Origin of the sequence: Shinella fusca (assembly GCF_014203155.1) — a bacterium.
In the GTDB taxonomy this organism is placed as follows: domain Bacteria; phylum Pseudomonadota; class Alphaproteobacteria; order Rhizobiales; family Rhizobiaceae; genus Shinella; species Shinella fusca.
Genome location: NZ_JACHIK010000006.1, coordinates 114,492 through 169,492, shown reverse-complemented (window position 1 = coordinate 169,492; position 55,001 = coordinate 114,492). Strand labels below are relative to the sequence as shown.

The 55,001-nt window shown below is 66.2% G+C and carries 56 protein-coding genes and 1 other RNA gene (2 of these 57 cut by a window edge); 17 read left to right on the top strand and 40 right to left on the bottom strand.

Annotated elements, in window-relative coordinates; all coding sequences use genetic code 11:
• Positions 1-211, bottom strand: the 5' portion of a protein-coding gene (gene chpT, locus HNQ66_RS11255) for a histidine phosphotransferase ChpT (RefSeq protein WP_184144136.1). Its footprint begins 443 nt before the window's first position; only the first 211 of its 654 coding nucleotides appear in the window; it begins with the start codon at positions 209-211; its stop codon lies beyond the left edge, outside the window.
• Between the two features lie 218 nt (positions 212-429).
• On the opposite strand from chpT, the gene HNQ66_RS11250 reads away from it, so the two are divergent.
• Complete coding sequence (locus tag HNQ66_RS11250) at positions 430-1,011, top strand: DUF1134 domain-containing protein (protein ID WP_184144134.1); 582 nt, start codon at positions 430-432, stop codon at positions 1,009-1,011.
• A 146-nt stretch (positions 1,012-1,157) separates the two neighbouring features.
• Positions 1,158-2,303: a coiled-coil domain-containing protein gene (locus HNQ66_RS11245; protein ID WP_184144132.1), complete on the top strand. Its 1,146-nt coding sequence runs from the start codon at positions 1,158-1,160 to the stop codon at positions 2,301-2,303.
• On the opposite strand, the gene HNQ66_RS11240 is transcribed toward HNQ66_RS11245, so the two are convergent.
• Positions 2,300-3,130 (bottom strand): TrmH family RNA methyltransferase, encoded by an 831-nt coding sequence (locus tag HNQ66_RS11240; protein ID WP_184144130.1) that lies wholly within the window; start codon positions 3,128-3,130, stop codon positions 2,300-2,302. The two genes, HNQ66_RS11245 and HNQ66_RS11240, sit on opposite strands and share 4 nt — an antisense overlap.
• Positions 3,131-3,135: 5 nt before the next feature.
• Positions 3,136-3,525 (bottom strand): hypothetical protein, encoded by a 390-nt coding sequence (locus HNQ66_RS11235; protein WP_184144128.1) that lies wholly within the window; start codon positions 3,523-3,525, stop codon positions 3,136-3,138.
• Positions 3,526-3,560: 35 nt separating this feature from the next.
• On the opposite strand from HNQ66_RS11235, the gene HNQ66_RS11230 reads away from it, so the two are divergent.
• Positions 3,561-4,604, top strand: a complete 1,044-nt coding sequence (locus HNQ66_RS11230) for an RluA family pseudouridine synthase (RefSeq protein ID WP_184144126.1) — start codon at positions 3,561-3,563, stop codon at positions 4,602-4,604.
• Between the two features lie 235 nt (positions 4,605-4,839).
• Complete coding sequence (gene rpoH / locus HNQ66_RS11225) at positions 4,840-5,745, top strand: RNA polymerase sigma factor RpoH (RefSeq protein WP_184144124.1); 906 nt, start codon at positions 4,840-4,842, stop codon at positions 5,743-5,745.
• A 78-nt stretch (positions 5,746-5,823) separates the two neighbouring features.
• Here the strand turns inward: rpoH and HNQ66_RS11220 are convergent, their stop codons facing one another.
• Together HNQ66_RS11220 and HNQ66_RS11215 are read right to left on the bottom strand one after the other, a co-directional pair.
• Entirely contained in the window at positions 5,824-7,938 is a 2,115-nt protein-coding gene (locus HNQ66_RS11220; RefSeq protein WP_184144122.1) for a hypothetical protein, read from the bottom strand.
• A gap of 69 nt (positions 7,939-8,007) precedes the next feature.
• Positions 8,008-9,312: an adenylosuccinate synthase gene (locus HNQ66_RS11215; protein ID WP_184144120.1), complete on the bottom strand. Its 1,305-nt coding sequence runs from the start codon at positions 9,310-9,312 to the stop codon at positions 8,008-8,010.
• Between the two features lie 221 nt (positions 9,313-9,533).
• On the opposite strand from HNQ66_RS11215, the gene HNQ66_RS11210 reads away from it, so the two are divergent.
• Complete coding sequence (locus HNQ66_RS11210; RefSeq protein ID WP_184144118.1) at positions 9,534-10,421, top strand: DMT family transporter; 888 nt, start codon at positions 9,534-9,536, stop codon at positions 10,419-10,421.
• Between the two features lie 63 nt (positions 10,422-10,484).
• Here the strand turns inward: HNQ66_RS11210 and serA are convergent, their stop codons facing one another.
• The 19 genes from serA to ruvC all read right to left on the bottom strand — a co-directional run bounded on the left by serA (position 10,485) and on the right by ruvC (position 30,447).
• Positions 10,485-12,080 (bottom strand): phosphoglycerate dehydrogenase, encoded by a 1,596-nt coding sequence (serA, locus tag HNQ66_RS11205; RefSeq protein WP_184144116.1) that lies wholly within the window; start codon positions 12,078-12,080, stop codon positions 10,485-10,487.
• 76 nt (positions 12,081-12,156) lie between these two features.
• The gene (locus HNQ66_RS11200) at positions 12,157-13,338 is read right to left on the bottom strand and encodes a phosphoserine transaminase (RefSeq protein WP_184144114.1); all 1,182 of its coding nucleotides are present in this window, start codon (positions 13,336-13,338) and stop codon (positions 12,157-12,159) included.
• Positions 13,339-13,477: 139 nt separating this feature from the next.
• The gene (locus tag HNQ66_RS11195; protein WP_210308735.1) at positions 13,478-14,206 is read right to left on the bottom strand and encodes an outer membrane protein; all 729 of its coding nucleotides are present in this window, start codon (positions 14,204-14,206) and stop codon (positions 13,478-13,480) included.
• Positions 14,207-14,387: 181 nt separating this feature from the next.
• The gene (locus HNQ66_RS11190; protein ID WP_184144112.1) at positions 14,388-15,227 is read right to left on the bottom strand and encodes an outer membrane protein; all 840 of its coding nucleotides are present in this window, start codon (positions 15,225-15,227) and stop codon (positions 14,388-14,390) included.
• A gap of 239 nt (positions 15,228-15,466) precedes the next feature.
• Complete coding sequence (gene glmM / locus HNQ66_RS11185) at positions 15,467-16,819, bottom strand: phosphoglucosamine mutase (RefSeq protein WP_184144110.1); 1,353 nt, start codon at positions 16,817-16,819, stop codon at positions 15,467-15,469.
• Positions 16,820-17,684: 865 nt separating this feature from the next.
• The gene (gene ftsH / locus HNQ66_RS11180) at positions 17,685-19,607 is read right to left on the bottom strand and encodes an ATP-dependent zinc metalloprotease FtsH (RefSeq protein WP_184144108.1); all 1,923 of its coding nucleotides are present in this window, start codon (positions 19,605-19,607) and stop codon (positions 17,685-17,687) included.
• 200 nt (positions 19,608-19,807) lie between these two features.
• The gene (gene tilS / locus HNQ66_RS11175) at positions 19,808-21,079 is read right to left on the bottom strand and encodes a tRNA lysidine(34) synthetase TilS (protein ID WP_184144106.1); all 1,272 of its coding nucleotides are present in this window, start codon (positions 21,077-21,079) and stop codon (positions 19,808-19,810) included.
• A gap of 13 nt (positions 21,080-21,092) precedes the next feature.
• Positions 21,093-22,091: a tol-pal system protein YbgF gene (gene ybgF / locus HNQ66_RS11170; RefSeq protein ID WP_184144104.1), complete on the bottom strand. Its 999-nt coding sequence runs from the start codon at positions 22,089-22,091 to the stop codon at positions 21,093-21,095.
• A gap of 153 nt (positions 22,092-22,244) precedes the next feature.
• Positions 22,245-22,781, bottom strand: a complete 537-nt coding sequence (gene pal, locus HNQ66_RS11165; RefSeq protein ID WP_184144102.1) for a peptidoglycan-associated lipoprotein Pal — start codon at positions 22,779-22,781, stop codon at positions 22,245-22,247.
• A gap of 240 nt (positions 22,782-23,021) precedes the next feature.
• The gene (gene tolB / locus HNQ66_RS11160; RefSeq protein WP_184144100.1) at positions 23,022-24,326 is read right to left on the bottom strand and encodes a Tol-Pal system beta propeller repeat protein TolB; all 1,305 of its coding nucleotides are present in this window, start codon (positions 24,324-24,326) and stop codon (positions 23,022-23,024) included.
• A 21-nt stretch (positions 24,327-24,347) separates the two neighbouring features.
• Complete coding sequence (locus HNQ66_RS11155; protein WP_184144098.1) at positions 24,348-25,460, bottom strand: hypothetical protein; 1,113 nt, start codon at positions 25,458-25,460, stop codon at positions 24,348-24,350.
• Between the two features lie 9 nt (positions 25,461-25,469).
• Entirely contained in the window at positions 25,470-25,922 is a 453-nt protein-coding gene (tolR, locus tag HNQ66_RS11150; RefSeq protein WP_184144096.1) for a protein TolR, read from the bottom strand.
• 79 nt (positions 25,923-26,001) lie between these two features.
• Positions 26,002-26,718: a protein TolQ gene (gene tolQ, locus HNQ66_RS11145; RefSeq protein WP_184144094.1), complete on the bottom strand. Its 717-nt coding sequence runs from the start codon at positions 26,716-26,718 to the stop codon at positions 26,002-26,004.
• Positions 26,719-27,024: 306 nt separating this feature from the next.
• A complete protein-coding gene (ybgC, locus tag HNQ66_RS11140) occupies positions 27,025-27,507 on the bottom strand; it encodes a tol-pal system-associated acyl-CoA thioesterase (RefSeq protein ID WP_184144092.1) in 483 nt (160 codons plus the stop codon).
• Between the two features lie 4 nt (positions 27,508-27,511).
• The gene (gene ruvB, locus HNQ66_RS11135; RefSeq protein ID WP_184144090.1) at positions 27,512-28,552 is read right to left on the bottom strand and encodes a Holliday junction branch migration DNA helicase RuvB; all 1,041 of its coding nucleotides are present in this window, start codon (positions 28,550-28,552) and stop codon (positions 27,512-27,514) included.
• A gap of 40 nt (positions 28,553-28,592) precedes the next feature.
• The gene (gene ruvA, locus HNQ66_RS11130) at positions 28,593-29,210 is read right to left on the bottom strand and encodes a Holliday junction branch migration protein RuvA (RefSeq protein WP_184144088.1); all 618 of its coding nucleotides are present in this window, start codon (positions 29,208-29,210) and stop codon (positions 28,593-28,595) included.
• Positions 29,211-29,221: 11 nt separating this feature from the next.
• On the bottom strand, positions 29,222-29,638 hold the full coding sequence (locus tag HNQ66_RS11125) for a type II toxin-antitoxin system VapC family toxin (RefSeq protein WP_184144086.1): 417 nt from the start codon (positions 29,636-29,638) through the stop codon (positions 29,222-29,224).
• Positions 29,619-29,879, bottom strand: coding sequence for an AbrB/MazE/SpoVT family DNA-binding domain-containing protein (locus HNQ66_RS11120; RefSeq protein ID WP_184144084.1), 261 nt, complete (start codon positions 29,877-29,879; stop codon positions 29,619-29,621). Before HNQ66_RS11120 ends, HNQ66_RS11125 begins: the two co-directional genes overlap by 20 nt.
• Positions 29,880-29,934: 55 nt before the next feature.
• Positions 29,935-30,447 carry a crossover junction endodeoxyribonuclease RuvC gene (gene ruvC, locus HNQ66_RS11115; RefSeq protein ID WP_184144082.1) on the bottom strand — a complete coding sequence of 171 codons (513 nt, stop codon included), beginning with the start codon at positions 30,445-30,447 and terminating at the stop codon, positions 29,935-29,937.
• A gap of 160 nt (positions 30,448-30,607) precedes the next feature.
• On the opposite strand from ruvC, the gene HNQ66_RS11110 reads away from it, so the two are divergent.
• Positions 30,608-31,609: an LLM class flavin-dependent oxidoreductase gene (locus HNQ66_RS11110; RefSeq protein WP_184144080.1), complete on the top strand. Its 1,002-nt coding sequence runs from the start codon at positions 30,608-30,610 to the stop codon at positions 31,607-31,609.
• A 111-nt stretch (positions 31,610-31,720) separates the two neighbouring features.
• On the opposite strand, the gene HNQ66_RS11105 is transcribed toward HNQ66_RS11110, so the two are convergent.
• A complete protein-coding gene (locus HNQ66_RS11105; protein ID WP_184144078.1) occupies positions 31,721-32,467 on the bottom strand; it encodes a YebC/PmpR family DNA-binding transcriptional regulator in 747 nt (248 codons plus the stop codon).
• A 165-nt stretch (positions 32,468-32,632) separates the two neighbouring features.
• Entirely contained in the window at positions 32,633-33,124 is a 492-nt protein-coding gene (locus HNQ66_RS11100; RefSeq protein ID WP_184144076.1) for a hypothetical protein, read from the bottom strand.
• 132 nt (positions 33,125-33,256) lie between these two features.
• On the opposite strand from HNQ66_RS11100, the gene HNQ66_RS11095 reads away from it, so the two are divergent.
• Positions 33,257-33,790, top strand: a complete 534-nt coding sequence (locus tag HNQ66_RS11095) for a pyridoxamine 5'-phosphate oxidase family protein (protein WP_184144074.1) — start codon at positions 33,257-33,259, stop codon at positions 33,788-33,790.
• Positions 33,791-33,799: 9 nt separating this feature from the next.
• On the opposite strand, the gene HNQ66_RS11090 is transcribed toward HNQ66_RS11095, so the two are convergent.
• Together HNQ66_RS11090 and HNQ66_RS11085 are read right to left on the bottom strand one after the other, a co-directional pair.
• Entirely contained in the window at positions 33,800-34,624 is an 825-nt protein-coding gene (locus tag HNQ66_RS11090; protein ID WP_184144072.1) for a TIGR00282 family metallophosphoesterase, read from the bottom strand.
• Positions 34,625-34,633: 9 nt separating this feature from the next.
• Positions 34,634-35,218 carry a 5-formyltetrahydrofolate cyclo-ligase gene (locus HNQ66_RS11085; RefSeq protein WP_184144070.1) on the bottom strand — a complete coding sequence of 195 codons (585 nt, stop codon included), beginning with the start codon at positions 35,216-35,218 and terminating at the stop codon, positions 34,634-34,636.
• A 185-nt stretch (positions 35,219-35,403) separates the two neighbouring features.
• Between HNQ66_RS11085 and HNQ66_RS11080 the strand changes: the two genes are divergently transcribed.
• Complete coding sequence (locus HNQ66_RS11080; RefSeq protein WP_184144068.1) at positions 35,404-35,625, top strand: helix-turn-helix domain-containing protein; 222 nt, start codon at positions 35,404-35,406, stop codon at positions 35,623-35,625.
• A 3-nt stretch (positions 35,626-35,628) separates the two neighbouring features.
• On the opposite strand, the gene HNQ66_RS11075 is transcribed toward HNQ66_RS11080, so the two are convergent.
• Positions 35,629-36,615, bottom strand: a complete 987-nt coding sequence (locus HNQ66_RS11075; protein WP_184144066.1) for a sugar-binding domain-containing protein — start codon at positions 36,613-36,615, stop codon at positions 35,629-35,631.
• Between the two features lie 283 nt (positions 36,616-36,898).
• Here HNQ66_RS11075 and tal point away from each other — a divergent pair, with 283 nt between their 5' ends.
• The 4 genes from tal (at position 36,899) to HNQ66_RS11055 (ending at position 41,115) form a co-directional block, all read left to right on the top strand.
• Entirely contained in the window at positions 36,899-37,861 is a 963-nt protein-coding gene (gene tal, locus HNQ66_RS11070; RefSeq protein WP_184144064.1) for a transaldolase, read from the top strand.
• Positions 37,862-38,111: 250 nt separating this feature from the next.
• The gene (locus tag HNQ66_RS11065) at positions 38,112-38,912 is read left to right on the top strand and encodes an inositol monophosphatase family protein (protein WP_184144062.1); all 801 of its coding nucleotides are present in this window, start codon (positions 38,112-38,114) and stop codon (positions 38,910-38,912) included.
• A gap of 110 nt (positions 38,913-39,022) precedes the next feature.
• Positions 39,023-40,081: a MotA/TolQ/ExbB proton channel family protein gene (locus HNQ66_RS11060; protein WP_184144060.1), complete on the top strand. Its 1,059-nt coding sequence runs from the start codon at positions 39,023-39,025 to the stop codon at positions 40,079-40,081.
• 2 nt (positions 40,082-40,083) lie between these two features.
• Positions 40,084-41,115 carry a peptidoglycan -binding protein gene (locus HNQ66_RS11055; protein ID WP_184144270.1) on the top strand — a complete coding sequence of 344 codons (1,032 nt, stop codon included), beginning with the start codon at positions 40,084-40,086 and terminating at the stop codon, positions 41,113-41,115.
• 25 nt (positions 41,116-41,140) lie between these two features.
• On the opposite strand, the gene HNQ66_RS11050 is transcribed toward HNQ66_RS11055, so the two are convergent.
• Positions 41,141-42,133, bottom strand: a complete 993-nt coding sequence (locus HNQ66_RS11050) for a tripartite tricarboxylate transporter substrate-binding protein (protein ID WP_184144058.1) — start codon at positions 42,131-42,133, stop codon at positions 41,141-41,143.
• 74 nt (positions 42,134-42,207) lie between these two features.
• Complete coding sequence (locus tag HNQ66_RS11045) at positions 42,208-44,031, bottom strand: ABC transporter transmembrane domain-containing protein (protein WP_246434280.1); 1,824 nt, start codon at positions 44,029-44,031, stop codon at positions 42,208-42,210.
• 190 nt (positions 44,032-44,221) lie between these two features.
• Between HNQ66_RS11045 and rpmE the strand changes: the two genes are divergently transcribed.
• Positions 44,222-44,443 (top strand): 50S ribosomal protein L31, encoded by a 222-nt coding sequence (gene rpmE / locus HNQ66_RS11040; RefSeq protein WP_023516320.1) that lies wholly within the window; start codon positions 44,222-44,224, stop codon positions 44,441-44,443.
• A gap of 309 nt (positions 44,444-44,752) precedes the next feature.
• Here rpmE and rcdA read toward each other — a convergent pair whose 3' ends face one another.
• From rcdA to HNQ66_RS11020, 4 genes are all read right to left on the bottom strand, one after another.
• Entirely contained in the window at positions 44,753-45,271 is a 519-nt protein-coding gene (rcdA, locus tag HNQ66_RS11035; RefSeq protein WP_184144054.1) for a protease adaptor protein RcdA, read from the bottom strand.
• A 364-nt stretch (positions 45,272-45,635) separates the two neighbouring features.
• Positions 45,636-45,824, bottom strand: coding sequence for a DUF1192 domain-containing protein (locus tag HNQ66_RS11030; protein WP_184144053.1), 189 nt, complete (start codon positions 45,822-45,824; stop codon positions 45,636-45,638).
• Positions 45,821-47,092, bottom strand: coding sequence for an MFS transporter (locus HNQ66_RS11025; RefSeq protein WP_184144052.1), 1,272 nt, complete (start codon positions 47,090-47,092; stop codon positions 45,821-45,823). Before HNQ66_RS11025 ends, HNQ66_RS11030 begins: the two co-directional genes overlap by 4 nt.
• Positions 47,056-47,235 carry a hypothetical protein gene (locus HNQ66_RS11020; protein WP_184144051.1) on the bottom strand — a complete coding sequence of 60 codons (180 nt, stop codon included), beginning with the start codon at positions 47,233-47,235 and terminating at the stop codon, positions 47,056-47,058. The genes HNQ66_RS11025 and HNQ66_RS11020 overlap by 37 nt, the downstream gene beginning before the upstream one ends.
• Between HNQ66_RS11020 and HNQ66_RS11015 the strand changes: the two genes are divergently transcribed.
• Complete coding sequence (locus HNQ66_RS11015; RefSeq protein WP_184144050.1) at positions 47,234-47,389, top strand: hypothetical protein; 156 nt, start codon at positions 47,234-47,236, stop codon at positions 47,387-47,389. The genes HNQ66_RS11020 and HNQ66_RS11015 overlap by 2 nt on opposite strands.
• A 391-nt stretch (positions 47,390-47,780) precedes the next feature.
• On the opposite strand, the gene HNQ66_RS11010 is transcribed toward HNQ66_RS11015, so the two are convergent.
• From HNQ66_RS11010 to tkt, 3 genes are all read right to left on the bottom strand, one after another.
• On the bottom strand, positions 47,781-48,980 hold the full coding sequence (locus HNQ66_RS11010; protein ID WP_184144049.1) for a phosphoglycerate kinase: 1,200 nt from the start codon (positions 48,978-48,980) through the stop codon (positions 47,781-47,783).
• 236 nt (positions 48,981-49,216) lie between these two features.
• Positions 49,217-50,218: a type I glyceraldehyde-3-phosphate dehydrogenase gene (gene gap / locus HNQ66_RS11005; RefSeq protein WP_184144048.1), complete on the bottom strand. Its 1,002-nt coding sequence runs from the start codon at positions 50,216-50,218 to the stop codon at positions 49,217-49,219.
• Positions 50,219-50,284: 66 nt separating this feature from the next.
• Positions 50,285-52,267: a transketolase gene (gene tkt / locus HNQ66_RS11000; protein WP_184144046.1), complete on the bottom strand. Its 1,983-nt coding sequence runs from the start codon at positions 52,265-52,267 to the stop codon at positions 50,285-50,287.
• A gap of 328 nt (positions 52,268-52,595) precedes the next feature.
• On the opposite strand from tkt, the gene HNQ66_RS10995 reads away from it, so the two are divergent.
• The 3 genes from HNQ66_RS10995 (at position 52,596) to ssrS (ending at position 53,497) form a co-directional block, all read left to right on the top strand.
• Positions 52,596-52,868: a DUF4164 domain-containing protein gene (locus HNQ66_RS10995; protein ID WP_184144044.1), complete on the top strand. Its 273-nt coding sequence runs from the start codon at positions 52,596-52,598 to the stop codon at positions 52,866-52,868.
• A gap of 33 nt (positions 52,869-52,901) precedes the next feature.
• On the top strand, positions 52,902-53,273 hold the full coding sequence (locus tag HNQ66_RS10990) for a cell division protein ZapA (RefSeq protein ID WP_184144042.1): 372 nt from the start codon (positions 52,902-52,904) through the stop codon (positions 53,271-53,273).
• 65 nt (positions 53,274-53,338) lie between these two features.
• Positions 53,339-53,497: non-coding RNA, 6S RNA (ssrS, locus tag HNQ66_RS10985), on the top strand.
• A gap of 208 nt (positions 53,498-53,705) precedes the next feature.
• Here the strand turns inward: ssrS and HNQ66_RS10980 are convergent.
• The gene (locus tag HNQ66_RS10980; protein WP_184144040.1) at positions 53,706-54,827 is read right to left on the bottom strand and encodes a tetratricopeptide repeat protein; all 1,122 of its coding nucleotides are present in this window, start codon (positions 54,825-54,827) and stop codon (positions 53,706-53,708) included.
• Positions 54,828-54,836: 9 nt separating this feature from the next.
• On the bottom strand, positions 54,837-55,001 hold the 3' end of the coding sequence (locus HNQ66_RS10975; RefSeq protein ID WP_184144038.1) for a thiamine phosphate synthase. Its footprint extends 489 nt past the window's final position; 165 of the gene's 654 nt are visible here — the last part of the coding sequence; the start codon falls outside the window, past its right edge; it ends in the stop codon at positions 54,837-54,839.

Genomic DNA, 55,001 nt, shown 5'->3' with positions numbered 1-55,001 from the left:
AGGCGAGGCGGGCGAACTTCAGCCGGACGGAGGCGTTGAGCGCACTGGTGCGGATGAGGTCCATCGCCTCGGTGTCCGCGCCGCCCTCGTCGAGCAGTTCCAGCCCGTTGTTGATCGCGCCGACGGGCGAGATGACGTCATGGCAGACACGGCTGCAAAGCAGCGCCGCCAGGTCGGGACCCGTGAGCGTAAGGTTCGGATTTTTCGCCATAAAATTCTCCCAGATCCACGCATTCATTCATCGCGGGACGCCTAGTGAAGGCGCACGCGGGTACATTCCGCGCGACGCATAGCACGCCACGATTGCGCGAGGCGTGCCCGATTTGAAGACAGCCATAATGACACCACATTTGGTAAACCGATTGTTAAGACCCTAAGGTCAAATTGGCTCATGGAACGGAGGCCGAACACAGGGAAGGCGAACGGGACATGAGTGTTTCAAATCTGGTCACGGCGACAGTCAGGCTCGCGATTGCGGCATTTCTGGCGCTCCTTCTGGCCGCGCCGGCAAGCGCACAGCAGAACAACGGCCAATATTCCCTGCAGGAGATCATCGATGCCGGCCACGGCTTCTTCGGCGAGACCTCGGGCGGGCTTGCCAAGCTCGTCGAGCGCGCCTTCGAATCCTACGGCCTGCCGAACGGCTATATCCTCGGCCAGGAGGGCTCGGGCGCCTTCCTCGCGGGCCTGACCTACGGCGAAGGCACGCTCAACACCAAGAATGCCGGCCAGCATCCCGTCTTCTGGCAGGGCCCCTCGCTCGGCCTCGACTGGGGCGGACAGGGCAGCCGCACCATGATGCTCGTCTACAACCTGCCGGACGTGAACGCCCTCTACGACCGTTTCGGCGGCGTCTCGGGCTCGGCCTATGTCATCGCCGGCTTCGGCATGCAGGTCCATGTCAACCGCGACATCGTGCTCGTGCCGATCCGCACCGGCATCGGCGCCCGCATCGGCATCAATGCCGGCTACCTCAAGCTGACGCGCCAGCCGACCTGGAACCCCTTCTGATCCTCAAAGGCGAATGAACGGCCGGCCCCGCCCGTCCATTAACCGCGTGCCGAATTCGCACAGGCACCCTCTCCCGCAAGGCCGGACGAGCCGCTATAGTGCGCTCGTCCGCGCCCGTTCGGGCCATGTTTTGGAACGAGTAACCCGTGATCGAGTACGCCCTTCTGTTCACGCTCGGCTTCCTGGCCGCCACGCTGACCGGCCTGCTTCTCGCGCCGGTCATCCAGAAGCGCATCGTCAAGTTCACCGAAAACCGCATGCTGGCCACCATGCCGCTGAGCCCGCAGGAAGTGCGCGCGCAGAAGGACATGGCGCGCGCCGCCTTCGCCGCGGAAAACGCCCGCCTCAGCGAGAGCGTGCGCCAGGAGCGGGAAAAGCACACGCTGACCATGGTGCGCAACGAGAAGCTCCTCGCCGAGGCCGCGGCGATCGGCACGGAGAACGCCGAGCTTCACGCCCAGATCGCCGACATGAACATCGAGGCCGGCGACATGCGCTCCCTGCTGCGCCGGGAGGAAATGAAGAGCGAGCAGTTGAAGGCGGCGCTTGCCGGCGCCGACCGGGAGCTGCGCGCCCGGCTCGCCGATATCGAGAAGCTGAACGGCATCATCAACCACCTCAATGCCGACCTCGACAACATGAAGATCGAGCTCGCCACGCGCGACACGGCGGTGGAGAACATCAAGAGCCGCGCCGGCAACCTTCGCGACGAGCGGGAAAAGCTGCGCGAGGAGCTGAAGGCGGCGATCGAGAAGGCCAAGGGGCTGGAACTGCGCCTTTCGCGCGAGGAAGGCCGCGTGCGCCAGCTCGAAACGAGGCTGACGCGCGAGCTTGCCGGCAACGCCGACAAGGACAACGCGATCGAACGGCGCATAGCGGAGATCAACCGCCTGCGCGACAAGGTGAAGACATTGACGGCGGAAAACAAGGAAGTGGCCAAGGCAACCCGCGCGACCGGCCTTGCCCGCACGATCGCGACGAACCGCATCGCCGCGCGGCGGACGGAAAAGCCCCAGCCGCCGCTCGACATCGCCGCGCTGGAAGAGGACGTGCGCAACCAGGGCACCGCGCTGACGGAGCGCCTGCTTGCGGCGGGCTCGACGACGAACGACACGGCGCTGCGCGAGGAGATGGCCGATCTCGCCAGCAAGATGATCGTGCTGACCGCCGCCCGCGAAGGCGCCAATTCCCCCGTGCACGAGCTGATCGCCACCATCGACCCCACCCTCGACGGCGACGAGCGCAGCCTCGCCCGGCGGGTGCGCGAGCGCCTCAACGGCGAGGAAAGCTAGCCGATCCGCCCCATCGCCGAGGCGATCTCGTAAAGCGCGATGCCGCTTGCCGTCGCGACGTTGAGGCTGTCGAGCCCCGGCCGCTGGGGAATGCGGGCGGTGCGGAACGAGGCGAGGATGCCTTGCGGCAGTCCCTCGCCTTCCGTCCCGAGCACCAGCGCGATGCGCCGCGCCGCGGGAATGGCCGAGACGAGCACCTCCCCGCGCGGCGAAAGCCCCCAGATATCGAAGCCGGCATCGGCAAGCCCGTGCAGCATGGCCTGCGCCGGGAGCCTGCGCGCAAACGGCACGGCCAGCACCGAGCCGACGGAAACGCGGATCGCCTTGCGGTAGAGCGGATCGCAGGAGGTCTCGTCGAGAAAGACGGCGTCGGCGCCGAAGGCGGCGGCGTTGCGGAAGATCGAGCCGACATTGTCGTGGTTGGAAAGCCCGCAGCCTGCGAGCACGAGGCTCGTTTCGGGCAAGCGGCCGAGAAGGCCGGCCTCCGCTTCCGCCGCCGGCTTGCGGCCGAGCGCCAGCACGCCGCGATGCATGTTGAAGCCGGCGATGGCATCGAAGACCGCGGCCGAGGCGACATAGACCGGCACGCCCGGCGGAAAGGCCTCCAGCAGGTCGGCGATGCCGGCAAGGCGGTTTTCGAGAAGCAGGATCGCCTCGGCGGCAAAGCCGTTCGCCCGCGCCGCCGCCTGCCCGAGCATGCGCAGCACCACCGTGCCTTCGGCGATGAACAGCCCGTCGCGGCCGGTCAGGTCCCGCTCGCGGATCGACACGAAACCGGAGATACGCGGGTCCGCGGGGTCCTCGATGCGGACGGGATCGGCCGCCATGGCGGTCAGTTGCCCTTGATATCGATCTCGGCGACCGTGCGGCCGGAGGCGATATCGAAGAGGAAGGCCCGGCGCGCGCCGTCGGCCATGACGCCGTAGAAGAGGATCTGACCGTTCGACTGGGAGACCGCCGAGACGGCGAAACCGTCCGGCAGCGCCGCGGTCGCCTTGACGGGCGCATCGCTCGGCACCGCGACGCCGGAGGCAACGCCTGCCGCTTGCGGCTTGCCATCCCGCGTGGTGATCTTATAGACAATGGCCGCGAGCACCGCCATGAACATCAGGAGCATGATGCCGCCCGAGACGAGCTGGAGGCGGATCATCTTGCGCCGCACATTCTCCATCACCGGATCGAGCGGCTTTTCTTCCTGATCGTCGGTTTCGATGTTGGACATGTCGGCCCTTCCGGCAATGCGTTTTGAGTGAGACGATGAGCGACCCCTTTAAAGAAGCCGACGCCACAAGAAAAGTCCTGACGGTGCCGGAAGACGCCGAAGGGCGCATCGACGCCTGGCTCGCCGCCACGCTGGCCGGCGATTATTCGCGCAGCCGCATCAAGGCGCTGATCGAGGAGGGCGCGGCCCTCGTCAACGGCGCGCCGATGCTGGAGCCCAAGCGCAAGGTGCGCCCCGGCGACGTCGTCGAGTTCACCATGCCCGCCCCGCGCGATCCCGAGCCGAAGGGCGAGGACATCCCGCTCGACGTGCTTTACGAGGACGACGACCTCATCGTGCTCGTCAAGCCCGCCGGCCTCGTCGTGCATCCGGCCGTCGGCAATTGGACGGGGACGCTCGTCAATGCGCTCATCCACCATTGCGGGGAAAGCCTGTCGGGCATCGGCGGCGTGCGGCGCCCCGGCATCGTGCACCGGCTCGACAAGGAGACGAGCGGCGTCATGGTCGTCGCCAAGAACGACGCGGCCCACCGCCACCTCTCCGACCAGTTCGCCGACCACGGCCGCTCCGGCCCGCTGGAGCGCGCCTACCAGGCCGTCGTCTGGGGCCGCCCGCGCCAGCTTCGCGGCACGATCGACGCCCCGCTCGGCCGCGGCGCCGACCGCACCAAGCGCGCCGTCAAGCGCGAGGATGCCGAGGACGCCCGCGAGGCCATCACGCACTACGAAGTCATCGAGCGCTTCGGCGAAGGCGAGGATGCCATCAGCCTCGCCTCGCTGGTCGAATGCCACCTGGAGACCGGCCGCACGCACCAGATCCGCGTGCACATGGCCCATATCGGCAACCCGCTGATCGGCGACCCGGAATACGGCGCAGCCTTCAAGACCAAGGCGAACCGCCTGCCGGAGGATGCGCGCAAGGTGGTGAACGGCTTCCGCCGCCAGGCGCTGCATGCCTTCCTCCTGCAGTTCGAGCACCCCTCGACCGGCGAGACCATGCATTTCGAGGCCCCGCCGCCGGCCGACATGGAACGCCTCATCGAAGCGCTGCGCACGATGGACGCCCCCACGGACCCTTGATTTTCCGGGCGGCGTCCCCATCTCAAGCCTGTGTCGCACAATCCGTCTCCACCACCGCCTTCACGCAGCCGTGAAGCCCTGCGGCACCTTGAAACATTGTTTCGCCATACCTATCTGTAGGATCGTGGGGTCGCCATGACCCACGGGGAGCATGGTTCCGGCGGGGATCCGGTTTCGGGATCGAGCTCCGTGCCAAGGCTTGCCGCAAGGAAGCCGTCTCAGAAAGGGGTGCTGAATGGCCCGTAACACGCTGCCGTCGATCACGGCCGGAGAAGGCGGTCTCAACCGCTATCTCGATGAGATCCGCAAGTTTCCCATGCTTGAGCCGCAGCAGGAATACATGCTCGCCAAGCGTTACCAGGAGCACGGCGACCGCAACGCCGCCCATCAGCTCGTCACAAGCCACCTTCGCCTCGTCGCCAAGATCGCGATGGGCTATCGCGGCTACGGCCTGCCGATCGGCGAAGTCGTTTCCGAGGGCAATGTCGGCCTGATGCAGGCCGTCAAGAAGTTCGACCCGGAGCGCGGCTTCCGCCTTGCGACCTATGCCATGTGGTGGATCAAGGCCTCGATCCAGGAATACATCCTGCGCTCGTGGTCGCTGGTCAAGATGGGCACGACCGCCAACCAGAAGCGCCTGTTCTTCAACCTTCGCCGCATGAAGGGCAAGATCCAAGCCATCGAGGACGGCGACCTGCGCCCCGACCAGGTCAAGGAGATCGCGACCAAGCTCAACGTCTCGGAAGACGAAGTCGTCTCGATGAACCGCCGCCTGTCCGGCGACGCCTCGCTGAATGCCCCGATCAAGGCATCCGAAGGCGACAGCGGACAGTGGCAGGACTGGCTCGTCGACGACCATGACAGCCAGGAAGAAACGCTCATCGAGCAGGACGAACTGGACACGCGCCGCGCCATGCTGGCCCGGGCCATGGGCGTCCTCAACGACCGCGAGCGCCGCATCTTCGAGGCCCGCCGCCTCGCCGAGGATCCGGTGACGCTGGAAGAGCTCTCCTCCGAGTTCGACATCAGCCGCGAGCGGGTGCGCCAGATCGAGGTGCGCGCCTTCGAGAAGGTCCAGGAAGCCGTGCAGAAATACGCGGCCGAACAGGCCCGCGCCGTGCGCGTCATCGAAGACGCCTGACCGCAGGCGACCGAACAGACATGAAAAAGGCCCGGCAGCGATGCCGGGCCTTTTTCATGATAAAATTGCTTTTCGCGCTTACCGATTGGCCGCCCCGCCGCCGAGGCTCGCCCAGGCCTTCATCACCTTGTCGAAGGCTTCCGCGCCGGCTTTGCCCTTGTCGAGCGTCAGCAGGGCACGGCGGCCGTTGCGGTAGGTGATCGGAATGTCGATCCAGCTCCGCGTACGCAGGAGCTCGGTGTTCTTGGCGATGGCTTCCGGGAAATCGTTGAGCGCGATCATGTGGAAATCGTCGGTGATCTTCGCCGGCACGGCGATCAGCGCGTCGCCGCGGTCCTGCTCGGTGCGCTTCATCGCCACGCGCTGGACGCTCTCGATGCCGCCGCCCTCGAAATTCTCCGGCAGCGAGAAGACCAGCTCGACGATATGGCTCGCCGGCAGCGACTTGTCGGTGTTGCGGCGGAAGGTGATCAGCGCCGTCAGGCCCTTGGAGGGCACGTTGATCTGCGCGCGCACCACGGGCTCAGGCTTGGCGTCGCCGCCCGGCGATTCCTCCGCGGTCGACCAGGCGACCGTGCCTTCGATGGCCGTCGGCGACGTCTGGCCGAGGCGCTCCTCGTAAAGGAACATCTTCTGCGCCACGCCGGCAGCGGCCTGATCGCCGCTTGCCGCAGCGGTCGTTGCGGCGCCGGTGGTCGTGGCGGTCTCGCCGCCGGCCGGCGTCTGCGCCGCGCCCTCGGTGGCGCCTGCCGCCACGCCGCCGGCATCGGCCGTCGTCTGTGCGGAGACGGACTTGCCCTCTTCGCTCGCGCCGTCGAGCGCCGGCGCCGGGCCTTCGTCCACTTCCGAACCGTCCTCCAGCAGGCGCTGGGTGAATTTGCCGCCGCTTGCGGGCGATGCGGACGCCACTTCGGTGCCGTTGCCCTTGCCCGCCGCTTCGCCCGTCCCGGAGCCCGCATTCGCCGGCAGGCTGCGGCTGCCCTCGGCCGTATCCCCGGCCTTGGAGGTCTCCACAGGCTTTTCGGAAGGCGCCGTGAAGGAGGCGATGCGCGCGTCGACCCAGCCGTTCACCGCATCACGGTTGAACCAGTAGGCCGCCCCCGCTCCGCCGACGACGGCAAGGACCGCGACGGTCGCGGCAAGGGCCGCAAGGCTGAAGCGCGACTTGCGCGGTTCGGCGCGGAAGGAACGCTGCGGCGCACGGGCCGGCTCCGCCGCGGCAGCGGCAAGCCCGGCATCCGCCGCGGGCGTCGTCGCAGCGGCCACACCTGCCGCGGTCTTCGGGGTAAAGCCGATCAGGTCTTCGAGATCGCCCCACTCGTTCGTCCTGGCGGGCGCAGCCTGCGCGGCGTCGGACCGGGTCGCCTTCTCGTCCGGCCATTCCCAGGCGAGCGGATCGTCCGCCGGCACGGCCTCTTCCGGCTTTTCGGCCGGGGTGGTGACGGATACGGCCTCCTGCCAGTCCCACTCGGCTTCGGATGCCGGCATGCGGGCATCGGCGACCGGCTCCGCCTCGGGCACGACGGCGTCGTGGACCGGATAGACCTGCTGTTCGGGCTCGACAGGCAGTTCGGGATGGACGTCCGCAGCCGCCGCAGCCTGTTCCGGTTCGTGCCAGGACGGCACGTAGTCTTCGGCCGGTTCGGCCTCTACCTGCCAGGACGGCTCGGTATGCGCCTCCACGGCGACCACCTCTTCGTGGACGACGCTTTCCTCGGCGACGGGCTCCTCGGCGACAGCTTCCTCGACGGCAGGCTCTTCGGCAATCGGCTCCTCGTGAACGGGTTCGTCCACGACGACGACCGGCTTGGCTTCCGCCACCGGCTCGGCAACGGGCTCTTCCCCGACGGCCGGCACCGCTTCCTCGGCGGGCTCGACGTGCTCTTCCGGTTCGGTTTCGACGGGCTGGGGCTCCGGCTCGACGACGGCGACGGTCTCTTCCTCGACCGGCAGCGCCTCCACCGGCTCTTCGGCCGGCAAGGCTTCGGCGTGTTCGGTCTCGACGTCGCCGATCGCCGCCTCGAGCTTGTCGAGCTGGCGCTTCATGAGCTCATCGGAAGGGCGCGGGTTCATGGATTCGAGCTGCCGGCGGACGGCGCCGCGGGCCTTCTCGTAAACCTTCTGCCGCATCTCGGCATTGTTGTCCGAGAGGCCGTCCACGGCCCTTCGAATGACTGCTACAAAATCCGCCATCAGAACTTTCCGTCGTGTCCGCTCGCTATCCCATTGGAATACGTCACGGAACTGGTGTTGAGCTTGAGATTAGTCCTCAAACGGGTCGGTCACAAGTATGGTGTCGTCGCGCTCCGGGCTGGTCGAAAGCAGGGCGACGGGCGCGCCGATCAGCTCCTCGACCTGGCGCACATATTTGATCGCCTGGGCCGGCAGATCCGCCCAGCTCCGTGCGCCGACGGTCGATTCCTTCCAGCCTTCGAGCGTGATGTAGACGGGCTCGACGCGGGCCTGCTGGCCCTGGCTTGCCGGCAGGTGGTCGATCTCCTTGCCGTCGAGCTTGTAGCCGACGCAGATCTTCAGTTCGTCGAGGCCGTCGAGGACGTCGAGCTTGGTGAGCGCGATGCCGGTGATGCCGTTGGTGGCGACCGACTGGCGCACCAGCGCGGCGTCGAACCAGCCGCAGCGGCGCTTGCGGCCCGTCACCGTGCCGAACTCGCGGCCCTTCTCGCCGAGGAACTGGCCGATCTCGTCGGTCAGTTCCGTCGGGAACGGGCCTTCGCCGACGCGGGTCGTATAGGCCTTGGTGATGCCGAGGATATAGCCGAGCGAGCCCGGGCCCATGCCGGAACCGGCGGCGGCCTGGCCGGCGACGGTGTTGGAGGAGGTGACGAACGGATAGGTGCCGTGGTCGATATCGAGGAGCGAGCCCTGCGCGCCTTCGAACAGGATGCGCGCGCCGCGGCGACGCTCCTGGTCGAGCAGCACCCAGACCGTGTCGCGGTAGGGCAGCACGCGATCGGCCACCGAGGTCAGTTCCTGCATGATCGTCTCATGCGCGATCTCCGCCTCGCCAAGACCCCGGCGAAGGGCGTTGTGGTGGGTCAACAGGCGCTCGACCTTGCCGGACAGCGTGTCGAGGTCGGCAAGGTCCATGATGCGGATCGCGCGGCGGCCGACCTTGTCCTCGTAGGCCGGGCCGATGCCGCGGCGGGTCGTGCCGATCTTGACGCCGGAATTGGACCTGGAAGCAGCGTCCTCACGGATGCCGTCGAGCTCGCGGTGCAGCGAGAGGATAAGCGTCGCGTTGTCGGCGATGCGCAGGTTCTCCGGCGAGATCTTGACGCCCTGCTTTTCCAGCTTGTCGATCTCGGCGATCAGCGCATGCGGGTCGACGACGACGCCGTTGCCGATGACGGCCATCTTGCCCGGACGCACGACGCCGGACGGCAGCAGCGAGAGCTTGTAGCTCACGCCGTCGATGACGAGCGTATGGCCGGCATTGTGACCGCCCTGGAAGCGCACAACGATATCGGCGCGTTCGGAAAGCCAGTCGACAATCTTGCCCTTGCCTTCGTCACCCCATTGCGATCCGACAACCACCACGTTCGTCATTTCATCTTTCCCGTTTTCGCGCACGAGCGCTTTACCGTTGAGGCGCATGGAGATGCGCCGGGCTTGAAACCCGCGCATCTATACTGTGTTGTCTATGGGAATGCGACCCTGTTATGGCGGGCGCTCTCCGGTTTTTGCATGACACCGCATGGTTTTTCGCCTTATGTGGAGCGCCCGCCGGCACCCCGCCCGAACCATCCCTCCATCCGGACGACCCGCCCTTGAACATCAGAGCCTATCTGTACCTGACCATCACATCGCTTTTCTGGGGTGGCAATTCGGTCGCCGGCAAGCTCGCCGTCGGCCATGTGAGCCCGATGGCGCTGACCACGTTCCGCTGGACGATCGCGCTTCTCCTCGTGCTTGCCTTCATGGCCCCGCAGGTGCGGCGCGACTGGCCGGTCATCCGCCGGCACTGGCTCCAGCTCCTGCTCTACGGCGTCTTCGGCTTCACCGCCTTCAATGCCCTGCTCTATACGGCGCTCGGCTATACCAGCGCCATCAATGCCGTCATCGAGCAGGCCGGCATTCCCATGCTGATCTTCGTCTTCAATTTCCTGCTGTTCCGCATCCAGGCCTCGTTCGCCCAGATCCTCGGCTTCACCGTCACGCTCGTCGGCGTGCTGGTGACGGCCGCGCACGGCGAGTTCTCGGCGCTTGCCGAACTGCAGTTCAACTTCGGCGATCTCTTGATGCTGCTCGCCTGCATCGTCTATGCCGGCTACACGGTCTCGCTGCGCTGGAAGCCGGAACTGCACTGGCAGAGCTTCATCGCCGCGCCCGTCGTCGGCGCGCTCGTCAGCGCCGTTCCCCTCCTCTTATGGGAACTGTCGCGCGGCGCCACGATCTTTCCCGATGCGACCGGCTGGGCCATCGTCGTCTATGCCGGCATCTTCCCCTCGCTGCTCTCGCAGGTGCTCTACGTGTTCGGCGTCGAGATGATCGGCGCCAACCGCGCCGGCCTCTTCATCAACGCCATTCCCGTTTTCGGCACGCTGCTTTCGGTGTTCCTGATCGGCGAGACGCTGCACCCGTTCCACATCGTCGCGCTGCTGCTCGTGCTCGGCGGCATCGCGGTCGCCGAATGGGGCCGGCCGAAGAAGGCGTGACGCGAAAAGGCCCGCCGGAGGATTCCGGCGGGCCTTTTCCATTCCGTCTTGGGAGGACGAAGATCAGTCGACGTTGAAGACCAGCGGCTTGACCTGGCGGATCGCCTCGTTGGCGCGCAGCTTGTCCAGCACCGCGTCCGAGACCGCGCCGTCGACATAGAGCAGCGCGATGGCATCGCCTCCCTGCTTGTCGCGGCCGAGCTGGAAGTTGGCGATGTTGACGCCGGCACCGCCCAGCGTCGTGCCGATGAAGCCGATCATGCCGGGAACGTCGGTATTGGTGATGTAGACCATGTGGCTGCCGACGTCGGCGTCGAGGTTGATGCCCTTGATCTGGATGAAGCGCGGCTTGCCGTCGGAGAAGACCGTGCCGGCGATCGAGCGGGTCTGGTTGGCGGTCTTCACCGTGAGGCGGATATAGCCGTCGAAGACGCCCGACTTGTCGCGCTTCACCTCGGAGAGGATGATCCCCTTCTCCTTGATCATGATGGGCGCGGAGACCATGTTGACGTCGGCGACCTGCGAGCGGATGAGGCCGGCGAGCGCCGCGCTCGTCAGCGCCTTGGTGTTCATGCCCGCCGTCGAGCCGTCATAGAGGATCTCGATTTCCTTGATCGCGCTTTCCGTGACCTGGCCGACGAAGGCGCCGAGCACGTCGGCAAGGCGGATGAAGGGCTTCAGGATCGGCGCTTCCTCCGCCGTGATCGACGGCATGTTGATGGCGTTCGAGACCGCGCCCTTGACGAGGTAGTCCGACATCTGCTCGGCGACCTGGAGGGCGACGTTCTCCTGCGCTTCCGTGGTCGAGGCGCCGAGATGCGGCGTGCACACGACGTTCGACAGGCCGAAGAGCGGGCTTTCCGTGGCGGGCTCGACCTCGAACACGTCGAAGCCGGCGCCGGCGACATGGCCGGACTTGATGGCCTCGGCAAGCGCCGCCTCGTCCACGAGACCGCCGCGGGCGCAGTTGACGATGCGAACGCCCGGCTTGGTCTTGGCCAGCGCCTCGGCATTGAGGATGTTGCGGGTCTTGTCGGTCAGCGGCACATGCAGCGTGATGAAATCGGCCTGCGCCAGCAGCTCGTCGAGCTCGACCTTCTGCACGCCCATCTCCTCGGCCCGTTCCTTGGAAAGGAAGGGGTCGTAGGCCAGAACGCGCATCTTGAGGCCGATGGCGCGCGAGCAGACGATGGAGCCGATATTGCCGGCGCCGATGACGCCGAGCGTCTTGCCGGTGATCTCGACGCCCATGAACTTCGACTTCTCCCACTTGCCGGCCTGGGTCGAGGCGTCCGCGGACGGAAGCTGGCGGGCGACGGCGAACATCAGCGCGATGGCGTGCTCGGCGGTGGTGATCGAGTTGCCGAAGGGCGTATTCATGACGATGATGCCACGGCGCGAGGCGGCCGGGATATCCACATTGTCGACGCCGATACCGGCGCGGCCGATGACCTTGAGGTTGGTCGCCGCCGCGATCAGCTTCTCGGTCGCCTTGGTGGCGGAGCGGATGGCAAGGCCGTCATAGTTGCCGATGATCTCGGCGAGCTTTTCCTTGTCCTTGCCGAGCTTCGGCTGGAAATCGACTTCGACGCCGCGATCGCGAAAGATCTGGACGGCGGTTTCCGAGAGTTCGTCGGATACGAGTACGCGAGGTGCCACGAGAGGCCTCCTTAAATCGGTCTGGGGAGATGGAGATAAAGGTGGCTTCGCCCTGCGGACGAAGCCGGTCGCGAAATCAGGCCGCAGCCTTGGAAAGCGTCGCCTTCTGGGTCTCGAAGGCCCAGGTCAGCCAGGGCATCAGCGCCTCGAGATCGGCGGTGTCGATGGTGGCACCGGCCCAGATGCGAAGACCCGAGGGAGCATCGCGGTAGGCGCCGATGTCGTAGGCGACACCCTCTCTGTCGAGAGCCGAGACGAGGCCCTTGGCGAAGGCTGCCTGCGCCTCGGCGTCGAGCGCCAGCACGTCCTTGTCGACGATCGTCAGGCAGACCGAGGTGTTGGAGCGCGTCGCCGGGTCCCTGGCGAGGTTGGCGATCCAGTCGTTCTTCTCGACGAAATCGAAGATGACCTTGGCATTGGCGTCGGCGCGGGCCATCAGGCCCGTGAGCCCGCCGACCTGCTTTGCCCAGAGGAGCGCATCGATATAGTCCTCGACGCAGAGCATGGAGGGCGTGTTGATCGTCTCGCCCTGGAAGATGCCCTCGATGAGCTTGCCGCCCTTCGTCATGCGGAAGATCTTCGGCATCGGCCAGGAAGGCGTGTAGCTCTCCAGCCGCTCGACGGCGCGGGGGCTGAGGATGATGACGCCGTGCGCGCCCTCGCCGCCCAGCACCTTCTGCCAGGAGAAGGTGACGACGTCGAGCTTGGCGAAATCGAGGTTCTGCGCGAAGGCGGCCGAAGTGGCGTCGCAGATCGTCAGGCCCTTGCGGCCGGCCGGGATGAAGTCGGCGTTCGGCACGCGCACGCCCGAGGTCGTGCCGTTCCAGGTGAAGACCACGTCACGGTCGAAATCGATCGTGGAAAGGTCGGGAAGAAGGCCATAGTCGGCGGTGATCTTGCGGGTGTCGGGGAGCTTCAGCTCCTTCACGACGTCCGAGACCCAGCCCGAACCGAAGCTCTCCCAGGCGACCATGTCGACGCCGCGGGGCCCAAGCAGCGACCACAGCGCCATCTCGACGGCGCCGGTGTCGGAGGCCGGCACGATGCCGATGCGGTAATCCACCGGCACTTCCAGGACGTCGCGGGTGAGATCAATGGCCTGCTTGAGCTTGGTCTTGCCGATCTTGGCGCGGTGCGAACGACCGAGCGGAGCATCGGAAAGCGCTTCGAGCGACCAGTCGGGACGCTTCGAGCACGGGCCAGAAGAGAAATGGGTATTGTTCGGACGCACGTCCGGCGGGGTGACGGTCTTCGTCATGATGGCTATCCTTCCAGATAGAAAGCCCTTCGTTGGGGAAGGGTGTCCCGCCGCCGTGGATATGGGAGGGCTTGCTGGAAGTCAAGCGCGATATGTCGGAAATGAAAAATAATCCGGCGCAATGGAAACGGTGGCCGGCCTACCAGAGGGGAACGCGAAGGCCGATGCGGAATTCGTGCTTGCGAAGGCCGTCGTCCCGCACATCCATGGCCCCGGCACCGAAGGCCGCGCCGCCGGCGGTGTCGGAGAAGCGGTAGCCGACGTCGAGCTTGACGCGCGGGGCGAGGTCCACGGAAGCGCCCGCCATCAGGGCGTAGGTGAAACGGAAATCGTCCTTGCCTTCGAGGCCGGCGCTCGTGCAGCCCGCCCCGGAGCAGGCGGCATCGCGCCAGTCGAGATAGGTCGCCCCCAGCCCCGCGCCGACATAGGGCGTGAAGCCGGCGAACGTGCCGAGATCGGCATAGCCGTTCACCATGAGGCCGACGGTGGAATAGTCGGCCTTGAAGGCGCAGGCCCCGCCGGCGCAGGCCGCCCTGCCCTCGAAATCGTCCCGGGAGAAGTCGGCCGTCAGGTCCGCGCGCACGATATCGCCGAACTGGTAGCCGAGGCCCGCGCCGAAGGAGACGGGATGCGAGAATCGCCCCTCGTCGAAATCCGTCGACACGCCGGACTGCGTCACGCTCGCCCGCCCGGCCTTGGTCCAGCCGGCATAGCCGAGGTCGCCGCGAACGTACCAGCCCTGCGCCGCCGCGCTCCCGGACACGTCGATCTCCGGCGCGTTGATGATGTCGAGATCGGTTGCCGCGGCAGCCGTCGCCACGAGGCCGGCGAGGGCGGCAATGCCAAGCGATGCGATACGGCGGCTCATCTCTTCGTTCCCTGCGGCCCGGACAATCCGGCGGTTGCGCACGGGCGCGGCAGGCCGCAGGACGGCCGCCTATACCCTTGGTTAACCATATTTCTTAAGGAATGAAGAAACCGTTAAGCCTTGCCGCGAACGCAAAAGGCCGCCCCGAAGGGCGGCCCTGAAGGGGAACCGGAGAGCCGGCTTACTTGTAGACCGGCTGCTCGATCGGAATTTCGGCCGGCGGGATATAGGACGCCGTTTCGCAGCCGTTGAAGGAATAACGCAGACCCGCACGGGCCTCGTGGCTGTAGAAGCCCTTGTCGTAGCCGGGGCCGCCGCCCTCATTGTAGCCGAACATGTCGCCCTTGGTGACGTGACGGAAGCGGTAACCGACGTCGGCCTTGAGATTGCAGGTCACGTCGATGGCTGCACCTGCCATGAGGGCATAGGTGAAGCGCCAGCTCTTCCTGCCGCCGTGGACGTAGGTATCATCGCAACCCGAACCATTGTCGGCACAAGAAGTGTTCGTGAGATCGTTCCACTTCACATAGGTGCCACCGATACCGGCACCGACATAAGGCGTAAAGGAGCCATATGTCCCGATATCGACATAAGCGTTGGCGAGAAGGCTGAGAGCAGTCAGAGAAGCAACATCCCGGGACGTGCAAGCCAGACTTGTGTTGAAGCCGCATGTGCCTGAAGTCGAGCCGTGGAAATCAGACTTGAACATATAGTCGAGCGTCACGTCCGTACGGAAGTGGTCGTTGATCTGGTAGCCGACACCGCCGCCGATGGTGAAGCCGTTCTTCAGGCTTGCCGTATCGAAATCGGTATCGAGGTCGTTCGACCCCTGGAAATAATGCGCGCCGCGCATCTTGTTGTAGGACCAGCCCGCATCGCCGCGCAGGTACCAGCCGCCCGTCTCGACGATGGCCGCTTCCTGCACCGGGGCCTCGATGACCTGCGGCTGATACAGATCGGCCGCGTAACCCGACGTGCCTGTCAGCAGGACGGCAACGACGCCACTCAAAACTTTCCTCATGGCCTCACTCCAATAGGCTGTGCTTGGCACGGCCGGCACGCCGGTCCCCAAGTCCTTCGATCAGGCAGGATAATGGCGGGGAATAGTTAAGGCCCGATTAACTACGAAGATTTACCCTATTTGTTAACCGGCGTTCACGAATCCGGTAAACTTTTAAATAAAGCTCCGAGCTCGACTTGGCACACAAAGAAAAGGCCGGAGCAATGCCCCGGCCTTTCAAGAAGAGGATCACGCCCCCGTCAGGCGGCGTTGCGCACAGAGCCGATGACGCCGACGAGTTCGTCGACGATGCGTTCCACCTGCGCGCGGTCGTCGCCTTCCGCCATGACGCGGATGAGCGGTTCCGTGCCGGACGGACGGATGAGCAGGCGGCCGTTGCGGGCAAGCTCGCTTTCGGCATCGGCGATCGCCTGGCGCACGACGGCGTCCTCCAGCGGCGCGCCGGCCTTGATGCGGACGTTCTTCAGCACCTGCGGCACGGGCTCGAAGCGGTTGCACACCTCGCTCACCGTCTTTCCGGAGCGCTTGACGCAGGCGAGGATCTGCAGCGCGGCGACGAGGCCGTCGCCGGTCGTGCCGAAATCGGAGAGCACGATGTGGCCCGACTGCTCGCCGCCGACATTGTAGTCGTTCTGGCGCATGTGCTCGACGACGTAGCGGTCGCCGACCTTGGTGCGCTGCAGGCCGAGGCCCTTGCCGGTGAGGAACCGTTCGAGGCCGAGATTGGACATGACGGTCGCCACGATCCCCTCGCCGCGCAGCACGCCGTCGGCCGCCCAGCTTTCGGCGATCACGGCCATCAGCTGGTCGCCGTCGATGATCTTGCCGTTCTCGTCGACGATCTGCACGCGGTCGGCATCGCCATCGAGCGCGATGCCGATATCGGCGCGCACCTCGTGCACCTTGCGCTGGAGCGCGGCCGGATGGGTGGAGCCGCAGTCGAGGTTGATGTTGACGCCGTCCGGCTCGTTGCCGATCGTCACGACGTCGGCGCCGAGCTCCCACAGCGCCGCCGGCGCCACGCGATAGGCCGCGCCGTTGGCACAGTCGATGGCGACGCGCAGGCCCTGCAGGGTGACATCGCGCGGCAGCGTGCGCTTGGCATGCTCGATATAGCGGTCGTGCACGCCGTCGATGCGCTTGGCCCGGCCGATTTCGGCAGCCTTGGCGAGCTGCGCCATCATGTCCTTTTCAAGCAGGTCCTCGATTTCCATCTCCAGCTCGTCGGAGAGCTTGTAGCCGTCCGGGCCGAAGAGCTTGATGCCGTTGTCGTAGAACGGGTTGTGCGAGGCCGAGATCATGACGCCGATATCCGCGCGCAGCGAGCGCGTCAGCATGGCGACGGCGGGCGTCGGGATCGGGCCGAGGACGAAGGCGTCGATGCCGGCCGCCGTGAAGCCCGCCACCATGGCGTTTTCCAGCATGTAGCCGGAAAGGCGCGTGTCCTTGCCGATGACGACGCGGTGGCGGTGCGCGCCGCGCCGGAAGATCGTGCCCACCGCGATGCCGACCCGCATGGCAAGGTCCGGCGTCATCGGAAAGAGGTTGGATTGACCCCGGATGCCGTCCGTGCCGAAATAACGACGTTTCATGTTCGCTCCTGAATTCGCCGGGTCTGCGGCACCTTCCGCCGCGCCCTCGCGCATACGCGTTCCATCTGCCGCGTCCCCGGCGCCATATATCAGGGCACCGGATGGGGAAATATTCTACGCCTTCCCGCGTAACCCTAACCTTAAAGACGTGCAGCAATCGCGCTTCTTTGCCACAAAAGCGCGAAAAGAGCATCCACCCTGACATCAGAATTCGTTACAGCCCGTTACCGAAAGAAAACGGCCGGGAAGCGCCGGCGAGCCGGACTGCCGCCGTTTCCCTTGCGCTCACCCTCTCCGTCATGGTCGGACTTGACCCGACCATCCATGCTCCACGGCCCGGCCTCGCCTGTGACCCGGATCCTCGGGTCAGGCCCGAGGATGACGGATGAGAGGGAGGCGGGGCCTCCCGGCGAGCAACAGCCGAGAATTTCCGGTGCATCGGGCGCTCGCGAGCCTGCTTCCGCTCTCGCTCTCGTTCTCCCTCACCCTCTCCGTCATGGTCGGGCTTGACCCGACCATCCATGCTCCACGGCACGGCCTTGCCTGTGGCGTGGATCCTCGGGTCAGGCCCGAGGACGACGGAGGAGAGGGAGGCGGGGCCTGCCGGCGAGCAACAGCCGAGAATTTCCGGTGCATCGGGCTGCTCGCGAGCCTGCTTCCGCTCTCGCTCTCGTTCTCCCTCACCCTCTCTGTCATGGTCGGGCTTGACCCGACCATCCATGCTCCACGGCCCGGCCATGCCTGTCTCCTGGATCCTCGGATCAGACCCGAGGACGACGGAGGAGAGGGAGGCGGGCCCTGCCGATAAACCGACGGCCGGGAATTTCTTCCCGGCCGCTCGCTGTTTTCTGCGGATGGAGGCGCGTTATTGCGGCTGCGGCTCGAGGCCGCCTTCGGGCTCGCCGCCCTTCTTCTGGCCGGCCTTGGGCACGGCGGAGCCGCGGTGCGGCGGGGTGTCGTCGCCAAGGTCCCGGGCGGGCTTCTCGCCGCGGATGAGCGCCTTGATCTCGTCGCCCGTCAGCGTCTCGTATTCGAGCAGGCCTTCGGCGAGCGCCACGAACTCGTGGTTCTGGTCGGTGATGATGCGCTTGGCCTCGGAATAGGCCTCGTCGATCAGGCGGCGGATCTCGTTGTCGATCTTCTGCGCGGTCGCTTCGGAAACGTTCTTCTGCTGCGCGACGGAATGGCCGAGGAAGACTTCCTGCTGGTTCTCGCCATAGGCGACCTGGCCGAGCTGGTCGGAAAAGCCCCATTGCGTGACCATGGCGCGGGCGAGCTTCGTCGCCTGCTCGATGTCGGACGAGGCGCCGGAGGTGATGTTCTCCTTGCCGAAGGTCACTTCCTCGGCGACGCGGCCGCCCATCATGATGGCGAGGCGCGAGACCATCCACTTGTAGCTCATCGAGTAGCGGTCGCCCTCGGGAAGCTGCATGACCATGCCGAGCGCACGGCCGCGCGGGATGATCGTCGCCTTGTGCAGCGGGTCGGCGACCGGCACGTTGAGCGCGACGATGGCGTGGCCCGCCTCGTGATAGGCGGTGAGCTTCTTTTCCGCCTCGGTCATGGCCGAGGAACGGCGCTCGGCGCCCATCATGATCTTGTCCTTGGCGTCCTCGAATTCGGCCATGGTGACGAGGCGCTTGTTGCGGCGTGCCGCCATCAGGGCCGCCTCGTTGACGAGGTTCATGAGGTCGGCGCCGGAGAAACCGGGCGTGCCGCGGGCCAGCACCTTGAGGTCGACGTTCGGTGCAAGCGGCACGTTGCGCACATGCACTTTCAGGATGCGCTCGCGCCCGACGATGTCCGGGTTCGGCACGACGACCTGGCGGTCGAAGCGGCCGGGACGCAGGAGCGCCGGGTCGAGCACGTCGGGACGGTTGGTGGCGGCGATGAGGATGATGCCCTCGTTCGCCTCGAAGCCGTCCATCTCGACGAGGAGCTGGTTCAGCGTCTGCTCGCGCTCGTCGTTGCCGCCGCCGAGGCCGGCGCCGCGATGGCGGCCGACGGCGTCGATTTCGTCGATGAAGATGATGCAGGGCGCGTTCTTCTTGGCCTGCTCGAACATGTCGCGCACGCGGGACGCGCCGACGCCGACGAACATTTCCACGAAGTCGGAGCCCGAAATGGTGAAGAAGGGCACGTTCGCCTCGCCCGCGACGGAGCGCGCGAGCAGCGTCTTACCCGTGCCGGGCGGGCCGACGAGCAGCACGCCGCGCGGGATGCGCCCGCCGAGTCGCTGGAACTTCTGCGGGTCGCGCAGGAACTCGACGATCTCTTCCAGGTCCTGCTTGGCCTCGTCGACGCCCGCGACATCCGCGAAGGTCACGCGGCCATGCGCCTCGGTGAGGAGCTTGGCCTTGGACTTGCCGAAGCCCATCGCCCCGCGCGAGCCACCCTGCATCTGGCGCATGAAGAACAGCCAGACGCCGAGGATCAGCAGCATGGGCAGCAGCGTGCCGATATAGCTGAGGAAGCCGGACGAGCCGTCCGTCTCCGGCCGCGCGCTGACGACGACGTTCTTGGCCTCGAGGCGCTGGACGAGCGAATTGTCGCCGTTCGGCGCATAGGTCTGGAAGGTCGCGCCGGTCTCGGCATAGCTGCCGACGATCTTCTCGCCGGTGATGACGACTTCCTTCACCCGGCTCGAGTCCACCTCTTTGAGGAACTGCGAATAGGGGATTTCCCGCGAGCCGGTCTGGGCCGGGCTCGTCTGGAACATGCTGAACACCGCGATCAGCAACAGGGCGATGATCGCCCACAGGGCGAAGTTGCGGAAATTAGGATTCATCGAACTTTCCGGGCACTTTCCCGGCCGGGCTTTCCCGGCCGTTTCTTGTCGCCTAACATAGGGTCGCCATGCGGCCTTGCCAAGGCAAAGCGCGCGCTCCCACGGGCTTTTGTCAAACTATCGTCAACGGCCGGAGTGCCGAAAGGCCGCCCGGCGCCGCGCCGTGGGCATAGTCTAGCACACCGCGCCCGCCCGCGCCCTCATTCGTTCGGCGGAGACGGGAAGGGCGCGCAGCCGAAAAGCGTCGCGAGCGCCTGTGCCAGCGGCAGGTCGAAGCGCGGCAGGAAATGCGCATAGGGCGCGATCACCAGCGCGGCATCCGCTCCCTCCTGTACGAGCCCGCCATCCTCGAAATTCAGGCGCGGTGCGGCGCGCGCCGCCCGCTGGGCGGGGCCGCGCAGCCCTTCCCCCAGCGCATCGCCGGCGGCGGAAACCACGAACGTCCGCTCCGTCCGGTTCGCCACACGGCAACGGCCGTCCCAGACGGCGATTGCGCCCGACGGAACCGCAAGCGGGGCAATGCCGCGGCATTCGCGGTAGAGGTAAAGGCCGTCGCGGCGGCGGTCGAAGACGACGCGCCCCGCCGTCAGCCGCGACAGTGTGCCGCTGGCAAGGAAGGTGCGCAAACGCGCGGCCGAGCGGGCTTCGAGCCCATGGGCCCGCCCGCCCGCTGCCGCAGCAAGCACGAGAAGGCCGCGCCAGGCCGCGGGGTCGGCGAGCGCAGCCCCGATGGCCGGCACCGGAAGCGTGAAGAGTGGGCCTTCAGCGGCAACGTTCGCAGCCAGGAACGCGGCGGCATGCTGCGACAACCACAAGCGGCCGGCGGCCGCTTCCGGTCCCTCGCCCGCCTCGCGGACCCGCACCCGCTCGAAGCGCGGGTTGAGATTGCTCGGATCCTCGATCCAGCCCTCTCCCCGCGCGGCGAGGAAGGCGCGGATATCCTGCCGCCCGACGGCGAGGAACGGCCGCAGCAGCCAGACGGCGCCGTCGAGAAGGACGCCCTCCGCCATGCCGGAAAGGCCGATCCCTTCCGGCGCGCGCGCCGCACGCATGGCGACGGTCTCGGACTGGTCGTCCCGCGTATGGGCGGCGAGGATAGCGTCCGCGCCCATCTCGCGGGCAGCATCGACAAGCAGGCGGTAGCGCTCCGCCCGGGCGGCGGCCTGAAGGCCGGAGGCCGGTTTCGGCCCTTTCCAGCGGCGGGTGGCATGCGCGATTCCGTGGCGCGCGCAAAGCACGGCGACCGCGGCGGCTTCTTCAGCCGAACCGGCGCGCAGGTCATGGTCGACCGTAGCGGCGCAGAACGTGATGTGGGGGTGGCGGCCCGCGCTCAGGAGGGTGGCGAAGGCGATGAAGAGCCCGGTCGAATCGCTTCCGCCGGAAACGGCGGCAAGAAGGCGTGCGGGGCGCTGGAAGGTCTTGAGGAAACGGTCGGCGGCCGCAAGGACGGGATCGTCGAAGGCCACGGTCATCGTCCGCCCGCGATCAGCAGGACAGGCGGCTCTGTTCGGAAGAAACCTTGCTCTTCACGGCCTTGGAGGCGTTCGGGTAGCGCTTGGTGACTTCGCGCAGCGTCGCGCAGGCGGTTTCGCGGTTGTCGAGGGCGGCGAGCGACATGCCGAGCTTCAGCAGCATTTCCGGCGCCTTCTTCGACTTGCCGTAGGTCTGGTGCGCGTTGAGGAAGGTCTTGGCCGCGTCGTTGTAGTTGCCCTGCGAATACTGTGCCTCGCCGAGCCAGAAATTGGCGTCCGCCGCCTTCTCGCTGTTCGGGAAGATATCGAGGTAGTCGCGGAATTCGCGCTCGGCGACCTGATAGTCGCCGGCAAGCACATGGCCGTAGGCGGACTGGTAGAGGTCTTCCGGCTTGTCGAGCGAGGCGGTCGAGGATTGCGAGGCCTGCGGCAGGTTGTCGTCGACGCCGGGCAGCGCATCGCCGCCGGTGGAGGCGCTCTGGTTGTCGAGGTTCGGGTTGGCCTCCGCGCCGATGGGGTTGCCGTTCTCGTCGAACTGGATGCTGCCGAGCTCCTGCGGCTGCGCGCCGAGCCCCTCGCCGCCGGTGGCGGCGTCGGCCCCGGCGGTCTGATCCGCCGGAACCGCGTTCGATGCCGTCTGCCGGTCGGCGGTGCCGCCGTCCACCGGCTTGTCGAGCGCGCCGCTCTTGCCGCTCGCCTTGCCCTTGCCGCTTTCAAGGTCCTGGAAGCGGTATTCGTTGTCTTCCTGCGTCTTGCGGAGCTGTTCCTGCATCTGCAGGAGCTGGTAGCTCATCTCCTCGATGCGCCCGTTGAGGGTGCGGATCTGCTCTTCGAGCTGGCCGACCCGCGGGTCCATCGCCTGGGCGAGAACGACGCCGCCGTTTTGGGCGTGCCCGCCCTTGGCCGGGAAAAGGTCGTTCATCAGCGTCGAAAGCGGCGACGCGTTGAGCGGCCCGACCGTGCCCACCACCGCTGCGAGACTGAGAACGCCTGCCGCGACAAGTTTCTTCATCTATCTTCGTCCTGTTGGTCCTGTTGTGCGCCGAAGCGCGGGGCGCAAGAGTTTTCCAAATACACTCAAAAAGCAACGGAGTTCGGCCAAAGTGTGTTGAAAAAAGAAAGGCGGCCCTGCGGCCGCCTTTCACACTTGCCTGCGGGCAAGGAATTACATGCCGGCGCCGCCGAGAACGGTGACCGCGCGGCGGTTCTGCGACCAGCAGGAAATGTCGTCGCAGACGGCGACCGGCTTTTCCTTGCCGTAGGAGATCGTCTTGATGCGGTTTGCCGGGATGCCGCGCGAAGCGAGATACTGGCGGGTCGCGGCCGCACGGCGTGCGCCGAGCGCCAGGTTGTATTCACGCGTGCCGCGCTCGTCGGCATGGCCTTCGACCGTGATCGCGTAGTTCGGGTAGCGCTGCAGCCACTGGGCCTGGCGGTCGAGCGTCGCGGCGGCGTCTGCGCGGACCGACGAGGAGTCGGTGTCGAAGAAGATGCGGTCGCCGACATTCACGGTGAAGTCCTGCTGCGAGCCGGGCGTCGCGGCGCCCGCGCCGCCGTTGAGGCCGAGGTCGCCGGCGCTGTTCGGCAGGTTCTTCTTGGAGGCGCAGCCGGCGAGGGCAAGCGTCATGACGAGCGCGATCATCACCGGGTTGCGGGCGATGGTCTGCATGCGGCCAGCGGCCGGGGTATGAATGCGGCTCATGAGCCGGTCTCCTTGCATCAGTTCTTGCGTCAAGTGCGTTGAAGCACGGGTTTCAATCAGGGTTGCCGGACTGTAACCCGAAGCGGTTAATCGGCGTTCAACGACTATGGTTAACGATTGCTTTAAAGACCGTCCCCGGCCCCTCGCATTCCCGGTGGGCGCGCATCCGCCGCGCCCTGCCTTTCGCCTGTTTGCAGGACTTTGCGGCAAGATCGCGGCAGGCACGCGCCCGCACTGGCGCTATTCCAGAAGCGGCGACCAGGCCGGGTCCGAGGCAAAGCCCTTCGTCGGCACGACCTGCTCGTTATAGCCGGTGAGGTCGATCGAATAGATCTGCGGCCCGCCCGCGCCCGCCGCCTGGCGGAAGAACATCAGCACGCGGCCGTTCGGCGCCCAGGTCGGGCCCTCGTTGTGGAAGCCCGTCGTCAGGATGCGCTCGCCCGAGCCGTCCGGCTTCATCACGCCGATGGAGAACTTGCCGCCCGACTGCTTGGTGAAGGCGATGAGATCGCCGCGCGGCGACCAGACCGGCGTCGAATAGGAGCCGTCGCCGAAGGAGATGCGGCGCTGGTTGGAACCGTCGGCGCCCATCACGTAGAGCTGCGGCTTGCCGCCCCGGTCGCTTTCGAAGACGATCTGCGTGCCGTCCGGCGCGTAGGAGGGCGAGGTGTCGATGGCGGCCGTGGAGGTCAGGCGCGTCGTGGTGCGCGAGCGCAGGTCCATCGTGTAGATGTTGGAGTTGCCTTCCTGCTGGAGGCTCATGATGACCTTCTGGCCATCCGGCGAGAAGCGCGGCGAGAAGGTCATGCCCGGGAAATTGCCGACGACCTCGCGCTGCCCGGTCTCCAGCTGGAGCAGGTAGACGCGCGGCTGGTTGCCCTCGAAGGACATGTAGGTGATTTCCTGCCGGTTCGGCGAGAAGCGCGGCGTCAGCACGATATCGTTGCCGTTCGTCAGCGCGCGGGCGTTGAAGCCGTCCTGGTCCATGATGGCGAGCTGGCGCTTGCGGGCCGTCTTCGGGCCGCTTTCGGCGACATAGACGATGCGCGTGTCGAAGTAGCCCTTCTCGCCCGTCAGGCGCTCATAGATCGCGTCGGCGATTATGTGCGCCACGCGGCGCCAGTTCTCCGGCTGGGTGAAGAACTGCTGACCGGTGAGCTGCTGGCCGGCGAAGGTATCCCACAGGCGGAACTCGGCGCGAAGGCGCCCGTCGCCTTCCTGCGTCACGCGGCCCGTGACGAGGGCCTGCGCGTTGATGACCTTCCAGTCCTCGAAGCGCGGCGCCTGGTCGGGGTTGGAGATCTTCTCGATGAAGGCCTGCTTGGCGACCGGCGCGAAGAGGCCGGAGCGCTTGAGGTCCGCCGCGATCACATCGGTGATGCGCTGGCCGAGGTCTCCGCTGGCGACGAAGTCCGTGACGGCGATCGGCAACGGCTCGACATTGCCCTTGTTGATGTTGATTTCGACAAGCGCCCAGGCCTGCGGCAGCGAGGCTGCAAGGCCGGTCAGCACGACCAGCAAGCGGAGGAGATTGCGTCTGAACATATGTCTAGGCCTTCCCTAGTTCTACATCATTTGACTCGGATCGAAGTTCACGACGACTTCGCTCCAGGCGTCATATTTTTCCGGCGGCAGGCCCTTGAAGGGCCGCGATTTCATGATGGCGCGGCGCGCGCCGCCGGCAAGCGCCCGGCGCGCGGATTCCGAGCCGCCCGTGGCAGTCACTTCCGGCTCGCCGATGATGTCGCCGTTCTGGTCGAGCTGCATCTTGACCTGGATGCGCACGTCAGCCGCATCCGAAAGGCCGGGGATGATCGACCAGTTGTTCTGGATCTGGCCGCGCAGCGCGTCCATCTCGCTCATCGAGAGCTTGGAGCCGGTCGTCGTCTTCTTGCCGCCGAGGGCCGCCTGCTCCTGCGAGCGCTTGGCGCCGCCGCCGGCCGCCTTTTCCTTGTTGAGAAGCGCGGCGATCTCGTCGGCGTTGAAGTCGCTGTCGTTCAGCGAGCTCGCCTTCTCCTGCTTCTTCTTCTCGTCCTTCTTGCGGTCGGGCGTCTTGGCGGTCTGGGCCTTGGCCGTTTCCGTCTTCTTCTCTTCCGGCTTCTCTACGGGCTCGGCCTTCTTCTGCTCGACCTTCGGCTTCATTTCGGGAAGCGGCACCTTGTCCGGCAGCGCCTCGGCTTCCGGGTCCTCGGCGGGCTTGTCTTCGCTCGGCGTCGCCTCGGGCTTCGGGTCCGGCTTGACCTCCTGCTTGGCCTCGGGGAGCGCTGCGACCTCCGTGGAGGGCTCGCTTGCCGACTTTTCGGGCTTAACCTCCTCCACCGGCTTGGTGTCCGGCGTCTGGACGACCTTTTCCGCCTTTTCGGGCGAGGCGGCGGTCTCGATGTCGCGCGGCTTTTCCTCCGGCGTCGGCAGGTTCTTCAGGTCGACCTCGTTGTCGCCGGCATTCTGCGCATTCTCGACCGGCGTTTCCTTCTTGGTCGGAATGGGCGCGGCCTTTTCCTTCATCTCGGCCTTCTTGTCGCCCTGCTGGATTTGCGTCAGCTCCTCGATCGACACGATGTCGACCGGCAGCGCCTCGACATCGGCGACGTCGAAGCTCTCGGGACGGCCGAGCGAGACCAGCGCCCAGGTGATGACCAGGGCGTGAAGCACGGCGGATGTGGCAAGGCTGCCCTTCATGGCGTGCGGTTACCTGTCCGGTTTCTGCTCGGTGACGAGGCCGATATTGGTGAAGCCGCCGGCCTGGATGCGCGACATGACGTCGGCGATCACGCCGTAGGGCGCATTGCCGTCCCCGCGCACGAAGATGCGCTCGGTATAGCCGGTCGTCGCGACGGCCTGGAGCTTGGCGGCGATCTCCTCGACGGGGATTGCGGTTTCCTGCAGGAAGACCTGGCCGTCGGCCTTGACGGAGACGGTGATCGGCTGGGTATCGGCGTTGAGGGCTTTCGCCTGCGTCTTCGGCAGGTCGAGCGGCACGCCGACGGTCATCAGCGGCGCTGCGACCATGAAGATGATGAGCAGCACGAGCATGACGTCGACCATCGGCGTCACGTTGATCTCGCTCATCGGCGCGCGCCTGCCGCCTCCGCGGCGCCGCCGCCCGCCTCCGCCATTCTTCGCTCCGACTGACATGCCCATGGCGTCGTCTCCGTCTGTGGCAGTTCCGGCAAGCCTGCGATGGATTTGCGTCGGAACTGCGAAATACCCTGGTGGCCGGTTACTGCGCTGCCGCGCGCGGCTGCAGCTTCTCGTCGATCTGGCGCGAGAGGATGGCGGAGAACTCGTCCGCGAAGCCTTCCATGCGCGCCGTCAGCTTGCCGGCATCGGCGGAGAACTTGTTGTAGGCGATGACGGCGGGAATGGCCGCGACGAGGCCGATGGCCGTGGCGAGCAGCGCTTCGGCGATACCGGGCGCCACCACCGCAAGGCTCGTCTGCTTGGAGCCGGCGATCGCCTGGAACGAGGTCATGATACCGACGACCGTGCCGAAGAGGCCGACGAAGGGCGCCGCCGAGCCGATGGTGGCGAGCGAGCCGAGCCGGGCTTCCAGCGCCTCGGATTCGCGGGCGAGCGTGACGTCCATCGCCCGGTCGATGCGCATCTGCAGCCCTATGGGTGAGCGCGCCCCGCGCTCGAAGCTCTTCTTCCATTCGCGCATGGCCGCCACGAACATGGCGCTCATGCCGCTCGTCTGGCGGTCGGCAAGCGTGCGGTAGAGCTCTTCCAGCGACTGGCCGGACCAGAACACCTGCTCGAAGCTGTCGAGCTGGCGGCGGGCCTTGCCGTAGCTCACCGATTTGTCCACCACGATGGCCCAGGTCCACACGGACGCGGCGATAAGGCCGAGCATGACCAGCTTCACGATGAATCCGGCCTGGATGAAGAGACCCCAAAGGGTCACGCTGCCTGCCGCTTCCAAACCCACTTGTTCCATAGACCTATGTCCCCGAATCCAAACACCCGGCACAGGCGCTTGCGGCCCGAACCGGGTAACATTCCGCCGTCACGGATCCCTGGGAGGAAAAACCCGCTTCGGCATTCAAAAACGTGCGTCGCCCGGAAGGATTTTCGTCCGCACCCGCTTCGCAACCCGTCAAGAATGTCCGGTTGATGCCGCCGGCCGCCATGCCGGTCAAACGCTTACAACCTGCCTTCTTCACGGCAATTTTGGTTAAAGGATGACGTGCAGTGCACAAAATCCTCACCAGCCGAGTAAGACATCATTATGGTTAAGGGAGTGTTACTGTCCGGCCCCGCCGGAAACGGCCGCCACCTTGGCGAGGAAGCGCGCCGCCAGCGCCTCGGGCAGCCGGCGCGGCCGGCCGGCCGCATTGATGACGGCGATGATGACCCGCGCGGCGATCAGCACCTGCTCGCCCCGGCGGATCTCCTGGTCGAGGATCATCTTCGCCCCGCCCGCCTTTTCCGTGGACGTCAGGATCGTCAGGATATCGTCCATGCGCGCGGGCGCCTTGAAGTCGATCTCCATGCGGTGAACGACGAAGACGAGGCCCTCGCGGTCCTCCTCAAGAATGAGGCTGCCCTGCTCCACGCCGAGGAGCCGCAGGTAGTCCGTGCGGCCGCGCTCCAGGAAATGCAGGTAGCGGGCATGGTAGACGACGCCGGAGAAATCCGTGTCCTCATAATAGACGCGCTGCACGAGCCGGTGGCCCGCTTCCGTCAGCTCACCGGAAAGATGGTGGTTCGTTTCGGTCACGGACATGCCCTCACTCGTCCTCCAGCCCCAGCCGGAACTGCGTCGCCTCGATATCCTTCGGCGGCGTGAGGCCGAGATGCTTCCAGGCATTGGCCGTCAGCACGCGCCCGCGCGGCGTTCGCTGGATGAAGCCCTGCTGGATCATGTAGGGCTCGATGATGTCCTCGATGGCGTCTCGCGGCTCGGAAAGACCGGCCGCGATGGTCTCGATGCCGACCGGCCCGCCGCCGAAATTGTGCGCGATCATCGAAAGGTAGCGCCGGTCGAGCTGGTCGAGGCCCATATTGTCGACGAGGAGCCGCGTCAGCGCCTCGTCGGCGATCTTTTGCGTCACGGCCTCGGCCCTCGCCACTTCCGCGAAATCGCGCACACGGCGCAGCAGGCGGCCGGCGATGCGCGGCGTGCCGCGCGCCCGCCGCGCGATCTCGCGCGCGCCCTCGTCCGTCATGCCGAGGCCCATCAGCCGCGCACCGCGGCGCACGATCGATTCCAGTTCCTCGACGGTGTAGAAATTAAGCCGCACCGGAATGCCGAAGCGGTCGCGCAGCGGCGTCGTCAATAGGCCGAGGCGCGTGGTGGCGGCAACGAGCGTGAATTTCGACAGGTCGATCTTCACCGAGCGCGCGGCCGGGCCTTCGCCGATGATGAGGTCGAGCTGGAAATCCTCCATGGCCGGATAGAGGATTTCCTCGACGGCCGGGTTGAGGCGGTGGATCTCGTCGATGAAGAGCACGTCGCGCTCTTCCAGATTGGTGAGCAGCGCCGCAAGGTCGCCGGCCTTGGCGATGACCGGGCCGGAGGTCGAGCGGAAGTTGACGCCGAGCTCCTTGGCCATGATCTGCGCCAGCGTCGTCTTGCCGAGGCCGGGCGGGCCGACGAAGAGGACATGGTCGAGCGCCTCGCCGCGGTTCTTCGCCGCCTCGATGAATATCTTCAGGTTCGCCCGCGCCTCCGCCTGGCCGGTGAAATCGTCCAGCGTCTGGGGCCTGAGGGCCGTATCGATGTCCTCGCCGCGCTTGTCGGGCGAAAGCAGTCTGGTCTCGTCGCTCATTGAGCCCTAATCCCATTGTCGACGGAGGAAGGCAACCGCATCACCGCGACAATTCCTTGAGGCCGAGACGGATGAGCTTGGCGCTGTCGGCCCCCTCCCCGCCGTTCTTGAGCGCCGCCGCGACGGCGTTGGCCGCCTGGTCGCGCGAATAGCCGAGATTGGTGAGCGCCGAGACGGCGTCGGTAACCGGGGCGGAAGCGACCCCTTCGCCGATCTCCTGCTTGAGCCCGATGGACGCCCCCGCCTCGCCCGCGAAGGCCGGCGCCTTGTTGCGCAGCTCCGTGATGATGCGCACCGCCACCTTCGGCCCGACGCCCGGCGCGCGCGACACGGCCGTCTTGTCCTGAAGCGCGATGGCGTTGGCAAGCTCCCCCGGCGTCAGCGTGGAAAGGACGGCGAGCGCCACCTTGGAGCCGACGCCCTGCACGCTCTGCAAAAGGCGGAACCATTCGCGCTCCAGCGCCGTCAGGAAGCCGAACAGGCGGAACTGATCCTCCCGCACATAGGTCTCGATGAACAGCACCGCCGCCTCGCCGGCCGAGCCGAGCCTGCCGAGCGTGCGCGCCGAGCAATGGGCGACATAGCCGACCCCGTGCACGTCGAGGACCACATGATCCTCGCCGATCTCGTCGATTACGCCTTTGAGTTTGCCGATCATGGGAGGATCCGTCAGGGATGGGTTTCGGGAGAGATGATGTCGAGCGCGGGGAAATAGGTGCGGTAGCGGGCGGCATCGCGGGTGAGCAGGCGATGGGACCGGGCGGCCGCATGGGCACCGACAAGGAAATCGGGAAGCGTGCGCTCGCGAAGCCCGCCCGCCCGGCGATAGGCATAATGCGCCTTGCCTGCCGAAAATGCCGCCTCGTAGGACATCGGTTCGCGCCGCATGCGCAGCCAGCCGAAGGCAAGGTTCAGCTCCAGCTCGCTGAGCGGCGAGGTCGCCAGCTCCGACCAGACGACGGAATGAAGAACGAGTTCGCCTTCTTCCGCACAGCGCTTCAGTGCGGCAAGCGACCAGACGCGCTGGGGCCGGTCCGGACCGAGAATGTCGATCAGGACATTCGTGTCAACGAGGGTCGAGGTCATCACGCGGCCCCCGCAGCCATTCGAAATATTCGTCGGGCGTCATGCCATCGAGGTCCCAAGTCCCCTGGACGCTCGCCGCCCAATCCTCGAAATCCTTGAAGTCGGACTTACCGTCACCGGCCTTGACCAGCATCACGCCGTCCTCCGACACGACGAAGTCGACCTCCGAGCCCGGCTTGATGGCAAGCCGCTCGCGGATATCCTTCGGGATCGTCACCTGGCCTTTTTCCGTCACGCGCATGGTAATACCTCTACAGTATTACTTACCGGCACAACAGGAACAAGTCAAGAACAAATCAGCCGGCGAGCTTGGCGAGGCGGCCGGAAAGGCCCTGGCGGTTGTGGGCGTGGCAGATGGCGATGGCGAGCGCGTCGGCGGCGTCGTTGCCGACGAAGGTCGCCTTGGGCATCAGCACCTTCAGCATCATGTGGATCTGCTGCTTCTCGCCGTGGCCAACGCCGATGACGGCCTTCTTGACGGCGTTTGGCGCATATTCGGCGACGCGCAGGCCCGCGCGGGCCGGCACCAGCATGGCGATGCCGCGCGCCTGGCCGAGCTTCAGCGTCGCCGTCGCGTCCTTGTTGACGAAGGTCTGCTCCACCGCCGCCTCGTCCGGCTTGTAGCCGTGCACCACCTCGGCAAGGCCGTCGTGGAGCTGGCAGAGGCGCGAGGCAAGATCCATCTCGCCGTCGGAGGTCACCGTGCCGGAGGCGACGAAGCGCAGCGAATTGCCGAGCGTCTCGATGATGCCCCAGCCGGTGCGGCGAAGCCCCGGATCGATGCCGATGATGCGAATCGTTTCCTGCATGCAAAAACCCTAGTCCCGTTGGCCGGACCCTGCCAGTCAAATGTGAACAAAACAAAAACAAAGGAGCGGTTTGCGGAAAGCGGACCATCTTCGCTTGGATTTCAAGAAACTGAACCTACATGGGAGGGCAATCAAATTTCCTTAGCAAAGAGGCCGCGCCATGGTGCCCTTCTCGATCCTCGACCTGTCCCCGGTCACCGAAGGCGGCACCGTCGCCCAGTCGCTCGAAAATTCCCGCCGCCTCGCGCAGGAGGCGGAGGCAGAGGGCTACAAACGCTTCTGGCTCGCCGAGCATCACGGCATGCGCGGCATCGCCAGCGCCGCCACCTCCCTCGTCATCCAGCATGTCGCCGCGGGCACGAAGACGATCCGCGTCGGCTCCGGCGGCATCATGCTGCCGAACCATTCGCCGCTCGTCATCGCCGAGCAGTTCGGCACGCTCGCCGCGCTCTTTCCGGACCGCATCGACCTCGGCCTCGGCCGCGCGCCGGGCACGGACATGCGCACGGCGCAGGCGCTGCGCCGCAACCTCGACAGCGCGGCGAACGCCTTCCCGCAGGACGTGGTGGAACTGATGCAGCTCCTCGGGCCGGCGGGCCCCGACCAGAAGGTCATCGCCATTCCGGGCGCAGGCAGCAACGTGCCGGTCTGGCTGCTCGGCTCCAGCCACTATTCGGCGCATCTGGCCGGCATGCTGGGCCTGCCCTTCGCCTTCGCCTCGCATTTCGCGCCGGACATGCTGCTGAGCGCGCTGGAGATCTACCGCGAGCGCTTCGAGCCCTCGCAATATCTCGACAGGCCCCATGTCATGGTCGGCGTGATGGGTGCGGCGGCCGATACGGACGGCGAGGCGAACCATCTCTTCACCTCCATGCAGCAATCCTTCGTGCGCCTGCGCCGCGGCACGCCGGGCGCCTTCCCGCCGCCGGTCGACGATATGGATGCCTTCTGGAACGAGCAGGAGCGCATCATGGTCGAGCACACGCTGCAATATGCCGTGGTGGGCGGGCCGCAGACGATCAGGCGCCGCATCGCCGATTTCCTGGCGCTGACGAAGGCGGACGAGCTGATCGTGTCGATGCCGGTCTACGACATGGAGGCGCGGCTGAAATCGGTGCGGCTGTTTGCCGGGGCGCAGCGGGAGCTGGCTGAGGCGGCATAAAGAAGAAGGCCGGCGCCTTGGTAGCATCGGCCTTTTGCTATTTCAGCGTCGCCCTTTTCGTCATGGTCGGGCTTGGCCCGAGGATGACGGAAGGAGAGACTGGTGGCTCGATCAGGCCGACAGCTTCGCCATCACCTCGTCCGACACTTCGAAGTTCGAGTAGACGTTCTGCACGTCGTCGTCGTCTTCCAGCGTGTCGATGAGCTTCATCAGCGACTGGGCCTTTTCCTCGTCGACCGGCACCGTGTTCTGCGCCCGCCAGATCGCCTTGACGGTCTCGGCTTCGCCCAGCTTGTCTTCCAGCGCCTTGGAGACGTCGCCGATATCCTCGAAGCCGCAGATGATGGTGTGGCCGTCCTCGTCGCTCGTCACGTCCTCGGCGCCGGCCTCGATGGCGGCTTCCATGACGTCGTCGGCGCTGCCGACGGAGAGCTTGTAGGTGATCTCGCCGACGCGGTCGAAAGAGAAGGAGACCGAGCCCGTTTCGCCGAGCGCGCCGCCGGCCTTGGAGAAGGTCGAGCGGACGGAGGAGGCGGTGCGGTTGCGGTTGTCGGTCAGCGCCTCGACGATGACGGCGACGCCGCCCGGGCCGTAGCCCTCGTAGCGGACTTCCTCGTAGTTCTCGCTGTCGGCGCCGGAGGCCTTCTTGATGGCGCGCTCGATATTGTCCTTCGGCATCGACTGCGCCTTGGCGTTCTGGATCGCCAGGCGCAGGCGGGCGTTCATCGACGGGTCGGGCAGGCCCGTCTTGGCCGCGACCGTGATTTCACGGGCGAGCTTGGAGAACATTTTCGACCGCACGGCATCCTGCCGACCCTTGCGGTGCATGATATTCTTGAACTGTGAATGGCCAGCCATGGCACCCCTGTCTCGTTTGGCGCCCTTATCCTTCGGTCGCCGGTCACTGTGGCAGGGCACCCGCCGCGCCGGCGCGCCGGTCTCATGCCCCGATTTTCGAAATGCCGCCTTATAATTTCATTGCCGCCGCGCGTCCAGCAGTCCGGCAAACAAAGCGGCGAAAGCTCAGTTCGCCGTCACGCGGGCGCGGCTGAGCAGGAAGGAATGGCCGTCGTCGCGCTTGCAGGTGAGCCCCGTACGCTCCGAATAACAGGTGAAGGGACCGGCCGACCACACGTCGCCGTAGGGGATGACCTTGTCGCCGCCGCAGCAGCCCCGGTCGCCGACATTGGTGCGCACCACCGCCTTGCCGGCGCGCCCGAGCGTCGCGCGCAGGTATTTCGGCTCGACACGGTCGCAGGAAAGCTCCGGCCCGCCGTCGGCCGGCCGGTAGGTCGCCGTGCCGCCCTCGGGAATGTAGATGCAGCCGATATTGCCGGAGGGCATGACGAATTCTTCGGCAACGCCGAGCACGCGAACCGGCGCCTTTTCCACCGGCTGCATTTCCGTTCCGCGCGGCTTGCCCGATTCGGCGCCGGGCCCGCCGGGCGTCGGCGCCCCGGCCGCAAGGGCGGCGGTCGCAAAAAGCAGCAGGGGGACGGCGGACAGGAAACGCATCGCGGGCTCCGGCTTGAAAGGGCGAAGAATAGGCAGGGCCGGCCGCTCCGGCAAGCGCCACGCCCGAAGGTGGAACCTTGCCACTCGCCCTCCGTTCCCTTTCATCGACCGCAACGCTCGAAAGGAACAGCCATGTCCGACCTTACCAAGGCCCGTGAAAACCCCAAAGAGCAGCTTTTCGACGAGATCGACCGCATCCATGCCGGCATGCTCGGCCTCGAAGGCAGTTCTATGCACATGCAGCCGATGGCTCCGCAGCTCGACCGCCAGACGGGCACGATCTGGTTCTTCACCAAGACCGACACGGAGATCGCCGAGGCGATCGCTCCCGGCGCGCGCGCTCATTTCTGCGTGGTCGGCAAGGACCACGACTATCACGCCTGCATTTCCGGCCGCATCCTCCTGCGCCGCGACCCCGTCAAGATCGACGAATACTGGAACTCGGTGATCGAGGCCTGGTTCGACGGCAAGGACGACCCGAAGCTCACCCTGCTGGCGCTCGAGATGGAGGACGCGGAGATCTGGGCCTCCACCGGCAGCACGCTGAAATTCGGCTGGGAGATCGCCAAGGCCAACCTCAACCCGGACGAGGAGCCGGATGTCGGCGTGAAGACGCATGTCGACTTCACCGGCGGCCCCGCAGACCGGCTGCGCCACATGGTCTGACGGCCTGGCTCAGCGCCAGAAATCCGGCACCGTCTCGGCAAGGCGCGGGCCGAGGCGGAGCGGCGCGACCTTCTCCGCAAGGCCCGTACGGTCGGAAATCTCGACCGCCATGCCGCAGATCGTCGCCGGCCCCGAGGCCGCCTCGAAACGGCCCTTCGGCATCTTCGAGATGAAGCGGTTGAGCGGCTCCTCCTTCTCCATGCCGAGGGAGGAATCGTAGTCGCCGCACATGCCGGCATCCGACATGTAGGCCGTGCCGCCGTTCAATATCTGGCAGTCGGCGGTCGGCACATGGGTGTGCGTGCCGACGACGACGCTGGCGCGCCCGTCGACGAAATGGCCGAAGCACTGCTTCTCGCTCGTCGCCTCGGCGTGGAAGTCGAAGATCACGGCATCGGCCTGCTCGCCGAGCGGGCAGGAGGCGAGGATCGCCTCGCCCGCCGTGAAGGGGTCGTCGAGCTCGGGATGCATGAACACCCGGCCCATGATGTTGGAGACGAGGACGCGCGCGCCGTTGCGGGCGACGAAGAGATTGGCGCCGCGGCCGGGCGTTCCGGCGGGATAGTTGGCGGGGCGCAGGAACTGGTCGTGACGGCTTGCGAAGGTTACCGCCTCCTTCTGGTCCCAGACGTGGTTGCCGGTCGTCACCACGTCGGCGCCGGCATTGATCGTCTCCAGGAAGATGTCTTCCGTGATGCCGAAGCCGCCGGCCGCGTTCTCCCCGTTGACGACGACGAAATCCAGCTTGAAGTCGCCGATCAGCCCCGGCAGGCGCTCCCAGACGGCCGTCCGCCCGGTCTTGCCCACCATGTCGCCCAGAAAGAGAAAACGCATCTGCCCGCCTTACGAAACCTGTTGGAACATGCGGAAGCCGCTCTCGGTGAGGATCGCGTCCAGCGCGACGTCGTGCGGTTCCGCCGGTACTGATGCCACTTCCTGGCAGTCGAACGCAATGCCGATGAGTTTCGGCGCACCGCCTTTCGCCTTGAGGCGGTCGATGGCGCGGTCGTAGTGGCCGGCGCCGTAGCCGATGCGGTGGCCCGCCCGGTCGAAGGCCGAAAGCGGCACGAGCAGGATTTCCGGGTCGAGCACGGCGGCCTCCGGCCCCGGCCCGGTCGTGCCGAAGCCGGTCTTGATCACCGGCGCGCCGGGAACGAGCTCACGGAAGACGATGGTCTCGCGGTCGAGCACGACGGGAAGGCAGAGCCGCGCCCCGCGCGTGCGCAGATGCGCCATCAGCGGGCGGATGTCCGCCTCCGAGCGGATCGGCCAGAAACCGGAAATCACCGTGCCGGGCGTAAAATCGAGCCGGTCGCCGGCGTGATCGACCATGGCAAGGCTGCCCTCGATGCGCGCTTCCGCCGTCATCGCATCGCGCAGCGCCAGCCGCTCGTTGCGGATCGCCGCCTTCTCTTCCCTCTTCGTCACGGATCTCTCCCGCCCTGTTGCGCTCCGCTTACCAGCTAGCAGCGGCGGAAGGCAAATCCCCGTTTCCCTGCGACGCGCATCGGCCTGTTTCGAAACGGGACATGAGGAAGAAAAGCCGAGGCCCGCCGTTAAGCATCGGGGGCGCTTGTCCTTGCGCTGTCCGGCTCAGCCTTTAAGTCGGGCGCATGTCCTCGAAAGATGATCTTTCCCCGGTGCCGGAACTCAGCGAAATCGAACGGCGGTGCCTAGCACTCGCCGCCAACGGCCGGACGCCGGCCGATATCGTGCTGGAGACGGATATCGCGATGCCCCGGGTCGCCGAGGCGCTGCGCAGCGCCATCGACAAGCTCGGCGCGCGCAATATGACGGGCGCGATCTCCCGCGCCGTACGCCTCGATCTTCTTTAGGCTTCATGCAGCCGAAGAAATCTCCGCAAGCCGCAGCATCGCCTGCGCCGCGCCCTCGTCGGTGATCAGCGTGTTGCAGCCGACGCGGCGGATCGTGGCGCGGATCGCCGGGGCACGGTGCGCCCCGCCCGAGACGAGCACGATATGGCGCGCCTTCTTCACCGTATCGAGATCGATGGACATGACGCGGTGGCGGATCGGGTGGTCGATGGTGTGGCCCTCGGCATCGAGGAAATTGCACATCGTATCGCACACGCAGCCCGCCGCGATCAGCTCCTCCAGCTCGTGCCGGGCGATGAAATCGCGCGACAGGGAGCTGGCGTCAGGCCCGATATCGCCGCAGCTGACGACCGCGATATCCATGCTCTCCGCGATCTCGAACAGGGTCTTCAGCCCGCATTTCTCGATGAGGCTGCGCTTGGTCTCCTTCGAATCGACCAGCAGCGGGGCGAGGAACAGGTAGCATTCCGCGCCGAGCTGGCTCGCCAGCCGCCAAGTATATTCGATGGGGTTGATGTTGTGCGCCTCCACGACGCCGCCGAGCAGCGAGACGACCTTCACGCGCTCGCGCCGCGCGGGACGAAAACTGGCGAGCGAGGCCGTGAGCGTGCGGCCCCAGCCCACCCCCACCGTGCAATCGTCCGGGATCGCCTCGGTGAGGAACTGGCCGAGCGCCAGGCCGACGCTCTTTGCCGTCGCCTCCGCAGTGTCGCCCGCCGGCACCACCACGGCCTCGTCGAGACCGTAGGCCTTTTCCAGCCGGCCGGCGAGCTCGACGCAATCGCCGATGCCCTCGTTGATCCAGATCTGCACCTCGGAGCGTTTCAGCGCCTCGTCGAGCATGCGGATGACGGTGGTGCGGCTGACGCCGATCCTCTCCGCCACATCCTTCTGGGTGAGGCCCTGATTGTAATAGAGCCAGGCCGCCCGGAGCCGGAGCGCCGCCGATTCCGAATAGGCCGTGTGCGTATCGCGCCGAAGCCGTGCCACGTCGCCTCCCTTTGCTGCATCTTTGCGCACAGCTTAGCACATCGTGCGGCAAATGCGACATATGTTCAGAAGAATGAGCAAAAGTGCTTGACTTTTCCCCGGCGGAACGTCGATAGTCCACCCGTGTCGGCTGGCGGCTTTCCGTCGGCAGGCAAGGTGTGCCAGCGCGGACGGCGAGTGAAACGGAAGCACGCTCGCCGGCCGCGCTTCCACAGGAACATGGAGGAGGGCCCTGCGTTTCCCTGAGAAAGCGGCCCAGCAACAACCATTCGGGATTTCGGACATGGCATCCAAACTTGAACAACTCCGCGCGATGACGACCGTCGTGGCAGACACCGGCGATATCGAAGCCGTGCGCCGCCTGAAGCCGGTCGACTGCACCACCAACCCCACCATCGTCCTGAAGGCGCTCGGCACGCCGGCCTTTGCCGACACGGTCGCCGAAGCTCTCCGCTGGGGCCAGTCGCAGGGCGGCAGCCGCGAGGGCGTCGTCGCCGCCGTTGCCGACCGCCTCGCCATCTCCGTCGGTGCGGCGCTCGCCGAACTCGTGCCCGGCCGCGTCTCCACCGAAGTGGACGCCGACCTCTCCTTCGATTTCGACGGCTCCATCGCCAAAGCCCGCCAGATCATCAAGGCCTATGACGCGCGCGGCATTTCGCGCGACCGCATCCTCATCAAGCTCGCCTCCACCTGGGAAGGCATCCGCGCGGCCGAAGTCCTCCAGAAGGAAGGCATCGACTGCAACCTGACGCTGCTCTTCAACAAGGCCCAGGCCATCGCCTGCGCCGATGCCGGCGTGTTCCTCATCTCGCCCTTCGTCGGCCGCATCCTCGACTGGCACGTCAAGGCGACCGGCAAGACCTTCACGGCGGAAGACGATCCGGGCGTACTCTCGGTCCGCTCGATCTACGACTACTACAAGTCCAACGGCATCAACACGATCGTCATGGGCGCCTCCTTCCGCAACACCGGCGAGATCGAGGCTTTGGCCGGCTGCGACCGCCTGACGATCAGCCCCGCGCTGCTGGAAGAGCTCGACGCCGCCGACGGCAAGCTGGAACGCAAGCTCTCGCCGGAAAAGGCCGCCAAGGTTTCGCCGGTCAAGATCGACGAGAAGACCTTCCGCTGGATGCTGAACGAGGACGCCATGGCGAGCGACAAGCTCTCCGAGGGCATCCGCGCCTTCGCCAAGGACCTCGGCAGCCTGCGCGCCATGATCGACAAGGAACTGAAGGCCGCCGCCTGAAAGTAAGGCCCCTTCCCTTCTTGAAGGCCCGCCCGGTCCTCCCGGCGGGCCTTTGCTTTTGCCCCGTTCAGGCCCCCCTATGCAGCGGCGGCGCGCGTGCCTTGCACCCTTCTCAACGCTCAAGGCTTGAAACTTCGGGGGATTTGTGGTCTTGAGGCGCATCCCGGTCCCGGTGCATGCGCGCCGCGGCTTTCGCCGTCTCCCGGCCACCGGATAAAACACCGGACATTCCCGAAGGAACTCTAGCAGCATGGCCCGTTCAGCTCTTCTCAACGTCATGGTTCAGGCCGCGTTCAAGGCCGGCAAGTCGCTCGGGCGCGATTTCGGCGAAGTGCAGAACCTCCAGGTCTCGCTCAAGGGGCCGGGCGACTACGTTTCCCAGGCCGACCGCAAGGCCGAGAAGATCATCCGCGACGAGCTGATGAAGGCCCGCCCGACCTACGGCTTCCTCGGCGAGGAGAGCGAGGAGATCGTCGGCACGGACGGCGCGCACCGCTGGATCGTCGATCCGCTCGACGGCACCACCAATTTCCTGCACGGCATTCCGTTCTTCGCGGTCTCCATCGCGCTGGAGCGCAACGGCGAGATCGTCGCCGCCGTCGTCCTCAACCCGGCGACCGACGAGCTCTTCACCGCCGAGCGCGGCGGCGGGGCCTTCCTCAACGACCGCCGCCTGCGCGTCGCCGCCCGCAAGAACCTTTCCGACGCCGTCGTCGGCTGCGGCGTTCCGCATCTCGGCCGCGGCAACCACGGCAAGTTCCTCATCGAGCTGCGCCACACGATGGGCGAAGTCGCCGGCGTGCGCCGCATGGGCGCGGTCGCGCTCGATCTCGCCTATGTCGCCGCCGGCCGTTTCGACGGCTTCTGGGAACGCGACCTGATGCCCTGGGACATGGCGGCCGGCGTGCTGCTGATTCGCGAAGCCGGCGGCTATGCCAGCGACCTCGAGGGCGGCAACGCCATGTTCGACACCGGCACCATCGTCGCCGGCAACGAATATATCCACAAGGCGCTGCGCGAAGTGCTGCACCGCCCGGTGCCCGCGCGCTAAGGCGCGGCACGGACGGCGTTTTCCCGCGCCGCTGTTGCCCGCTGGCCCTTCAATTCGGCGCAATCTTCCTCTAGTCTCCGCCCCCATCGGGTAAGCGGAGATGCGACTACATGGCTAAGCTGGCGCTGTCGGGCTGGGGAGGATCGGCCGAGACCTCGGACGATTACCCCCACAAGCTCTCGAGCCCCATGGCGTTCTTCTGGACGATGGTGATCTTCCTGATCATCGTCGGCTTCGTCGCCGCGATCCTCTTCCGCCAGGCGCAGGCCGCCTTTCTCAGCAATCCCGGCCTCAACGGCCTCATCCTCGGCGTGCTGCTGATCGGCATCCTGCTGGTCTTCAACCATGTGCTGGCGCTGCGGCCCGAGGTGCGCTGGTTCAACTCCTTCCGCGCGGCCGGAAGCGCCGAGAAGGTCGGGCGCGACCCGGTGCTCCTCGCCCCGATGCGCGCGCTGATCGGCCGGCACCATTCGGTGGCGCTGTCGACGGCGACGCTGCGCTCGATCCTCGATTCCATCGCCACGCGCCTCGACGAATCGCGCGATACGTCCCGCTACCTCATCGGCCTTCTCGTCTTCCTCGGCCTGCTCGGCACCTTCTGGGGCCTGCTCGGCACCATCGGCTCGATCAGCGCGGTCATCCAGTCGCTCGACGCCGGCAACGGCACGGCGAACGATATCCTGACCGCCTTGAAGCAGGGCCTCTCCGCGCCGCTCACCGGCATGGGCACCGCCTTCTCCACGTCGCTCTTCGGCCTCTCCTCCTCGCTCATCCTCGGCTTCCTCGACCTGCAGGCCGGCCGCGCGCAGAACCGCTTCTATACGGAACTGGAAAACTGGCTCTCCTCCGTCACCGATGTCGGCTCGGAATTACAGCCGGCCGTCGAGGGCGCCGGGACGGACGTGCAGGCGCTCGCCGAGCAGATCCTGAAGCTCGCGCAGGAGGGCGGCAGCAGCCGCTCGACCGCCGCCATGGCCAGCCTTGCCGAAGGCATCCAGGGCCTCGTCAAGAACATGCGCAGCGAGCAGCAGATGCTGCGCGACTGGATCGAGGCGCAGCAGGAGGAGGCGAAGGCCCTTCGCCGCACGCTCGACCGCCTTGCCGCGCGCAGCGGCGAAAAGGCCGAGCGCGCCGCCGCTGAAAAAGCCCACACATCCGGGGGCGAATGACGATGGCGCTTGCGCGCAACAGGCGGAGCCACCGCACCATCGATTACTGGCCCGGCTTCGTCGACGCACTGTCGACGCTGCTGCTCGCCATCATGTTCCTACTCACCGTCTTCGTGCTGGCGCAGTTCTTCCTTAGCCGCGAGATTTCCGGCAAGGACGACGTGCTGAACCGCCTGACGAGCCAGATCAACGAGCTGACGCAGCTTCTGGCCCTCGAAAAGAGCGGCAAGCAGGATCTGGAAGATGCGCTCGCCAACCTGCAGGCCTCGCTCGCCCAGTCGGAGAGCGACCGCACGCGCCTCCAGCAGCTTCTCGACAGCGGCGCCGGCGCCGCGGGCGCGGCCAATGCCCGCGTCGCCACGCTTGAAGGCGAGCTCGACACCGAAAAGCAGGTGAGCGCCCGCGCGATGAGCCAGATCGAGCTGCTGAACCAGCAGATCGCCGCGCTGCGCAGCCAGATCGCCGCGGTGGAAGAGGCCCTGCAGGCCTCAGAGGCCAAGGACAAGAACTCGCAGGCCAAGATCGCCGATCTCGGCCGCCGCCTCAACGTGGCGCTTGCCCAGCGCGTGCAGGAGCTCAACCGCTACCGCTCCGACTTCTTCGGGCGCCTGCGCGAAATCCTCTCCGACCGCGAGAACATCCGCATTGTCGGCGACCGCTTCGTCTTCCAGTCGGAAGTGCTGTTCCCCTCCGGCAGCAGCGATCTCAACCCGGCCGGCCAGGAGGAGATGCGCAAGCTCGCCGCCGCGCTCATCGACCTTGCCAAGGAAATCCCCGCCGAGATCAACTGGGTGCTGCGGGTCGATGGCCATACGGACAACGTGCCGCTCTCCGGCACCGGGCGCTACCGCGACAACTGGGAGCTTTCCTCCGCCCGCGCGACCTCCGTCGTGAAATACCTCATCGCCAACGGCGTGCCCGCCAACCGGCTCGTCGCCGCCGGCTTCGGCGAATTCCAGCCGATCGCCGAAGGCGACGACGACGCGGCCCGCGCCACCAACCGCCGCATCGAATTGAAGCTCACGGAGAAGTAGGCAGCGCCGGCTGCGGGAACGGGGCTCAATCCATCTGGATATGCGCGCCCTCGACCACCGGCTTCCACTTGGCAAGCTCGGCCATGACATGCTTGCCGAGCTCCTCCGGCGTCGAGCCGACGATGGTGGCGCTGAATTCCTTCATCCGCTCGGCGACGGCCGGATTCTTCAACGCATTGTTGGCCGCCGCGTTGAGCGTCGCGACCACCTCCGGCGGCGTGCCGGCCGGGGCGAAGAGCGCGTTCCACGTATAGGTCTCGTAGCCGGGAATGCCCGATTCGGCGACCGTCGGCACATCCGGGAAGGAGGCGGCGCGCTCCTTGGTGGTCACGGCGAGCGCGCGCAGCGTGCCGGCCTTGATATGGCCGGACGAGGACGGCAGGTTATCGAACATGATGGGGATCTGGTTGCCGATCACGTCGTTCAGCGCCGGGCCGGAGCCCTTGTAGGGCACATGCTGCATGTCGACGCCGGCCATCGCCTTGAAGAGCTCGCCGGAAAGATGCAGCGGCGTACCGTTGCCGGAGGATGCATAGCTGTAGCCCTCCGGATCGGCCTTCAGCAGGGCAAGCAGTTCCTCGACATTCTTCGCTGGCAGCTCGGGATTGACCACCAGCACGTTCGGCACGATGACCAGCAGCGAGATGGGTGCGAAATCCTTCTCCGCGTCATAGGGCTTGGTCTTGAGGATGAGCGGGTTCAGCGCATGGGTTGCGACGGTCGCCATCAGGATCGTGTAGCCGTCCGGCTCCGCGCGGGCCACGCGGCTCGCGCCGAGGCTGCCGCCGGCGCCGCCGACGTTCTCCACGATGATCTGCTGGCCAAGGCCCTCCGACATCTTCTGCGCGACGATGCGGGCGACCACGTCGGTCGATCCGCCGGCCGCGAACGGCACGACGAGGGTGATCGGCCGTTCGGGGAATTGCTGGGCACGGGCAGGCGTGCCCAGTGCCAGGGACGCGAGCACGCTCGTGCCGAGGGCGATCAGGCTGCGGCGGGTGATCGTCGAAAATGCCACGTTGTTTCCTCCCGGGTGACATGAAGTCTGCCACCTCAGGATAGGGCGCCCGCACGCCGCGGCAAGAGGCGCCCTCAGCCGGCGGCGCGCTCCTCGCCGAGGAAGGCCTGGCCGCCATGGTCGAACTGCAACCGCGCGAGACGGGCATAAAGGCCGCCCTGCTGGATGAGCGACTGGTGCGTGCCCTCCTCCACCACGCGGCCCGCCTCCATGACGAGGATGCGGTCGGCCTTCAGGACCGTCGCGAGCCGGTGGGCGATGACGATCGTCGTGCGCTTGCCCATCTGCCCGTCGAGCGCCGTCTGCACCAGCGTCTCGCTTTCCGCGTCGAGCGCGGAGGTCGCTTCGTCGAGGAGGAGCAGCGGCGCATCCTTGAGGATCGCGCGGGCAATGGCGATGCGCTGGCGCTGGCCGCCGGAAAGCGTGACGCCGCGCTCGCCGACCATCGTGTCGTAGCCCTTGTCGAGCCGGGCGATGAACTCTTCCGCCTGCGCCGCCCGTGCCGCCGCGTGCACGGCCTCGTCGCTGACGCCCGTCATGCCGAAGGCGATGTTGTCGCGGATCGTCGCGGCGAAGATGGTGACATCCTGCGGCACCAGCGCGATGCGGCGGCGCAGCTCTTCCGGATCGGCGGCGCGAAGATCGACGCCGTCGAGCAGCACGGCGCCCGAATCGGGATCGTAGAAGCGCAGGACGAGCGACAGGATCGTGCTCTTGCCGGCGCCCGACGGGCCGACGACGGCGACCGTCTCGCCCGGCTTCACCGTGAAGCTGAGGCCGTTGATGCTGCGATAGCCGGGCCGGGCCGGATAGGAGAAATGCACGTCGCGGAAGGCGAGCTCCCCGCGCGCGGGCACCGGCAGCGCGACCGGGTTTGCCGGCGCGGTGATGGCCGGCGGCTCGGCAAGGAGCTCGGTCAGGCGCTCGGCGGCGCCCGCGGCCTGCGACAGCTCGCCCCAAACTTCCGAGAGCGCGCCGAGGCTGCCGGCGGCAAAGACGGCATAGAGCAGGAACTGGCCGAGCGTGCCGGCCGAAAGGTTGCCGGAAAGCACGTCCCGCGCGCCGAACCACAGCACGGCGACGACCGAGCCGAAGATCATGGCGATGGCGAAGCCCGTCAGAAGCGAACGGGCGCGGATCGCCGAGCGGGCCGCCTCGTAGGCGCTCTCGACGGAGCCGAAGAAGCGCGCGCGCGCGGCGTCTTCCGCGTTGAAGGCCTGGAGCGTGCGGGTGGCGCCGATCGCCTCGCCCGCATAGGCCGAGGCGGCGGCCAGCGTATCCTGCGCCTCGCGCGAGCGGCGGCGCACGGAGCGGCCGAAGGCGACGAGCGGGAAGACGATGATCGGAATGGCGCCGATGACGAGGCTGGAGAGCTTGGGGCTCGTATAGACCATCATGGCGATGGCCCCGAGACACAGGATGAGGTTGCGCAGGGCGACCGAGGCGGTGGCGCCGACGGCGGACTTGATCTGCGTCGTGTCGGCCGTCAGCCGCGAGACGATCTCGCCGGACTGGTTGACGTCGAAGAAGGCGGGCGAGAGCTTCGTCACATGGGCGAAGACCTCGCGGCGCAGGTCCGCCACGATGCGCTCGCCGAGCGTGATGACGAAATAGTAGCGCATGGCGCTCGCCAGCGCGAGCAGGCCCGCCAGCACGAAGAGCATCGTGAAATACGTGTTGATGAAGCCGGCATCCGCGCTGGAGAAGCCGTGGTCGATCATCCGCCGCACGGCGACCGGCAGCACGAGCGTCGTGACAGCGGCGAGCACGAGGGCGACGAGGGCGCCGACGACGAGGCCGCGATACCGTCGGAGATAGGGGCCGAGCCGGCCGAGGGGGCGAATGCTGCGGCGCGCTGTTTTCTCCGCCGCGACTGTCTGTCTGTCTGTGGACACCATACCCCCGTTTCCAGCGCCTTGCGGCACGAATTGTCTTTCGGCTCTTGTTATCCAGACGGCCTTCATGTATAGGCTCGCCATCGAATTGGGAAGCCGCAGGTCCGACCGGCCGCGGCTTCATTTACGTCTTTGGCCGCCCTGTCGCAATCGGTTGCGACAAATGGCCCCCGGAACAGGCAGGAAAGTTGTCATGAAGGCTGATATTCATCCCGCATACCACACGATCAAGGTCGTCATGACCGACGGCACCGAGTACGAAACCCGCTCTACCTGGGGTTCGGAAGGCGCGACGATGAACCTGGAAATCGACCCGAAGTCCCATCCGGCCTGGACGGGCGGCAACCAGCAGCTCATGGACCGCGGCGGCCGCGTCTCCAAGTTCAAGAAGCGCTTCGAAGGCCTCGGCCTCTAAGCCGCCCGCTTCGGACGAATTTCAGAAACCCGGCTTCGGCCGGGTTTTTTGTTGCCTATATCCCACGGCGAACGCAATCGCGCTTGATCAAGTCCCCTCCCCAACCCCTCCCCACAAGGGGGAGGGACTTAACGCGCGGCACGCTCGGCGTTCAAAAATCGAGGGAAAAGCGTGCTGCCAGCCTTCCCCCCCCCCCTTGTGGGGGAGATGCCGGCAGGCAGAGAGGGTCTTCGTTTCAAGGGCACCCCGCACCCAACAAAAAACCCGGCCGAAGCCGGGTCGTCATCAACTCATACCTATGCGTGCCGCTCAGTTGTTCCCGAACGCCGTCTGCAACAGGTTGAGCTGGGCCTTGACGCTGTTCTCGTTGTCCGGCTGGAAGGTCTGGACGTCCTGCGGACGGTAGATCTCGCGGTCGAGGAGCGCGATGCGGTTCTGCAGGCGTAGCGAGCGCTCGATGAGGTCGCGGAAGGCTTCCGGCAGGTCGTTCCAGCCGGGCGCGGTCTTGTCGACGTTGAAGCTGTCGAGGCGCACCTTGCTCTTTTCCGAAAGCACCTGGTCGCGGCTCATCTCGCCGTTGTTGACGGCGCGCTGGAGCAGCAGCCAGGAGGCCATCTGCATCAGGCGGGTGGTCAGCCGCATCGATTCGGCCGCATAGAGCACCGAAGCCATGCGCGGAAGAACCTTGGAGGCCTGCCGGCCGACACCGTCGAGATAGCTCGCCGTTTCCTCGACCAGACCCATGCCCTCTGCGTACAGGGACTTGAACTGCGCCGACGACGCAACGTGGCCAGCGAAGCTGACGGTATTCAATCCTCTTTCGGACATGGTTTCATCCCTGTTGAACGCATGACTTGCAGGTAACGGATACACGGCCCGAGGTGTTCCAGGTGACCGATCTATGTCTTGAGGATGATCCCATAACCTAATTCGCGCAAGGGCATTCTTAAGAAAGGGTTAATCTCCACAATTCTTTCGGGACACCCTTTCCGCGCGCCGCCGGCAAACAAAAAAAGAGCCGCGGAAAGCGGCTCTCAAGGTAAAACAGGGAGAAAATCAGACCGATTCCCCAAGCGGCGAAAATGTCTGAATCCGGAAGGACCGGATAGGCAAGTAATAAGGTATAAGGCTTAATGGCCGGTTAACTTTATTGCCTTTTTGCCCGCGCCTGTGCCTTTTCGGCCAGTCCCGATCAGCGAAACAGGCTTTCGGCCGCCGAACGGCTCGCGCCCTTCTTGACCTTTTCCGCCTCCAGCCGGGCGATCTCTTCCTTGAGGAGGGCTATTCGCGCGGAAAGCTCGTCCACCGAAAGCAGCGACAGGTCGCTGCCGATCTCGTGCGCGGTCTTTTTTGCGGGGCGGTCGTCGTCGAAGAGGCTCATTCCGTCCGTTCCTCCTGTTGCTCGTCGGCGGCCTGCGGCTGGGCGCGCGGCGAAAGCTGAAGGCTTTCCGGCGTGGTGAGCGTGCCGGGGTTGATGGTGGTGTAGGCATCGCGCATGTCCGCGGGCTTCGCGGCGCGCCGGCGGCTGCGGATGATGGCATAGGCGGTGATGAGGATATGCGCCCAGCAGGTCACCATGAAGAGCGCATAGGGGCCGACCGCCGACATGATCGGGCCGCCGAGCGTCGGGCCGATGATCGTGCCGATGCCGTAAAGCAGCAGGAGGCCGCCGGAGACCTTCACGAAGTCCTCGGGGCTGGCGAAGTCGTTGGCATGCGAGACGGCGATCGGATAGAGCGCGTTGGCCGTCGCGCCGTAGACCGCGGTAAGCGTCAGGAGCACCGCCACCGAGGCCGGCTGGAAGACGAAGAGCGAAAGACCCGCCGCCGCGGCGACGGCCGCCAACACCGCCAGCACGAGGCGGCGGTCCACCCGGTCCGAGACGCGGCCGGCCGGGAGCTGCATGACGGCGCCGGCGAAGATCGCCGAGCTCATCATCACGGCGATGGTGCCGGAGGAAAGGCCGGCATTGGCGCCGAACACCGCGCCGAGCGTGCCGAAGGCGCCGTTGGCGATGCCGATCAGCATGATGCCGACGCAGGCGATGGGCGAGGTGCGGTAAAGCGCCGGGATATCGAGCTTCACCTGCTTGAGCGGCTGCGGCGAAGCCGCGGTGGAGAGCGTCGTCGGCAGCATGGCGAGGCAATAGAGGATGCCGGCCAGCATGAAGAGCAGCGGCGTCGTCACGTCGCCGAGCGCCACCGTCATCTGGCCGCCGACCGTGCCGATCAGCGTGATGGCGATGTAGAGCGAGAAGATGAGGCCGCGGCTCTCGTTGGTCGCCCGCTCGTTGAGCCAGCTTTCGATGATCATCGACGTGCCGGCGATGGAAAAGCCGGTGACGGCGCGCAGCGCGATCCACCAGAAGGGATCGACCAGCATGCCCGTCAGAAGGGCGATGATGGCGATCAGCGCGGCGAAACCGGAAAAGGCGCGGACATGGCCGATGCGCTTGACGATGGTGGGCGCCATGAGGCAGCCGAGCACGAAGCCCGTCGCCCAGGACGTGCCGAGCAGGCCGAGCATCGTCGTCGCATATCCCTCGAAGGCGCCGCGCATCGGCAGGAGAAGGCCGTGCAGGCCGTTGCCGAGGAACAGGAACAGCGTGCCCGTCAGAAGCGCGAAGACGGATATGAGGTTTTTTCGCATGGGTTTTCCGCAGTTTCGCCAATGGCAAAGGAATAGCGCACCTGTTGACGATTGCCAGATGGAAAGGTGTCGAAGGCACGATTTTCAGATCCGGCGCTGATCGCTTGGAAAATTGTCCGCGGTGTGACAGGAAGGGCCGTCATGTCGAAAATCCTTCCCGCCCTCCTGCTCGCCGCCATGCTGCTGCACGTCATCCGGCCTATCGGCCTGCCGGGCCTGCGCCGCCGTGCCGATTTCTGGAAGATCGCCGTCCTTGCCATCGTGCTGATGATGCTGACGGTGCTGATCCGGCCTTAGGGCGGCCTCCAGCGCACACTGGCAGCGGTGTGCCACTCCCCCACCCATCGTCATCCTCGGGCTTGACCCGAGGATCCACCGCCACGGCACGACGGAGGATGGATGCTCGGGTCAAGCCCGAACATGACGGAGAAGAAGGAGGGCTTGTTTCCACAAACGCAAAAGGGCCACCCGAAGGTGGCCCCCATGAGGTTTGGTCCGGTGCGGACCCGGGCCTTGCGGCCCGAAGGAAGGCGGGGATCAGAACGAGGGCTGCCTCGTTTCGTTCACCACAATTCCCATGCCCGAAGCCAAGACCGAAATCTCATTAGACATTGGATCACCTTCCTTTCTGTTCGTTGACGTTAAACAGGAATGTAGGCGATCCACGCCGAAGCGCAAGGGGCCGGCGTCATTTCTGCTGCTTGAGGACGTCGACGCCCGGCAGGGGCTTGCCTTCCATCCATTCGAGGAAGGCGCCGCCCGCGGTCGAGACATAGGTGAAATCGTCCGCGACCCCGGCATGGTTGAGGGCGGCGACCGTATCGCCGCCGCCGGCGACGGAGACGAGCTTGCCTTCCTTCGTGCGCGCGGCGGCATGCTTTGCGGCGGCCACCGTGGCGGCGTCGAAGGGCGCGATCTCGAAGGCGCCGAGCGGGCCGTTCCACACGAGCGTCGCCGCGCGCGAGATCCAGTCCTTGACGGCTTCCACCGTCTTCGGGCCGACGTCGAGCATCATGGCATCGGCCGGAATGGCGTCGACGTCGACCACCTCGTTCTCGGCATTCGCCTTGAACTCGCGGGCGACGACGCCGTCTTCCGGCAGCACGATGGCGCAGGTCGCCGTCGCAGCCTCGATCATGATCTGCTTGGCAGTATCGGCAAGGTCGTGCTCGCAGAGCGACTTGCCGACATTGGTGCCGCGGGCGGCGAGGAACGTGTTCGCCATGCCGCCGCCGATGACCAGCGCGTCGACCTTCTTCACGAGGTTCATGAGAAGGTCGATCTTGGTGGAGACCTTCGCGCCGCCGACGATGGCGACGACCGGCCGGGCCGGATTGCCGAGGCCCTTTTCCAGCGCCTCGAGCTCGGCCTGCATGGTGCGGCCGGCATAGGCCGGAAGCAGGTGGGCAAGGCCTTCCGTCGAGGAATGCGCGCGGTGGGCGGCCGAGAAGGCGTCGTTGACGTAGATGTCGCCGTTGGCGGCAAGCGCGGCGGTGAAGTCCGGGTTGTTCTTCTCCTCGCCCTTGTGGAAGCGGGTGTTTTCGAGGAGCAGGATATCGCCGCTCTGCATGGACGCGATGGCGGCAGCGGCCGCCTCGCCGATGCAGTCGGAGGCGAAGTGGACGCTCGTGCCGAGCACGGCATTCACGGCGGGAAGTATCTGCTTCAGCGACATGTCGGCGACGACCTCACCCTTCGGGCGGCCGAAATGGGCGAGCAGGACGACCTTGGCGCCCTTCTTCGACAGTTCCGCGATGGTGGGCGCGACGCGCTCGATACGGGTCGCATCGGTGACCTTGCCGTCTTTCACCGGCACGTTGAGATCGACGCGGACGAGCACGCGCTTGCCGGCGATGTCGGTGAGGTTGTCGAGGGTCTTGAAGGTCATGGCGCGGCTCCGGTAAGGGCGAAAAATGAGAGAACGGAGCCGGAGCTACCCCCCTCTGCCCTGCCGGGCATCTCCCCCACAAGGGGGGAGATCGGATGGGGCACCCTCCTTGCTCCTATTCGACGATGCTGTCGGAACAGGGTGTCTACCGCCTGCCGATCTCCCCCCTTGTGGGGGAGATGCCCGGCAGGGCAGAGGGGGGTACGGCACCCGGAAAGGGCGCCATACCAATTTCATCAGATCAGCTTGCCGAGCGCGACGGCCGTGTCGGACATACGGTTCGAGAAGCCCCATTCGTTGTCGTACCAGGAGAGGATACGCACGAGGTTGCCGTCGAGGACCTTGGTCTGGTCGGCGGCGAAGTTCGAGGAGTTGCTGTCGTGGTTGAAGTCGACAGAGACGAGCGGGCCCGTGACGTAGTCGAGGATGCCCTTCAGCTCGCCTTCGGCGGCGGCCTTGACGGCGGCGTTGACTTCCTCGGCCGTGACGTTGCGCTTCGGCACGAACTTCAGGTCGACGACCGAGACGTTCGGGGTCGGCACGCGGATGGCCGAGCCGTCGAGCTTGCCCTTGAGCTGCGGCAGCACGAGGCCGACGGCCTTGGCGGCGCCCGTCGAGGTCGGGATCATGGAAAGGGCGGCCGCGCGGGCGCGGTAGAGGTCCTTGTGCATGGTGTCGAGCGTCGGCTGGTCACCCGTGTAGGAGTGAACCGTCGTCATGTAGCCCTTCTCGATGCCGAAGGCCTTGTCGAGGACATAGGCGACCGGCGCAAGGCAGTTCGTCGTGCAGGACGCGTTCGAGATGACGAGGTCGTCCTTGGTCAGCGTGTTGTGGTTGACGCCGAAGACGATGGTCTTGTCGGCGCCGTCGCACGGGGCCGAGACGATGACGCGCTTGGAGCCGTTGGCAAGGTGGGCGGAAGCCTTTTCCTTCGTGGTGAAGAGGCCGGTGCATTCCAGCGCGATGTCGACGTCGCCCCAGGGCAGTTCCTTCGGGTCGCGGATCGCGGTGACGCGCATCGGGCCGCGGCCGGCGTCGATCGTGTCGCCGGAAACGGTGACGGTGCCGGGGAACTTGCCGTGAACGGAATCGTAGCGCAGCAGGTGCGCGTTCGTCTCGACCGGGCCGAGGTCGTTGATGGCGACGACTTCGATGTCGGTGCGGCCGGATTCGATGATGGCGCGCAGCACGTTGCGGCCGATGCGGCCGAAGCCGTTGATGGCAACTTTAACAGTCATTTCGGGTTTCTCCCTGTCAGTAAAAGGGTGGCGGGCAGGCGCGGCGGGAAACCGCGCCCGCGGCAATCAGGAAAGCTTGGCTTCCGCCGCGGCGACGACGGCCTCCGGCGTGATGCCGAAGTGCTTGTACAGCTCCTTGTAGGGGCCGGACGCGCCGAAGGAGGACATGCCGATGAAGATGCCGTCCGAGCCGATGAGGTGGTCCCAGCCCTGGCGGATGGCGGCCTCGACGGCGATCTTGACCGGCGAATTGCCGATGACCGCCTGCTGGTAGGCTTCCGGCTGCTCGGCGAAGAGCTCGACGCAGGGCACGGAGACGACGCGGGTGGAAATGCCCTTGGCCGACAGCGTCTGCTGCGCCTTGACGGCGATCTCGACTTCCGAGCCGGAGGCGAAGATCGTCACCTGCGCGTCGCTGGCCGAGACGAGATCGTAGGCGCCGCGGGCGCACAGGTTCTCTTCCTCGTATTCCAGGCGAACCGGCATCAGGTTCTGGCGGGTGAGCGCCAGGGCCGACGGGCGGTTATGGCTTTCGAGCGCGAGCTGCCAGCACTCCACCGTCTCCGTGGCGTCGGCCGGGCGGAAGACGAGGAGGTTCGGGATGGCGCGCAGCGCCGCAAGCTGCTCGACCGGCTGGTGGGTCGGGCCGTCTTCGCCAAGGCCGATGGAATCGTGCGTCAGCACATGGATGACGCGGATGCCCATCAGGGCCGCGAGGCGGATCGACGGACGGCAGTAGTCCGAGAAGATCAGGAAGCCGCCGGAATAGGGGATGAGGCCGCCATGCAGCGCGATCCCGTTCATCGCCGCCGCCATGCCGTGCTCGCGCACGCCGTAGTGGAGGTAGCGGCCGGAGAAATCGTTCGGGGTGATCGACTTCGTCTGGCTGGTCTTGGTGTTGTTGGAGCCGGTGAGGTCGGCCGAGCCGCCGATGGTTTCGGAAAGAACGCCGTTGATGACTTCCAGCGCGTCTTCCGAGGCCTTGCGGGTGGCCGGGTTCGGCTTCGTCTCGGCGAGCTTCTGCTTGTAGGCGGCGATTGCCGGCTCGAGGCTGCCTTCCAGCTCGCCGGCAAAGCGGCGGATGAACTCGGCCTTCTTGCCGGCTTCCGTCTTTTCGAGGCGCGCGCCCCATTCCTTCTCGGCCTTGGTGGCGCGAAGGCCGGCGAGACGCCAGGCGTCGAGCACGTCGGAGGGAACGACGAAGGGTTCCGCTTCCCAGTTCAGCGCCTTGCGTGTGGCGGCGATTTCTTCCGCACCGAGCGGCGAGCCGTGGACCTTGTGCGTGCCGGCCTTGTTCGGCGCGCCGAAGCCGATGGTCGTCTTGCAGGCGATCATGGTCGGCTTGTCGGACTTCTGCGCTTCCTCGATGGCGGCGGCGATGGCGTCCGGATCATGGCCGTCGACGGCGATCGTGTGCCACTGGCTGGCGCGGAAGCGGGCGTGCTGGTCGGTCGAGTCGGCAATCGAGATCGGGCCGTCGATGGAGATGTTGTTGTCGTCCCAGAACACGATCAGCTTGTTGAGCTTCAGGTGGCCGGCGAGCGAGATGGCTTCCTGGCTGATGCCTTCCATGAGGCAGCCGTCGCCGACGAGCGCATAGGTATAGTGCTCGATGAGGTCGGAGCCGAATTCCTCGCGCAGCTTGCGCTCGGCAATCGCCATGCCGACGGAATTGGCGATGCCCTGGCCGAGCGGGCCGGTCGTCGTCTCGATGCCGGCGGCGTGGCCGTATTCGGGATGGCCGGCCGTGCGCGAGCCGAGCTGGCGAAAATTCTTGATCTCGTCGATCGTGATGTCCTCGTAGCCCGTGAGGTAGAGGAGCGAATAGAGCAGCATCGAACCGTGGCCGGCCGACAGCACGAAGCGGTCGCGGTTCGGCCAGGAGGGGTTCTTCGGATCGAAGGAGAGGAAGCGGGTGAAGAGAACCGTTGCGATGTCTGCTGCGCCCATGGGCAGGCCGGGATGGCCGGAGTTCGCCTTCTCCACGGCATCCATGGAAAGGAAGCGAATTGCATTCGCCATCCGGTCGTGTTTTTCGCGAGAGATCATGACTGTTCCGTATTCTTCGGGGTGTCAGGGCCGACGCCGCTCGGGTATCGGTTGGAAGCGGCTGACACATAGCAGGTCACCCGTCTAAGTCAACGAATTCGGCCGTTCCTGCGGCACTTGAGCGCCGCTGGCGGCGACTTTTCCGGGCCGTCCGGCAGGGGTGCGCGCGAAGCCCTTTTCCGCCTTGCGCACGGCTGATCCACAGCGGCTTTTCAGGCCCGCCTCGCCGCGCTGTTGACGCTCGGGGCAGCAGTTGAATACTGTCAATCGAAAGGAACCGGCGCTGGCGGCGGCGATTCGCGTATTTGAGTATGCCGGTGAAGGCTTTATGACGAACGGGGAAACAGTCAGGGCGGCGATCGAGGAGCTTCGCAGGGCGATAGCGAGCCTCGACAACGCGCTCGACATGCGCTTCGACCGGGAACGCGAGCACGGCGAGGTGGAAGGCGAGGTGCGGCGCGTCAATGCCGACCGTTCGCGGCTCGCTCAGGAACTCGACCAGTCCGAATTCCGCGCCAACCGCCTGGAGGAGGTCAACCGCGAGGTCTCCCGGCGGCTCGTCACCGCCATGGAGACGATCCGGGCCGTGCTCGACCGTTAACCGCCGCATTCTCCGCAATCAGGACATTCCCGCATGGCACAGGTGACCGTACAGATCGATGGCAAGGCCTATCGCATGGCATGCGAAGAGGGCCAGGAGGGCCATCTGGAGGAGCTGGCCGCCGGCTTCGACCGCTATGTCGGGCACCTGAAAAGCCAGTTCGGCGAGATCGGGGACCTGCGCATCACCGTCATGGCCGGCATCATGGTGATGGACGAGCTGAACGAGGTCACCCGACGCCTTGCCAGGCTGGAAAAGGAAACCGAGGAACTGCGCAAGGGCCGCGAGGGCGTGATGAGCGAGGTCTCGCGCAACGAGGAGGCGATCGCGCTTGCGCTGACCGAGCTCACCGGCCAGATCCAGGGCATGGCGGCCAAGCTCAACGGCAAGCCGCCCGTCAACTGACCCGGGGCTTTGCTTCTGCGCATTTCGCCACTGGCGAAAGCGCCGCTTTCATCCTATATGTCGGATGCGGTCTGCGCTTCCCGACAGGAACCACAATCCCTGGGGCCATACTCGATCCAAAGGGAGCTGTCCCTGACCCGGCCCGTGGGCTTGGTCACACGGTGCCCACCTACGTTTGTAGGCACCCAGGATCGTAAATCTCCATCGGTCGTCGCGGATCGTACTTCTTCAGATCTGGCGTGAGAGCCCGGCCTCGGGCGATTTTCCGGTACAGTCCCTGCCCAATTGCGGGCGACTGCCGAAGCCGGCGTGCCTTCCCCCCCCCCTCTCCTTCGTCATGGTCGGGCTTGACCCGACCATCCATCCTCACGGCACGTCCGCGCTTGCAGGGTGGATCCTCGGGTCAAGCCCGAGGATGACGGCGGGGAAGTGTCACGACCCCGAGCGGTACTTGTTCGCCGCGTCGATCGCCGCCTTCTGCTGGGCTTCGGTAAGGCCGAGGTAGAAATCCTCCAGCGAGGGGTCGTTGAGGCCCGCGCGGCGGGCGAGAACGAACCATTTCGCCGCCTGGATCGGATCGGACTTGGTGCCGATGGCGTGGATGTAGAGCTGGGCGAGCTTGCTCTGGGCGACGGCGTTGCCGCCCTCGGCCGCGCGCTTCATCCAGTTGAAGCCGGCCTCGTAGTCGCGCTCGCCAGCCGTGCCGTTCACCAGCCACATGCCGAGGTCGAGCTGGGCGGTGTCGTAGCCGGCCCTTGCGGCGCGCAGCAGCCATTCGCGCGCCCGCTTCGTCTTCTCCTCCGGCAGGTCCTTCAGGTTGAGGTAGATCTGCGAGAGCGCGTATTGCGCATCCGCGATGCCCTGCTCGGCGGATTTCTCGTAGTAGGGCAGCGCCGCGCGCAGGCCCTTGTCGCCCGGATTGTCGGCCACCAGCACCTGCGCATAGTTGAACTGCGCCGAGGCATTGCCGAGGTCGGCCGACTTCTTCATCAGTTCGTCGGCCTTCTTGCGGTCCTCCTTGGAGCGCGAATGCTCCATGAGGAGAACGGCATACTTGAACATGCCGGTGGGGTCGCCCCCGTTGGCCGCCTGCTCGTACCAGAACATCGCCTGGTCGCGGTCGCGCTTGACGCCGAGGCCGCGGTCGAGGATTTCCGCGACGAGCGTCTGGGCCGCCGGATCGCCGAGTTGGGCACGCGGCAGGGCAAGGTCCATCGCCGTGAGATAACGGCCGCGCTGGAAGGCGCCGTAAGCCTCGTCGATCTTGCCGGTGAACGGCTTTTCCTTGGGAAGGTCCGGCAGGTCGGCGCCCATGCGCTCCAGCACCGTGAGGCCGCCGGAAGGTTCCACGGCCGGCGTGTCCTTGCCGGCCTCCCCGGCCGTCGCCTCGGTCGCGGCGGGCTGCGCGTCCTTTGCCGTATCCTCGGCGGTCGCGGCCGTGTCCGCGGTGACGGCCGGCCCCTTCTTCACCGTCTGGGCAAGGGCGGGCGCAGCCGCGGCGAGACCCGCCAACAGCGCGATACGGCAAGCATGCGAAAGGACTGCCCTCTTCATGGCTGCCTACTATTGCCCAAACCGTGGCGCTTTTTCGTCAAGCAGCGCATTGACGGCGGCGACCACATGGGGCGCCTGCGCGGGATCGGCGAAGACCGCCTTGTCGAGCGCCACGAACTCCGCGCCGCTCTCGGCAACGGCAAGCGCGGACTGCGGATCCGTGCCGCCGAGCAC

Coding starts and splice junctions, on each gene's coding strand:
- HNQ66_RS11250 (WP_184144134.1), top strand. CDS start 430: ATGAGTGTTTCAAATCTGGTCACGGCGACAGTCAGGCTCGCGATTGCG.
- HNQ66_RS11240 (WP_184144130.1), bottom strand. CDS start 3,130: ATGGCGGCCGATCCCGTCCGCATCGAGGACCCCGCGGACCCGCGTATC.
- HNQ66_RS11235 (WP_184144128.1), bottom strand. CDS start 3,525: ATGTCCAACATCGAAACCGACGATCAGGAAGAAAAGCCGCTCGATCCG.
- HNQ66_RS11230 (WP_184144126.1), top strand. CDS start 3,561: ATGAGCGACCCCTTTAAAGAAGCCGACGCCACAAGAAAAGTCCTGACG.
- rpoH (WP_184144124.1), top strand. CDS start 4,840: ATGGCCCGTAACACGCTGCCGTCGATCACGGCCGGAGAAGGCGGTCTC.
- HNQ66_RS11220 (WP_184144122.1), bottom strand. CDS start 7,938: ATGGCGGATTTTGTAGCAGTCATTCGAAGGGCCGTGGACGGCCTCTCG.
- HNQ66_RS11215 (WP_184144120.1), bottom strand. CDS start 9,312: ATGACGAACGTGGTGGTTGTCGGATCGCAATGGGGTGACGAAGGCAAG.
- HNQ66_RS11200 (WP_184144114.1), bottom strand. CDS start 13,338: ATGACGAAGACCGTCACCCCGCCGGACGTGCGTCCGAACAATACCCAT.
- HNQ66_RS11195 (WP_210308735.1), bottom strand. CDS start 14,206: ATGAGCCGCCGTATCGCATCGCTTGGCATTGCCGCCCTCGCCGGCCTC.
- HNQ66_RS11190 (WP_184144112.1), bottom strand. CDS start 15,227: ATGAGGAAAGTTTTGAGTGGCGTCGTTGCCGTCCTGCTGACAGGCACG.
- glmM (WP_184144110.1), bottom strand. CDS start 16,819: ATGAAACGTCGTTATTTCGGCACGGACGGCATCCGGGGTCAATCCAAC.
- ftsH (WP_184144108.1), bottom strand. CDS start 19,607: ATGAATCCTAATTTCCGCAACTTCGCCCTGTGGGCGATCATCGCCCTG.
- tilS (WP_184144106.1), bottom strand. CDS start 21,079: ATGACCGTGGCCTTCGACGATCCCGTCCTTGCGGCCGCCGACCGTTTC.
- ybgF (WP_184144104.1), bottom strand. CDS start 22,091: ATGAAGAAACTTGTCGCGGCAGGCGTTCTCAGTCTCGCAGCGGTGGTG.
- pal (WP_184144102.1), bottom strand. CDS start 22,781: ATGAGCCGCATTCATACCCCGGCCGCTGGCCGCATGCAGACCATCGCC.
- tolB (WP_184144100.1), bottom strand. CDS start 24,326: ATGTTCAGACGCAATCTCCTCCGCTTGCTGGTCGTGCTGACCGGCCTT.
- HNQ66_RS11155 (WP_184144098.1), bottom strand. CDS start 25,460: ATGAAGGGCAGCCTTGCCACATCCGCCGTGCTTCACGCCCTGGTCATC.
- tolR (WP_184144096.1), bottom strand. CDS start 25,922: ATGGGCATGTCAGTCGGAGCGAAGAATGGCGGAGGCGGGCGGCGGCGC.
- tolQ (WP_184144094.1), bottom strand. CDS start 26,718: ATGGAACAAGTGGGTTTGGAAGCGGCAGGCAGCGTGACCCTTTGGGGT.
- ybgC (WP_184144092.1), bottom strand. CDS start 27,507: ATGTCCGTGACCGAAACGAACCACCATCTTTCCGGTGAGCTGACGGAA.
- ruvB (WP_184144090.1), bottom strand. CDS start 28,552: ATGAGCGACGAGACCAGACTGCTTTCGCCCGACAAGCGCGGCGAGGAC.
- ruvA (WP_184144088.1), bottom strand. CDS start 29,210: ATGATCGGCAAACTCAAAGGCGTAATCGACGAGATCGGCGAGGATCAT.
- HNQ66_RS11125 (WP_184144086.1), bottom strand. CDS start 29,638: ATGACCTCGACCCTCGTTGACACGAATGTCCTGATCGACATTCTCGGT.
- HNQ66_RS11120 (WP_184144084.1), bottom strand. CDS start 29,879: ATGCGCGTGACGGAAAAAGGCCAGGTGACGATCCCGAAGGATATCCGC.
- ruvC (WP_184144082.1), bottom strand. CDS start 30,447: ATGCAGGAAACGATTCGCATCATCGGCATCGATCCGGGGCTTCGCCGC.
- HNQ66_RS11110 (WP_184144080.1), top strand. CDS start 30,608: ATGGTGCCCTTCTCGATCCTCGACCTGTCCCCGGTCACCGAAGGCGGC.
- HNQ66_RS11105 (WP_184144078.1), bottom strand. CDS start 32,467: ATGGCTGGCCATTCACAGTTCAAGAATATCATGCACCGCAAGGGTCGG.
- HNQ66_RS11100 (WP_184144076.1), bottom strand. CDS start 33,124: ATGCGTTTCCTGTCCGCCGTCCCCCTGCTGCTTTTTGCGACCGCCGCC.
- HNQ66_RS11095 (WP_184144074.1), top strand. CDS start 33,257: ATGTCCGACCTTACCAAGGCCCGTGAAAACCCCAAAGAGCAGCTTTTC.
- HNQ66_RS11090 (WP_184144072.1), bottom strand. CDS start 34,624: ATGCGTTTTCTCTTTCTGGGCGACATGGTGGGCAAGACCGGGCGGACG.
- HNQ66_RS11080 (WP_184144068.1), top strand. CDS start 35,404: ATGTCCTCGAAAGATGATCTTTCCCCGGTGCCGGAACTCAGCGAAATC.
- tal (WP_184144064.1), top strand. CDS start 36,899: ATGGCATCCAAACTTGAACAACTCCGCGCGATGACGACCGTCGTGGCA.
- HNQ66_RS11065 (WP_184144062.1), top strand. CDS start 38,112: ATGGCCCGTTCAGCTCTTCTCAACGTCATGGTTCAGGCCGCGTTCAAG.
- HNQ66_RS11060 (WP_184144060.1), top strand. CDS start 39,023: ATGGCTAAGCTGGCGCTGTCGGGCTGGGGAGGATCGGCCGAGACCTCG.
- HNQ66_RS11055 (WP_184144270.1), top strand. CDS start 40,084: ATGGCGCTTGCGCGCAACAGGCGGAGCCACCGCACCATCGATTACTGG.
- HNQ66_RS11045 (WP_246434280.1), bottom strand. CDS start 44,031: ATGGTGTCCACAGACAGACAGACAGTCGCGGCGGAGAAAACAGCGCGC.
- rpmE (WP_023516320.1), top strand. CDS start 44,222: ATGAAGGCTGATATTCATCCCGCATACCACACGATCAAGGTCGTCATG.
- rcdA (WP_184144054.1), bottom strand. CDS start 45,271: ATGTCCGAAAGAGGATTGAATACCGTCAGCTTCGCTGGCCACGTTGCG.
- HNQ66_RS11030 (WP_184144053.1), bottom strand. CDS start 45,824: ATGAGCCTCTTCGACGACGACCGCCCCGCAAAAAAGACCGCGCACGAG.
- HNQ66_RS11025 (WP_184144052.1), bottom strand. CDS start 47,092: ATGCGAAAAAACCTCATATCCGTCTTCGCGCTTCTGACGGGCACGCTG.
- HNQ66_RS11015 (WP_184144050.1), top strand. CDS start 47,234: ATGTCGAAAATCCTTCCCGCCCTCCTGCTCGCCGCCATGCTGCTGCAC.
- HNQ66_RS11020 (WP_184144051.1), bottom strand. CDS start 47,235: ATGACGGCCCTTCCTGTCACACCGCGGACAATTTTCCAAGCGATCAGC.
- HNQ66_RS11010 (WP_184144049.1), bottom strand. CDS start 48,980: ATGACCTTCAAGACCCTCGACAACCTCACCGACATCGCCGGCAAGCGC.
- gap (WP_184144048.1), bottom strand. CDS start 50,218: ATGACTGTTAAAGTTGCCATCAACGGCTTCGGCCGCATCGGCCGCAAC.
- tkt (WP_184144046.1), bottom strand. CDS start 52,267: ATGATCTCTCGCGAAAAACACGACCGGATGGCGAATGCAATTCGCTTC.
- HNQ66_RS10995 (WP_184144044.1), top strand. CDS start 52,596: ATGACGAACGGGGAAACAGTCAGGGCGGCGATCGAGGAGCTTCGCAGG.
- HNQ66_RS10990 (WP_184144042.1), top strand. CDS start 52,902: ATGGCACAGGTGACCGTACAGATCGATGGCAAGGCCTATCGCATGGCA.
- HNQ66_RS10980 (WP_184144040.1), bottom strand. CDS start 54,827: ATGAAGAGGGCAGTCCTTTCGCATGCTTGCCGTATCGCGCTGTTGGCG.